This window comes from Actinospineispora eucalypti (genome assembly GCF_039543365.1).
Taxonomy (GTDB): domain Bacteria; phylum Actinomycetota; class Actinomycetes; order Mycobacteriales; family Pseudonocardiaceae; genus Pseudonocardia; species Pseudonocardia eucalypti.
Genome location: NZ_BAABJP010000041.1, coordinates 1 through 56,443 on the forward strand (window position 1 = coordinate 1; position 56,443 = coordinate 56,443).

Genomic DNA, 56,443 nt, shown 5'->3' on the forward strand with positions numbered 1-56,443 from the left:
TGGACGAGATCGACTGCGGGCATCCCGGGTTGCTCGCCGAGCTCAACCAGGCGCTCGCGCTGGGCATATGCGCGTTCGCCGACGGCATGGTCACTGCCCATCCCCAGTTCCGGCTGGTCGCCACCGCCAACACCTACGGAGCCGGCGGTGACCGCCGCTATGTCGGGCGCCAAGCGCTCGACGCGGCCACCCTCGACCGGTTCACCCTGCTCGAGGTGCCGGTCGACGAACGACTCGAGCGCCGGCTAGCACTGGCCCACGCACCGTCCCAGCAGGACGCGGTCGTGCAACTGCTGGCCACGGTGCGTCGGCTGCGCGCGACCGCTGAGGAGAAGAACCTGCCGGTGATGTTCAGCCCGCGCGCCAGCATCGAGGGCGCCAGACTCCTCGAGGCCGGGGTGCCGCTGGCTAAGGTGCTGCAGTGGCGGGTGCTGCGCGGCCTGTCGCAGGCACACCGCTCGGCGTTGGGGCTGAGCCCGTGAGTGCCCTCGTGAGCGGCGCTCACTCGTTGCCGCCGCTGCGTGATTGGGCGGACTTCCTGGTGGCGGCTCGCGCACCGGACAGCATCGACAACGGCGCGGGCCGCCACGGCAGGACAGCGTGGGCCGGGGCGAGCTGGGGACGTGCGCTGGATCTGGCCACCGGTGGCTGGTTCGAGATCTTGCCGGAGCTCGAGGCCGAGGTGAGCCAGCTGCGCGCCAGGGTGGGCCGGTTGCTGCGCGTGTCCGCGCTCCGCCCCAGCTGGGACGTCACCGGCGGCGAGGTGGACATCGGCGCCTACCTTGCCGGCGTGCCCGAGTGCATGATCGACGCCGCCCCGGAACCGATGTCCACCCAGGGGCGCGTGGTGACCTTCCTCATCCCGGCCGGGTATTCGGCCGACACCCCGCACCACGCGGTGCGCAACCGGGGCCTGGCGCTGGCCGCGCTCTGCTGCACCGTGCTGGCCACCGGCCACAGCGTGGATATCTGGTCCGGATTCGCCTCCTGGATCGGTCCGCGCCGCCACGCCGCGGTGGCCAAGGTCATCAGCGCCGGCGAACCACTCGACCTCGGCCGGTTGATCTTCGCCACGGCCCACCCAGCCATGCTGCGGCGCCTGTGGCTCAGCGTCTGGGATTCCGCCGAAGCCCCGCTCGCCGCCCGGATGAAACGGGCGAACTACGGGTCACCATCCTGCGCCTGTGGACCCGACGACTTGCCCGACCAGACCACCAAGCCCTACGTCGTTCCCTACCTCAAAGCACACGACCCGCAATGGCGCTCGCTCGACACCGCCGTCACCTGGTGCCTGAGCACCGCCACCGAACTGGGCCTGCTCACCAACCCCCGATGAGCCCGCCGCAACCATCTCAGGCCGGCGCGCGTCGGACAGAGCACAACCGGGCGGATCGGAGGCGTGTCAGGGATGGGAACAAGGGCACAGGTCTCGGCGTGGGCGATCGCGATCGGGCTTACCGCGACCGCGATCGGTATCAACATGGCCAATTCACACGCGGACCCCTCCGCTATCATGTTCGACCACCAGATCATGGCCCCTGGCGACCGATGTTTCAGCAGCTTGGACTCGCACGACGGCACCTACGAAGAGTGGCTCGCCCGCGACGAGCGGTCAGCGGCGAGCAACCGGGAGGGCGGGCCACCGATCATGCTCCTCGGCATCGGGCTCGCCACCGGTGGTGTGCTCGCCCTCATCCGATACCCATCGAACCGGCCGATCCAGCAGCCGGTCGCCGCCTTACCCGGAACGCCCGCTGGACACCGTGCTGCACGTGCTGTGCTGGTCACTAGCCGGGTACTTCCTGCTCACTGCACTACTCGGGGTGACCCGCCGCGACCAGATTACCCGGGAGATCCTCGCAACCCGGCCGGCTGTGTTCACCGAGGCGGGGATGGCCCTGGCCACCGCGCTCATGCTGATAGCAATGACGTGAACGCTTGCGCCGTGGTTGAAAGAGTCACTGCGGGCGAGTTCACCGCTCGAGGTCGCCCAGGGGCTGGAGCTCCGCCGGGGTGTCGTGATCAAGATCGACTTTTGGTGCAATCGCTTACAGCGCGTAAACCCCCGACGGGGTGGGCTTCATCGGTGCCGGCGGGTTGGAGGTCTGGAGGCGGTTTTCGAATCATGCCCCGCGGCAATCAGCGTGACGGCCCAGGGACGTCCCAGAACGGTGAAACGAGCCGCTGACCTGCGACTTCTTCTGTATCCGGCTGATAGGCCGGCTCGTCTGCGCGGCAGCCGCAGTCCCCGGGCACGCTGGTCGGCCGCGTGGCGGGCTCAGATTGGTCTTCGAGCACGCTCGCGTCGCATCTCTGTGTTGAGCGGGGTGCACGTGCGAGCCGTTGCGCGGCATGGTCCGGTGAGCGGCGGTGCGGACGGATGATCTTACGAGTCGGCCATCGGGTGTGGCTGTCCGGTGAGGGCGGACAGCGCGGTGCAGCCGCCAGCACGTCGAGTCCGAGGCGACCGCCCCGAACAACTCAGCCTGGTCGCCCAACACAGCGATCTCGGAGATCGTCGTCGCACCGTCAGTGACGCGATCGCGAGGTCCACCAGCACCCGTCCCGGATCATGACGCGCCCGCGCCGGCCGCACACCATCCAGAGCCTGCGACAACTCGCCGGTCAGGGTGGTCCGGTCCGCGACGTCGGCCAGTAGACGAGATCCGGCGTGCGAGACCACCCCGGCCCCGTCGGCGGTCACGATGATCTTCGGACGGGTAGTTGTAGCCCGCACTCGGAAAGTGCCTCCTCGACCGCGGCGGACATGGCCCTCGACAAGCCTTGTCTTACCTGGTCACGAGGCACTTTCTGCTTTCGGGGTCACCTACCGCTCAGCCCGTCATGAAGAGCCCGGGCTAATGTGCGTGCTTGGACGGTGGCACAGCCGTACTAGTACGCGGCGCAATTGTTCTATGAGGCGGTCTGCGCGCATTCGTAGTTTGTGAGTGCGCCCGTCACGAAAATATCTGAGGACCGCTCCCAAGGGAATTGGACGAGCACATAATCCGCGTCCCTGCCCGACGTTCTAGCCTGCGACGGCGACGTGCCGCTCCGCACCTCCGGGCCAGCACAAAGGAGAAGCCCATGCCCCGTCGCAGATCATCGGCACCTGAGGACGCGGATAGACAAGAGCTCCCCGTACGTCGCTACCGATCAGTGGGACTCATCATGCCCGGCACGGCCGGATCGATCCAGAGCCAGGCGGTCCGCTGATCCGCAGCTCAAGGCTCGTGAGGTGGAGTACTACCTCAACGACTCCGGGATGGCGCTGGTCTACGGCTGGGAGGGATCCGGGGACGTGGTGTCCAACGCCGCGAAGGCCGTCGGTATCCCCGGGGTGATCGTGCCCGCAACCGGGCCGGCAGGGCTGGGCGGCACCCCAGCACCGGAGCCGGTCGAGCGTGCCGACGACGACACCGCGGTCATCCTCTACACCTCCGGCACGACCGGCCAGCCCAAGGGCGCCGAGCTGACCCACCACAACCTCATCTCGAACGCCGCGATGACAGTCGACACCCTGATCAGGACCACCGCTGACGACGTGATCATGGGCTGCCTGCCGCTGTTCCACGTCTTCGGCCTCACGTGTGGGCTCAACGCCGCCGTCCTCGCCGGGTCCTGCTTGAGCCTTCTCAAGCGGTTCGACCCGGTCAAGGCCCTCAGCGTCGTCGCGCGGGACAAGGTCACCGTGTTCGAGGGCGTGCCCACCATGTACGCCGCGATGCTGTACTGCCCTGAGGCCCTCGATGCCGACATGAGCTCGCTGCGCACCTGCATCACCGGTGGCTCGGCGATGCCGGTGGAGATCCTGCGCGGCTTCGAGAAGCAGTTCGGCTGCGAGCTGCTCGAGGGCTACGGGCTCTCGGAGACCGCCCCGGTCGCCTCGTTCAACCAGCACGGCCACGAGCGCAAACCCGGCACCATCGGCTTCCAGGTTCCCGGCTGCGAAATGCGGCTGGTCGACGATTTGGGCAGCGACGTCCCCGAAGGCGAGCGGGGCGAAATCGCCATCCGAGGCGAGAACTTGATGAAGGGCTACTGGAACCGGCCAGAGGCCACCGCCGAGGCCATCCCGGACGGCTGGTTCCGCACCGGCGACATCGCCACCCGTGATGCCGACGGTTACTACACCATCGTTGACCGCAAGAAGGACCTGATCATCCGAGGTGGCTACAACGTCTACCCGCGTGAGGTAGAGGAGACCTTGTACGAACACCCCGCCGTCGCCGAGGCCGCCGTCATCGGGATCAAGGACGCCGAACTCGGGGAGGAGATCGGGGCCGCGGTCGCGCTCAAGCCCGGCCAGACCGTCGACCCGGAGGAGCTGAAGGAGTTCGTGCGGGAGCGCCTCGCCGCCTACAAGTACCCCCGCATCCTCTGGCTCGTCGACGCTCTGCCCAGAGGCCCATCAGGCAAGATCCTGCGCCGCGAGGTCGAGCCGCCCGCGAGCACACCCCGCGTGGCTCCCTGCTGACCAGGACGCGGTCGATATTGAGACCTGACGTGGTCGTTCGTCGAACGCCCGCCAGGTCAGCTTCCGGGGCAAGTAGTACGGCGAGCGGTCGGCTCCCGCGCAAAACCCAATGCCCAGCCAGTTCTCCAAGCGTGAGGAAAGTGACCGATGAGTTCCGACCTGTTCTCTGTGGCCGGGAAGACCGCGCTCGTCACTGGTGGCACCCGCGGCATCGGCTACATGATCGCTGAAGGCCTGGTCAAGGCCGGTGCGCGCGTGATCGTCTCCTCACGTAAGACTGACGCATGTGCTGACGCCGAAAAGGAGCTGTCGGAGCACGGCGAGGCGACCGCGATCCCGGCCGACTTGAGCGATCCGCGGCAGTCGGCTGGGCTCGCCGAGCAGGTCGCCGCGCAAACCTCCGAGTTGCACGTGCTGGTCAACAATGCCGGCGCCACGTGGGGTGCAGGATTCGACGACTTCCCGGTCTCGGCATGGGACAAGGTGATCAACCTCAACCTGCGTGCCCCGTTCGTGCTCACCCAGCAGCTGCGCTCCATGCTGGAGAAGGCCAGCCGCGACGGCGACCCCGCCCGGGTGATCAACATCGGGTCGATCGACGGCCTCGCGGTGCCGGGCTTCGAGAACTACTCCTACGGCGCGGCCAAGGCCGGCCTGCACCACCTGACCAAGCACATGGCATCGGCCCTGGCCCCGAGCATCTTGGTCAATGCGATCGCCCCGGGACCTTTCCTGACCAAGATGATGGAGGTCCCGCTCGCCGAGCATGGTGACGAGATCCGGGAGAGGAACCCCCTCCGCCGCATCGGTGCCCCGGCCGATGCGGCGGCGCTGGCGATCTTCTTGTCCGCGCGTGGCTCCTCGTTCATTACCGGCGCCACCATCCCGCTTGACGGCGGCATGACCACGACCCTGAAGGTCGTGTGAACACCCCGAGCCGTACGGCCAGCGGATACAGGGGGCGCCGCTTGCCACCTCGGCAAACCGGGTGGGGGACTACGGCGAAGCCAACAGGTTCGCCGCTTGCTGCGGACCCTGGCACACCGATACCAGCACCCGGCGCGCTTGTTCTATGGCCCTCTGCTGACGCATTCGTAGCGTAGGAGTGTGTCCGACAGCACAACAGTGGACGGGTCACTCCAACGGAATCGGAAGTGTAGATGAACCGCGAAGACATCGAGTTCCAGGGCGAGGGTGGTGTCACCCTTCGAGGTTGGTTCTACCTTGCGCGGAACACCACCCCGGCGCCGGTCATCGTGATGACGCACGGGGCGACAGGCGTCAAGGAGATGCACCTTGACGATTACGCGGAGTACTTCGCGGAAGCCGGTCTCCACGTGGTTGCGTACGACCACCGGAACTTCGGCGACAGCGGCGGCTCACCCCGCCAGGAGATCGACCCGATCCTGCAGGTCCGTGATATCCGCAATGCGATCACCTACGCCACGACCCGATCCGAGGTCGACGCGTCGAAGGTCGGTGTCTGGGGATCGAGCTTGTCCGGCGGTCACGCCCTGATGGTTGCCGCGATCGACAAGCGGGTAAAGGCCGTCGTCTCCCAGGTGCCGCTCATCTCGGGGTCGGGCTTGCTGAGCCGGACCGTTCGGGCCGACTTCATCGCGCACACTCGCGCGGCGCTGGAGGCCGACCGACTGAACCGGTTCACCGGTGGAGATCCGGCCATGCTTGCGACCGTCACCCCTGATCCCACCGCCCAGGCCGCCATGCCCCAGGCCGATGCCTACGAGTGGTTCAGCAAGACCGCGGCGGATCGGGCGCCCAACTGGCGCAACGAGGTGACGGCGCGCAGCCTGGAGCTGGTGATCGAGTACGAGCCGGGCAGCTATATCAGCCGCATCGCGCCGACCCCGCTGCTGGTGATCGTGGCTTCGGACGACACGGTGGCACCGTTCGAGTTCGCGCTCGACGCCTATGAGCGGGCCCGGGAGCCCAAGCAGATCCTCGTGACCCTCGGCGGGCACTTCGATGCCTACACCGGAGCCGGGTTCGACGAGTGTGCTGGTGCGGCGCGAGACCACTTCGTCAAGCATCTCCGAGCCTGAGATTCAACAAGCGATCGCAACACCTTTCCGGTCCGCGCTGGCGTCGTCTGGTTTCGCCAGATCATCACGAAGGAGTGACCCATGCCCGTGTGGCACGTCTACCACCCTGAGAACGCCTACACAGCCGAAGACAAGATCGAACTCGGCAAGCGGATCACCAACATCTACGTCGACAACTTCGACCTGAATCTGCCGCGGTTCTACGTCGGCGTGTTCTTCCACGGCATCGCGCGGGAGTCGTACATCGTCGGTGGCGAGGCGCGAGACCGGTCCGTCCACATCGACATCCTGCATATCGCTCGTTCCCACGATCAGGTCGCCGAGCGCGTGGGTTTGCTGCTAGCGGAGGTCAACAAGATCTTTCTGAAGGTGGCTCACGAGGCGCTCAACCCGTACGTCAAGGACCGCGGGTACGAGTCGGAGTTGTACGTCCAACAGACGGATCGGGAAACCTGGCAGATCGACGGGATGGTCCCGCCGCCGTCGTGGTCTGAGGCTGAGCGCCAATGGGGCAAGGAAAACCACAGCTCACCCTACGACGCTGCCCTCCAGTAGGTGCGGTTCCACGCGAGCGAGCGGTGGCCGCTGATCGCGCGCGTCGAAGAGGGGTATGCGGCTCTGCGCGAGCTGGCAACTTCAGGCCGACGGCTTTCGTATGGCGGAAGCGGCCGGCGGGCAGCGCGGGTCCGCGCATTGTGCGGGTGCGGCGCGGCCGAGCTGCCGGTGGCGGCTACGGATGCGCGGGGACAGCACGGAGGCCTGCCCGTCGGTGGGTTGCCGCCCGCGTTGACCGAGCGGGCAAAGAGCGCCCGGCGTGCCGATGGTCCCCGGTCCGTTCAGCAGCCGTAGGTCTGCCGATACTCCCCCGGGGAGGCGCCGAAGTGGCGGCGGAACTCGCGGCCGAGGTGGCTGGGGTCGTAGTAACCCCAGCGGTGCGCGATCGCGGCGATGGTCAGATTCGTGTGGACGATGTCCTCGCGTACCGCGGCCAGGCGCCGCGCTCGAATTACCGAGGTCATCGTGTCGCCGGTGATCGCGAATGCGCGATGGATGGTGCGGGCGGAGACGTTGTGGGCGGCGGCGAGGTCCTCGACTTGGATCGGTCCCTTCTGGAGGTTGGCGGTGATCCACTTGTCGAGTTGGGCGCGTAGCGCGGGCAGGGTCGACCGCTCGGTTACCGAGGTTCCTCGGGTGCGGATGGCTCCGGCGGCCAGGGCGACCAACGCCGTGCGGGCCGCCTCGGTTTCCACGGCGTTCATGCCCGGTGCCTGTCGCCAGACCTGCTCGAGGAAGGAGCGGAACAGGCGCACGAGCGGCCGGTCGGGCTCGAGCAGCAGGCAAGACGGAATGATCGCGCCGCTGTCGGCCGCCTCGACGCTCGCCCTCGGTAGCACCAGGGTGCGTTTGTTGATTCGATCGGGCACCGTGAAACGGCCGCCCACGCGTCCGCTGACGATGGCCAGCGTGCCGTCCTGAAGTATGGCGTCGGTGCCGCCGAAGGTGAAGCGCTCGCTGCCGGCGTAGCCAGCGAAAATGACTATCGAGTCCCGCTCGTTGTCGAGGGTCGCTCTGCGGGACCGCACCCCCTCCAACGGTGGGCATGCCCAGTCGGTGACCAGCAGATCGCCGATGTCTCGAGACCGGACGATCCCGCCGTCGCCCCGCCGCGGCGGGACGCGCACGGTCATCGGAGCCAGTCGGTCACGTAGGGCGCCTTCCCACCGAGCCTCCTGCTCGGTCGTTTCCAGACCGAACAGATCGAGATCCATCGCCGCGGTGACGGTCATTGGTGCCCCCTCCTTCGTGCAGGACCGCGGAGGGGGCTCGTGGTTGGAGCAAGGCACAAGCCGGGGTGACGGCCGGTGACCGTGCGGGCGTTCATGACGCTGCCGGCCCTTGCTCCCGCGGAGGCGGGCCGGAGGCGCCAGATCGCGGTCGGGTTGTCCGGTCCTCCACCGCCCACACCCGCTCCGGCGGGGCCTCGATCCAGGTGCGCACCTGCACCGTCGGCTTGTCCGCATAGCGCGCACCGGTCCACTCCATCGCGGGCCAACCTCCTCTTCAAGGCCTTAACCAGAAGAGTTGCGTATTAAGACTCTCGATGTCAAGTGGCGTCAGCGGTCCGCGAAGCGGCGCTGCACCTCCGGTCGTTCCTTGAGCGGCTCCGGAAAACCCGGACCCATCCGCATCGACGTCTCCCCGGCCCGCATCGGCTGACCGCACCCGGCGCAGACGACTTCGGCATGCGTGTCATGGCCGCACGCCTTGTGATGGAAGGTGACGGGGACGCCTGCCTCACCCGCCAGCCACCGGTCACCCCAACGGGACATGGCCGCGAGCACCCCGAAGAAGTCCCGCCCCTTGTCGGTGAGCACGTAGTCGTAGCGTCGCGGCTCGGTCTGGTAGAGCCGCTTCTCCAGCAGCTCCTCGTCGACCAGCCGGCGCAGCCGATCGGTCAGCGTGTTGCGCGCGATACCCAGCGCGCGCTGGAACTCGTCGAAGCGCCGAACCCCGTAGAACGCCTCCCGAAGCACCAACGGGGTCCACCAGTCTCCGAGCAGGTCCATGGTCCGGGCGATCGAGCACGGCCAGCTCGCCAGCGACGTCCGTTTCATGAAACCAGGGTAACCGAGTCTCACAACGAAACCCCGCAGTTGAAAGCCCCGAGGGCGGACCTCGGCCGTGCGCTGATCGGGGAACGAGCTACCCCGCGTCGCGGCGTTGGATCGCGCTCGCGGCGGAGACCTGCAGGCTCCAGAGGTTGCCGTGGTGGGGGTACTTCGTCGCCATGATGGTCACCAGGTCCAGGATGTCCTTCGCGACCTCGTGCGCGGCCGCGAAGTCTTGGATGTAAGCGCGTGTCTGGGCGATCATGGCTTCGACCGCGTGGTCGTCGCCGTCGGGCCTGCGGTGCCCGGCCACGATCATCCGGGGACGGAGACGCTCGACAATGTCCACGGTCTCGAGCCAGTCTCGCCACTCCGCGGGCGTGGACAGCGCGAGCATCGGGTAGATCTCGTTGTAGATGGCGTCGCCGGCCACTACGACGTCGATGTCGGGGACATGCACGATGGACGAGGGATGGATATCGGCCTGCTTGACCTCGATGACGTTCAGCGGCGAACCATCGACGTACAGGGTGTTGCCCTCGAGCGGGTCCGGCAGCGGGCCCGGCGTCACGCACGTGTCGCCGAAGAACATCGCCCACTGCTGTTTCTGCGCCTCCATGGTCTCCTTCATGGAGTCGAGCACGTGGGGTAGTGCCACGCACTTTGCGTCCGGGAACCGCTCCAGGAGCGGACCGAAGCCCAGGTAGTGATCGGCGTGGTCGTGGGTGATGTAGATCGTGGTGAGCCGCTTGCCCGTGCGCTCGATCAGGTCCCCGAGGTCCCGGACGTCGTCCTTGAGGTAGAGCGCGTCGATCAAGACAGCCTCGGTGGCACCGCTGATGATCGTCGCGGTGGTCGGCGAGAACGTGCCGGTGGGGATCTCGGGTGAGTCGACGGCTGGGATGTCGGGCCATCGACCGGTGAAAACCGTCGCGCGAAGTGGCGGGTTGGTGGTGGCGAGCGGACGGGTGTCGGTCTCCACATGTACCTCCGGTTGCGGTCGGGGTGGCCGGCACGGCTGCGTGGTGTCGGCGCCGGCGACACCACACGCTAGGAACGCGCGGAGGGTGACTGATAGAACGAGTGGGCCCAGCCGCGGTACAGGAGTGCCAGGATCGTGTTCAGCGCGGCGGCGGTGACTGGCCCCAGGGGGACTGGTCTTTCAGTTCCTGTCCCGCGTGGCGCAGTTTCGAGGGTGATGTGTCGAACCACCGGCGTACCGCACGAGTCAGGCTGGACTGTTCGCGCATTCCCAGTCTTGCCGCGATCCGTGAGAACGACATATCGGTGGTCGTGATCAGATCCAGGGCCTGGCTCCGGCGAACGCGATCGACGACGCCGGTGAAGGTCGTGTCCTCCTCGGACAGTGCCCGCTGGAGGGAGCGGGGGTGGAGACTCAGTAGGCGCGCGACCTTCGAGAGGTCAGGTCCATCGAACCCGAGCTGCTCGCCGAGGATCGCCGCGACCAGATCGGAGATCGGTACCTCCCGGTGACGGAAGTGCGTCTCGAGATAGTCGATAGCGATGTCACGAAGCAGCTCGTTCCCGCCACTGACCGGCATCGAAGCCAGCCGGTTAGTGACACGTAGGACCGCGCTCGGACAGTCAAACCGTACGTGTGCCCCGAAGTAGTCCCAGTAGGCGCGTTCAGAAGCCAGGCGGGGGTGGGGTAGCTGCACCGAACGAAGCCCGTAGGGTCTGTGGCCGTTGATCAGCGTCAGGACTCGGTGAACGATCCCGATGCCGTAGTCGATCGTTTGTGGCGATGCGTTCATTGTCGTGGTCGCGAAGCGAAGCCCGACAATTTCCGGGCTTTCCAGCGGATCTTCGATCTCCTCGAGCGAGATGGCCGGGCTGTAGGCGAACAGATAGCGGCTCGCGCATCCGATGGCCTCGCCAATCGTCCGTGAGTTCTCCATGGCGATCGCCAGGGGGCCGATCATGTGTAGATCCTGTTGTGCCGCCATCCTCAAGCCGAGATCGGGAACCGCGAAATGCCTCGCCGCCGCCTCGAGGAGGCCCTCGACTGATTTGAGGCTGACGAACGCGTTGCCCTCCACAATCTTCGACTCGTCGAAGCCATACGCCTCGAGAAGCTCGGTGCCCGCGCCGCCAGCGCGGCTGACCAACCCGGACAGCCCTCGCAAGATCGAGGCCCGGATGGGCAGGGCAGTGTCGCGCACGGGCAAATCCTTGTCGCTTGAGGGCAAGAAAACGGCCGTCCAGCGAACCAAACTACACATTCGCGACCACACCGAGCCCTGCTGTCGAGGAAGCCGGAGCTAGACCGTGACCCTCACCCATTCGATCCTGAACCGGGCTGAGCTTCCCGTGCCCGAGGAGGTCGACTCCCGCTGGAGGCGCGCCGTCCGCGATCGCCTTGTTAGCGTGGACCTGCGGCCCATCGGGCCGGTCGCGCTCTACGGTTCAGTTCAGGAGCGAAACCTCGGAGACCTCCTCATCACCGACTGGATCTGCCCGCCGGTCGAAGGGATCCGAGGCAGAAACGTCGCACGCCGCGACGATGACGCGCTATTGCTCTTCACCGCATCCGCCGGTCGGCAGATCACTGAGATGTCGGGAAAGGCCGTCGTCCTGCGGCCAGGGACGGTTCTCATCATGAGCAGCCGCACCACCGGACAGTTCGTCATCCCAGAGCGCCTGACCAAACGAACGGTCAAGGTGCCCATGACCGCGCTGTCTCCGTTCGATACGGGGGACGGCATACCGAGTTGCCTACTCCTGGAGACCGCCCGGAACCCGTTGGCGAACCTCTTCCAGGACTTCCTATCCAGCATTGACCGTCACGTCGTGCGGATGTCCGCGGCGGAGATCGAAGGCACCCGCAACACCCTGCTCGTCCTCATCGCCAGCATGATCCGCTCGAGCCAGGCCGACGTCGGTGACAGTGACCTGTTGCCGCTGCTCCGCCGGCAGATGGAAGCGTGGATCGTCACTCATCTCGCTGGTGGCGCGATCCGAGTCGCCGACCTCGCCGCCTCGCACAAGGTTGCTTCCAGGACCGTACATCGGGCTTTCGCCTCGACCGGAGACACCGTCGGTTCGGTCGTCCGCAAACATCGCCTGGCCGCGGCCAGAGGTGACTTGGTGAATACGAACAACTCCATCGCGGCGATCGCACACCGGTGGGGCTATTGCGATTCCAGCCACTTCGGTCGGGAATTTCGCCGCGAGTTCTCGTTGTCGCCCGGCGACTACCGCGAAGCCCACGGATTCGCCTGACCGCCAGCTCACAGACCAACGCACACTGACCCGCGTCCTGCCCGACAACATCAGACGAACCACGCTAAGAGAATCGGACGATCACATTGAAGCGCGAAGACATCGAGTTCACCGGCGAGGGTGGGGTCACCCTCCGGGGCTGGTTCTACCCGGCCACGGACACCAGCGGACCTGCACCGGTCGTCGTCCTGGCCCACGGGCTGTCGGCCGTGAAGGAGATGTACCTCGACGACTATGCCGAAGTCTTCGCCCAGGCAGGCCTCAACGCGCTCGTCTACGACCACCAGAACTTCGGCGATAGCGGCGGAACTCCTCGCCAAGAGGTCGACCCTGTTCTCCAGTACCGCGATTTCCGCAACGCCATCACGTATGCCACCACCCGCACCGAGGTCGACGCGTCGAAGGTGGGCATCTGGGGCACCAGCTTCTCCGGTGGGCACGTCCTCATGGTCGCCGCGGTCGACAAGCGGGTGAAGGCCGTCGTCTCCCAGGTGCCGGCGATCTCGGGTTCAGGCGTGCTGAGCCGGTTTATCCGGCCGGACTTCCTGCCGCACACCCGGGCGGCCCTGGACGGCGATCGGCTCCAGCGGTTCACCGGCGGGGAACCCACGATGCTTCCGGCTGTTACGCCCGACCCGATGGCCCAGGCCGCTATGCCCTCGACCGAGGCCTACCAGTGGTTCAGCAAGACGTCGGCGGAGCGGGCGCCGAACTGGAAGAACGAGATCACGGCCCGGAGCTTGGAGCTGTTGACCGAGTACGAGCCCGGCAGCTGGATCAGCCGGATCGCACCGACGCCGCTGCTGATGATCGTGTCCGCCGACGACGTGGTGGCACCGTTTGAGCTCGCCCTGGAGGCGTACGAGGAGGCCCGGGAACCGAAGCAGATTCTCCTGACCCGCGGGGGGCACTTCGACGCCTACGCCGGAGACGGGTTCGACGAGTGCTCGGCGGCCGCGCGAGACCACTTCGTGAAGCACCTGCGAGCCTGAGGCGTCCACATACACCCGGTGATCGACGAGAAGATGCGCAACGCTCCCGCTCTCAAGATGCACCGCTGCTTTGCCTTCGAGGTTGCCGTCGAGGACGTCCAGGTCGCACCGCCGCCTCTGGTACGCGGTTGCTCCCACGGTGCGGAATTGCTCGATGGAAGTTCGCCATAGCACGATAGGTGACCGTGCGACTAATTCACCGCGATCGCGCACCCTTATAGATTCTGCGACGCGAGCTGTCTGGGCGCGATTTCGGACGTGAGTTCGCCGGTCACCCCGTGGGTTACTGAGAGGACTACTCGATCGACGTGGCGGTCAGATTCCAGAACTGGGCACGATCGTTCTATCAGGCGAGCGTCACACGTCCTTAGTGTTGGTCATGGCAACAGCTAGCCGCTTCAAAGATCAGTGAGGAACCGCAAATGCCGCTTTGGGAAATCTTCAGCCCAGAGAACGCCTTCACCGACGAGGAAAAGAAACAACTCGCTGAAGCCATCACTCAGTCGTGCGTCGACTTTGTGGACATTCCGCGCTTCTACGTGGTCGTCAGGTTCCACGAGATGCCCGCGAACACCATGTACGTCGGCGGCGAAGCCACGACCAACTTCATCCGGGTGGTAGTCGACACGATAGCCCGGCAGATGGAGACGGCCGAGATCCGGGCCGCCTGCATGGCCTCGACTGAGCAGATGTTGGCCCCGTTCGTCAAGGAGCGCGGCTTTGACTGGGAGATCCACTTCGACGAGACACCCATGGATCTCTGGCGAGTGCAGGGCATCATCCCGCCTCCGGCATATTCCGACATGGAGAAGCTCTGGGCCAAGGAGAACCGGCCCATCCCCTACGAGGTCTCCGCTCCCTGACCGCTGCCAACTCTTCCGTAAGCCGTCCGCCGGCCGGGCCATTACCGAGAGTTTTGAAAGGTGTCTCACGTGCTGAGAGAGCATCAAGTCAAGCTGGGACCGGTGCGCACCTGCTATTTCGAAGGTGGTAACCGCCTGGGGCACACGGTCGTCCTGGTGCACGAAGGCGGCTACGGCGGTGATGCGCCAAACACATTCGGGCGCCTGGCCGAGCGGCTGGCGGACGAGTATTACTTGGTGCTTCCGGAGATGCTGGGTTTCGGCGGCACCGACAAGGCGGTCTTCTTCGGGGAGAACCCGTATGAGCCGAGGCTCCGCCATCTCGCCGCGTTCCTGGACGCCCTCGACCTTGGGGAAGCGCATTTCGTCGGTAATTCATTCGGCGGCGGCATGGTTCTTCGGCTCTCGATTCGCGAAGAGACGTCGTGGCGCATGAAGTCCGCGACCAGCATCTCGGGAACCGGGGGTCCGTTCCGAACGCCGGAGGCGCTGAAGGAGATGGCCGAGTATCTGCCGAGCATCGAAGCCGCCTGGCGGCTCGACAGCTGGATTCTGCATCCCGGCGCGCGGGACGAGGCTCACGCTCGAGCGCGTTTCGAGAGCAGCATGCGTCCCGGCCAGTGGGAGGTCATGACCGCGCCCACGTTGCGCAACCCCGCACAGCCCGAGCAGGCGCGCCCCTGGGACTTCCCCGAGGCGCTTTCGGCCAGTGCGGTCCCGACGCTTCTCGTAGCCGGGACCCTCGACCGCATGCTCGAGGCCGGATGGGAAGACATGGTCGCGAAGCATCTCAAGCACGTTCGGGTCGAGCGCCTCGAGGCCGGTCACTCGCCGAACATCTCCCATCCGGACGACACCGCGATATTGCTCCGCGACTTCTTCGACCACGTCGACGGCCGCTGACAACTGAGCCCCGCCTGGTCGCGCCCCGCGCACCGCGTCTACCCCTGGAAGGAATCTCGCTCGTCATGTCCAGCGTCGACTACCGGCTCATCGATGGCCTAGCGGTACTCACCATCAGCCATGACCGAGCCCCCGTTCTCGGTAACGACCTCATGAGCCAACTCGGCGTGACCAGGGGGGCACGCGAGTTCATGGCCGACCCTTCGCCGGTCGAGTTCCGTGGCGAGTAGCTGGCCCATGGACAACTCACCGCGGAATCTTGTTCGGCTGCTCGACGAGCAGGCCGAGCGAGTACCCACCCATCCCGCGCTCTCGTGGCTTTCTCGGGACGGCCTGGTAACTCTCACCTGGGGCGAGTACCGCCAGCGGGTCTGGACCGCGGCCTCCGGGTTCCTGGACCTCGGGGTGAAACCAGGCGAGAGCGTGGCGATTCTGGCTCCGAACATCGCCGAGCACTACGTGGCGGACCTGGCGGCAGTCCTTTGCGGTGCGGCCACGGTCAGCCTGTATCCCACGCTCGTCAACGAACAGCTCGAGCACGTCCTGGCCGATGCCCAGCCCGCTTTGGTCATCACTGCCGATCTGACCGGGGCCGATCGGATCAGTCGCGCTCTGCCACCTGGTTCGGTTGCTCGCATCGTGTGTGTTCATGGCGAGCGCGAAGGTTCGGCCGGCTCGCACGCCGCGTGGGCCGACGTGTTCACGCGGGGATCCGAGAGCCTCGATGCGAATCGCGGAGAGCTCAGTGCCCGTCTGGCCAACTCCGGTGTAGACGACGTGGCGACCTACGTCTACACCTCGGGCACGACCGGTATGCCCAAGGGGGTGATCCTGACCCACGGCAACCTCCTCTACGAGATCGACGCCTTCGATCGGATGGGCTTTTTCGTCGGCGGGTACCGGGTGATCTCCTACCTCCCACTGGCCCACATCGCGGAACGTCTGTGGAGCCTCTACTTCCCGCTGAAGACCGGGGGCAACGTGCTGCTCTGTCCCGACCAGGGGCAGTTGGTCAAGTACCTGCGGCTGCAACGCCCGACCTACTTCATGGGCGTACCGCGGATCTGGGAGAAGCTGCGCGACGCGGCCAAAATGATCTTGGCGGCCGAGCCCTATGCCAGCCGAGGCGCCGAAGTCATCGCCGATCGCGAAGTACTCGCGCGAGCGTGGTCGGCATCCCAGGACGGCTCCCTCGGACCCGAGCACCAAGTTCGTGCGCTGAAGGCCCGCGAGGGAGTCCTGCACGATCTCCGGCGCGACCTCGGCCTCGACTGGACCGTCAATCCAGCGTGCGGCGCCGCTGCGCTGCCGGAGGACCTCAGAGACTTCTGGCGCTCGGTCGGCGTCGACCTGACGCAGGCATACGGGCTTTCCGAAACCACCGGAGTGGCCGTGTGGGAGCGGATCGGCGGCGCCAGCCGAGGTAGTGCCGGCTTTCCCGTGCCCGGCTGCCAGATCGCGATCGCCGAGGACGGGGAGATCCTTGTTCGGAGCCCCGGGAACACCCCCGGCTACCGAAACATGGAGCCGGACGAGTCGGGGCCGTTCGTCGGTGACTGGCTCGCGACCGGCGACATCGGGCACCTCGACGACGCAGGACGCCTGCACGTGACCGGCCGCAAGAAAGAGCTGATCGTCACCGGCTCGGGGAAGAACATCTCACCGACCGCGATCGAGGACAAGATCTCGGGCCACGGATTCATCAACCAGGCCATGGCGATCGGCGATGGACGGCCGTACGTCACGGCGCTGATGACGGTCGACGAATCGGCGCTGGTGGCATTCGCCAAGCAACGCGGCATGGATGGCGCCGTCTCGGAGTTGATCCTTCATCCCGCCGTGCTGCGGGAAGCACAGCGGGTGGTGGACCTGGCGAACGAGCGCCTGTCTCGACCAGAACAGATCAAGCGGTTCCGCCTGGTGAACGACCACTGGTCGGTCGACTCCGGAGACCTGACACCCACCTTCAAGTTGCGACGAGGGGCCGTCCTCGGGCGCTACTCCACCGTCGTCGACGGCCTCTACGAACAGCCAGGAAACGGAGAATCATGAGCTACGACTACGTGCGGGTGGAACGCCGCGATCAGGTGATGATGATCGGTATCAATCGTCCGGAGAAGGCGAACGCCTTCAACCTTCAACTCGTCAGCGAGCTCTCGAGCGCATACGCGGAGCTGGACGCGGACGACTCCATTCGGGTAGGTGTGCTCCACGGCGTCGGCAGGCATTTCACCGCCGGGATGGATCTCCGTGAAGTCGCTCCCGAGGTGTCTCGCGGGAAATCCTTACTTGCCCCGGGTGGCATTAGCCCGTGGCTGGTCGAGGGCGAGCAGCTGTCCAAGCCGCTGATCGCCGCCGTGCACGGAAAGTGTCTGACTCTCGGGGTCGAGTTGGTCCTCGCGGCGGATATCGCTGTGTGCGCCGCCTCGACGACCTTCGCCCAGCTCGAGCCGCAACTCGGGTTGTTTCCGTTCGGCGGCGTCACCGTTCGGCTTCCGCAAAGGGCCGGCTGGGGCAATGCCATGCGATGGCTTCTGACCTGCGACGAGTACGACGCGCAGGAGGCCTACCGCATCGGCTTGGTCCAGGAGGTGGTCGACGACGGTGACCACCTGACGCGAGCCACGCAACTGGCGGACAAGATCGCTCGCCAAGCACCGCTGGCGATTAGGGCCGTGCTCGAGAACGCCCGTCGGGCACTGCGGGACGGCGAGGCAGCGGCCGAGCTCGAGATGCCTCGGCTCGCTCAGCGGACCTTCAGCTCCGAGGACGGCCAGGCCGGCATCGCCTCGTTCCGGCAGCCGGGCGGCTCTGCCGTATTCGTCGGGCGATGACCGCGGTGGGAACCGGTGCGGCTCGACCACGGGAACGTCACGACCTGGCGTCGATGCTCTTCTCCGAGCCTCCCACCGTTCTCGACGTTCCCTCGTTCGCCTGGGGACACGGTGGCCTGCACGGTGGTTTGGCGCTGTCGCTGGTCGCATCCTCGGTGCGGCGGAGTTTTCCCGATCACTCCCTCCGCTCGGTCACCGCGCAGTTTCACCGGCCAATCCGCGAGGCATTCGCCATCGAATCGCGAGTGATTCGGTCCGGACGTAGCGCGGGAGCCGTCCAGGCCACCGGCTCCGCGTCGGCCGGGACCTGCCTCACAGCCACGGCGATCTTCGGAGCGGACCAAGCGGATGCGGTGCCGATCTACGCCCCCGAAGCGCCAGACGTGCCGGGCCCCGACTCGCTGCCGCCCCTGGAGGGTTTGGCGGAGAAGGTTCCGGTTCTCGGCCAGGTCGACGTGCGGCCCGTCGGCTCGATCCGACCGTACGCCGGCGCCGCGGATCCGACCATGACGGCGTGGATGCGGGTGGCAGGTCGTGAAGCACCGGTCGACGCCTGCAGCGTGATCTTCTTCCTGGATGCACTCCCGCCCTCCTACACGGCGGTCCTGACCCAGCCACGACCCGTGCCCACGCTCGAGTTCTCTGCCCACCTCACCTCGAGCGACCCGACGTCGCCATGGGTGCTGGTTCGGTCTCGAACCGTTCGAGCCAGCGAAGGGGGCTGGGTGACGGAGTCGGTCGAGGCCTGGGACCCCGACGGTGCGCATCTGGGGTCTGGTCACCAACTCCGCCTCGCCGCGGGAACGGACACAAGAGGCTATCGGGAGCGGGCATGACGATCAGTGCGCAGGACGTGGACCGGTTCGTGCCGGCGGGCGAATTGATTCCGCTGCTCTGCTCGGTCGCGGAACTGACAGGCGATCGCACTCTGCTCGCCGACGAGTTCAGACCCAGGTTGGAACTGGAGATGATCGCGATTCCGGAGCATGGCGGCCTGAGCGCAGAGGTCGCGGAGGAAGCGTTCGAACGGGTTCGGAACGCGTTGAAGCGGCATCCCGCGTCAGGCGACATCGGTGGACAGACCGACCTGTCCGCCGAGGAGATCATCGATTTCCTCACGAACGGAGCCGGCGACTACGCAGGGCTCATGAAGCGCGAGTTGGGCGAGCCCGTGCAAGTCACCTGGACGAAGGACGAAGTCGCCCCCGAGCGCGACTTCGTCGTCGGAATCGTGGGGGCTGGCCAGTCGGGGCTCGCGATGGCCAGGGAGCTTCGGCGCTTGGGGATCGACTACGTGTTGTTCGAGGCGGCCGACAAGGTGGGCGGTACCTGGCGGTGGAATACCTACCCTGGCTGCCGCCTGGATACCAGCACCCTCGCCTACAGCTACTCCTTCTTCCAACGGCGAGACTGGCGTCATTACTTCGCGGTGCGTGAGGAGATCGAGGACTACTACATAGAATTCGCCGAACATGAACAGCTGCTGGAGAGTATCCAATTCAACTCAGAGGTTACCCGAGCTTCCTGGAACGAAGGCGACGCCCGGTGGGAGCTGGACGTACGAGATACGCGGTCCGGCGAGGTGTCCGGGGTTCTGGTCCAAGCGTTGATCAGCGCCGTCGGTTTCGTCAACCAGCCCAAGATTCCAGACTTCAAGGGACTGGACCAATATCGGGGTGAAAAGATTCACTCCGCCGAGTGGCATTCCGGGGTCGAGTACCGCGGAAAGCGGGTCAACCTCATCGGAACCGGGGCGAGCGCCTATCAGATTGCGCCCAACATCGTGGACGAGGTCGAGTCCCTGACGATCTTCCAGCGCAGCGCGCCTTGGATGCTCCCGGCGCCGCTGTACGAGGCGGAAGTGTCGCCAGGTCGACAATGGCTCATGGAGAACATTCCGAGCTATTACCGGTGGCTCCGGCTGTGGGAATTCTGGCACTCTACAATTGGCAAGTACGCTCTGACTATGGCGGATCCAAACTGGTCGTTCACCGAGTCGGTTTCGGAGCCGAACCAACGTTTCCGCGACGCACTGGTCAGTAATATTCGGGGCCAGTATGACGGGCACGAGGACCTCCTCGGCGCGGTCATTCCGAAGTATCCCGTTGGTGTCAAGCGAATGCTGCGAGACAACGGGCAATGGGCCAGAACCCTTCAGCAGCCACATACGGTACTGGTGACCGAGGCAATCGAATCGTTCGACGAGGAGGGGATTCGCACCGTTAGCGGAGATCATCACCGCGCCGACCTGACCGTGTTCGCGACCGGATTCCACGGTACGAACTATTTGGGGACAATCGATGTGCGCGGTCGTGGCGGGCTCAGCCTGCGCGAGCATTGGGGCGATGAGTCCCGTGCCTATAAGGGCGTCACCGTCCCCGGGTTTCCCAACCTGTTCTGCGTCGCGGGGCCGAACACCGGATTGGTCGCTATCGGTAGCCAGACGTTCATGTGCGAGTGCGGAATCAACTACATCACCGAGTGCCTGCGCCACCTGTTCGTGACCGGAGCCACCGCGATCGAGCCGACACGGGACGCGTACCGCGACTACGTGAAGTGGATCGAGGAGGGCAACCGTGGCATGGCGTGGGCCGCCGTGCCCGAGCAAAGCTGGTACCGCAACGCGAGCGGAACCAACACGGTGGTCTGGCCCTACCCGCTGCTCACCTACTACGAGCTCACCCGATCGGTGGACGAGGACGAAGTGGTCATGACCTACCCGGCGAGCCAGAAGGCGTCGGCTTGAGCGTCGACCGAACCCACGGAAGGGCTTGACCGTGCCACATCACCATCGCGACTGGCGCGGCTACTTCGCGGCCGCTCCCACACCGTTCGACCGTGACGGCGCCCTGGACCCAGGGCGACTGCGGGACGTGCTGGCGTGGTTCCTCGACCAGCGCGCACACGGTCTCGTAGTCAACGGAACCACCGGCGAGTGGGTCGCTCAATCGGTAAGTGAGCGTCAGACGGTCCTCGAGATCGCCCGTGCAGCCGTGGGACCCGAAACACCCCTGCTCGTCGGGATCGGCGGCATTCGACCTGACGACAGCGTGATCCTGGGACGCCACGCCGCCAACTTGGGCGCCGACGGGGCACTGCTGACCATCCCACCAGCGCGATGGCTCCGAGGAGACGAGATCTTCGATTTCTATGCCGCCATGGCGAGGCAGATTCCGCTACCACTGCTCGTCTACAACGTACCGGCAGCGGTGGGATACGACCTCCCGACCGAGCTGCTCGCCCGTCTTCTCACCGTCGACGGCATCGTCGGAGTCAAGGACAACACCCCCTCCCGCGAGCGGCGGATCAGAACATTGCGCGACCTGGGCGGGCATCACGCGATCTTCTCCGACGTCCTCGAGCCGACGGCGTTCCCGGTGCTTGCCAACGAGCGCCGCGGCCGAGGCCAGATCGGCAGCGGAATGCCACTCGGGAGCCGACTCGCGGACGCCTTCGAGTTGGTCTGGCGTCGTGAGATCGACCACGCCCGACTCATCGTCGACGAGCTCACCGAGTTCAAGGCCGCGGTTCTGGAGCTTCTCGGCCCGGAGCAACCGTGGCACGCCCAGATCAAGGCTCTGATGTTCGCGGCCGGTGTCGACGCCGGATTTCCTCGCTTTCCGGCCAGATCCATCCGTGACGACGAGCCGGCCATGGCGAGGCTCGCCGCGATCGTCGAAAAGTTCATGGGGTGAACATGACCAAAGTCAAGTACGAGCAATCCAACCCGGCGGGCGAACCGACCGTGATCCTCGGCTCGTCACTGGGCACCGATCGCTTCATGTGGCGGGAACAGGTGGAGTCGCTGCCGCGAACCTGGAACGTCATTACCTTCGATCTGCGGGGTCATGGTGCCTCGCCGGTCGGTCCGGGGACGCCGTCGATCGATGACTTCGCCGACGATGTCGTCGCGATCGCCGACGATGTGGGCGTTCATCGCTTCGCCTTCTGCGGTCTGTCGATCGGTGGTGTCATCGGGCAGAGCCTGGGGGCTCGATACCCGGACAGGGTGAGCTCGCTGGTACTTGCCTCGACGGGCCTGACCATTCTGAGCAAGCAGGCACTGGTTGAACGCGCTGAGCGCGTGCTCGACGAAGGCATGGCCTGGATCGCCGACGTGTCGGCCCCACGCTGGTTCACCGAGCGGTTCCGGTCCGAGCACCCCGAAATCGTCGAAGCCAAGATGGACCACCTGCGCCACATGGCCCCCCGGGGGTATGCCGACGCCTGCCTCGCCCTCGCCGGCTTCGATGGTCATGACACGGCGCCGTCCATCTCGGCACCAACGCTGATCCTCTCGGGGGAGGAGGACCTCGCCACGCCACCCGAGGGCAGCGCCGAACTTGCGTCCGCCGTCCCCGGCGCCGTGCTGCGCTCGTTGCCAGCCTGCGCGCATCTGTGCAACGTCGAGCAGCCGGCCCTATTCACAGAGCTGGTCCAACGACATGTTGAAGCCAACAACTGAGCGCGTCGACACCGGCGACGACCCGTGTCGTCGCCGGCCTGGCCACAGCCGCTACTACGCGCCGCCGGCGACGCTCACGTCAATGGAGCCGAGACCCTCGACGGTGAGGTGGACCCGGTCTCCAGACACGAGATAGGGGTACTGATCCAATCCGTGGACGCGCGAGAGTTCGAGAATGCATCCCGTGCCGACGGTGCCCGAACCCAGAACATCGCCGCGGACCAAGCGAGTGCCGCGCGAGGCATAGCTGATCATCTCCTCGAATGACCAGAACAGGTCAGCCAGATTGCCCGTGCTGTACCTGACCCCGTTGACACTCGCCGTCATCGCTCTGTCGAAGCCCTTGCCGACCCGATACGGATCGAGTTCATCCGGCGTGGCGAGCCACGGACCGAAGGTGGTCGCGGAGTCCTTTCCCTTGGCGGGGCCGAGACCGACCGCCAGCTCGTGGCCCTGCACATCGCGTGCGCTCCAGTCGCACAGCAGGACGAAGCCCGCGATATGGCTCGCGGCGTGCGCGACCGGGATGTCCCCACCTGGCCGCCCGATGACGACACCCACTTCGAGTTCGTAATCGAATGCTTTGGTCATGGGAGGGATCGACACCTCCGCACTGGCCGAGTGGACCGCGGCGGGATTGCTGAAGTAAAAGGCCGGGATCTCGTACCAGACGGGGCTGAGTTTCTGGCCGACCGCCTCCACGGCCGTGACCGCGTGGCTCTCGAACGCCATGAAATCGCGGATTGACGGTGGAACGGGGATCGGCGCCGCCAGCGTCACATCGGCCACGTCTACTACCTCGACCGGATCGCGCAGAACAGCCCGGCCGATTGCCGCGAGCTCCTCGTGACCGCCGGCAACGAGTTGCGCGAGGCTGGCACTCCCTCGCCTACCGTGAACCTGGCCGTCCTGAAGCACTCCGACCCGCTGGTCAGAATCCGATCCGGTCGAGTACGTCACCCAGCGCATCGAGTTAGCTGCTCTCCGCCGTGGTTCCGCCGAGCGCCAGATACGCCATCCCACTGATCATCCGGTGAACCCGGCCTCTTCGGTCGCCCATGCGCCCAGGCTAGGAAGATCGAGGCGTCGCCACGTAGGACGGCAACGACACGAGCAAGGACCGGCGCGCCGAGGGCCGCCAGCGCAGGGCGTGATCGGAAGCTGCGACAAACTGCCGCGGATACGGGTCACGGAACGTCACGTCGGCCATCGCGACGAACCGCTGCCGTCCGATCAGCGGCCGGCCCAAGCGTGCCCAGGCATCCCAACGGGAAGGCTACAACCAACTGAGTTGCTCTTTACAACTCAGTAGGCCTAGGGTCGACGGGCAACGTAGCCACGCTCAGCTCAGGAGGAACTCATGTCGCTGGTGAAGTTCGATGTCGACGGCGATCTCGGGTATCTGACGGTGGACAACCCGCCGCTGAACCTCATGTCCCAAGGCGTGATCGACGATTTCACTGCGGCGGTCGACCAGATCAGCGTGGCGCCGATCAGGGCACTGCTCATCCGCTCCGAAGGACCGCACTTCATGGCCGGCGCGGATGTGCACATCTTCCAGGGCAAGTCGGCCGGGCAGGCGCGGGCGATGTTCGCCAGGGCACTCCCGGCGTTCGCTCGACTCGAGGAGCTGCCCTTCCCGACGGTCGTCGCCGTGCAAGGCCTCTGCCTGGCCGCCGGGCTCGAGCTGGCTCTCTCGGCAGACATCCTGGTCGCCGGCGAGTCGGCCAGGTTCGCGCAGGTGGAGCGACACATCGGCACGACCACCCTGCTCGGCGGTGTGCAGCGCCTGGCTGAACGTGCCGGTTCGGCGAGGGCGAAGCAGATCATCTTCGACGGCGACCAGTACAGCGCCGCCCAGTTCGCGCAATGGAACATCGTCAACCATGTGGTACCCGACGCGGAGCTGCACGAGCGCGCCGAGAAGCTCGCACGACACTACGCGGGCGGCCCGACCCGGGCACTCGCCGCCGGAAAGACTCTGATCCGCCGGTACCTCGACGTCGGGATCCGCAATGCCGACCACTCCGTACTCGAGAGTGCCACCGAGCTGTTCGAGACCGAGGACATGCGCTCCGGAGTCGAGAAACTACTGCGTGAGGGTCCCAAAGCGGTCGTCGGCAATCAGGCCTTTACCGGTCGGTGACGTGGCGCTCGTCCGCTCTGCCGCTCGGGTGCGGCCACGGCGGGCAGTGCCTGGTGGGTGGCCTGGAGGCGGGTGAGCGGCGCCCGGGCCGGGGTCGAGGCGCACCCCGCCGGGCGATACCGAGCCCCCGTGCGAGCAGGTGAGCATCGCCCGCAGGTGGCCGGCGCAGTCGGTGTGGTGGGCCAGCAGGGGTGGGCCGGCGGGGCCGGCGAGGTGCGCGTCGCCCCATTGCATGAGCGCGACCACGGGAACGGCCAGGCCGCGACCCATCGGCGTGAGCCGGTACTCGAAACGTTCCGGGCGCTCCCGGTAGCGAACCCGCTTCAGCACGCCGCCGTCCACCAGGCGCCCGAGTCGATCGGCCAACACCGTGCGCGCCATGCCGAGACTGGTGGAGAACTCGTCGAACCGCCGCAAGCCGAGCAGCGCGTCGCGCACGATCAGCAGCGTCCAGCGCTCGCCCACCAGCTCCAGCGCCCTAGCCAGTGAGCACACCTCACGGTCGTAGGTCCTGCCCAGCATGTTGCCTCCTCAATCGGCCCACGACGCTAACAAAGTAAGTTGCATTATGCGACTTAGCTGCTCTACAGTGCGTTGCGAAAAGCAACTGACGGCAATCGGGTGGAGGCACCGGCAGCATGGCGAAAATCGACTCGCACCCCGACGTGATCGAGGTGCGCCGGCGCGCCGCCGAGGGCACGGCCAGCCGAGCGCCGGCGGTGCTGGACGCCGACTGGCTGCGCACGCTGTGCCTGAACGCCGGCGCGGACGACGTCGGGTTCGTCGAGATCGAGCGCCCTGAGCTGGCGGACGAGCGCGTGCAGATCGAGAAGGCCTTCAAAGGCGCGAAAGCGTTGATCAGCCTGGTCGGTCGGGTGAACCAGGAGCCGGTGCGCAGCCCGGCGCGCTCGACGACCAACCTCGAGTACCACATGGGCTACCACGACATCAACGACGTGGCCCGCCACATCGCCACCGAGCTCGAGCCGATGGGGGTGCGCGCGTTCAACGGCGTCGCCGGGTTCCCGATGGAGATGGACAACTGGCCCGACCAGCGGATCTGGGTGGTGGCGCACAAACCGATCGCCGAGGCCGCCGGCCTGGGCAAGATGGGCATCCACCGCAACGTGATCCATCCGAAGTTCGGCAACTTCATCGTGCTCGCCACCGTCGTGGTGGACGTCCCGATCAGCGAGTACGACCGGCCGATCGACTACAACCCGTGCCTGGAGTGCAAGCTGTGCGTGGCGGCCTGCCCGACCGGGGCGATCAGCCCGGAGGGCCGGTTCGACTTCTCGGCCTGCTTCACGCACAACTACCGGGACTTCCTCGGTGGCTTCGGCGACTGGGTCGAGCAGGTCGTCGAATCCAAGGACGCCCCGGACTACCGGGCCCGGGTGCCCGAGAGCGACACCGCCGGGGTGTGGCAGAGCCTGGGATTCGGACCCGGCTACAAGGCGGCCTACTGCATCTCGGTCTGCCCGGCCGGCGAGGACGTGCTCGGCCCCTACCTGGACGATCGCAAGAAGCACCTCAACGACATCGTCAAACCGCTGCAGAACAAGACCGAGACGGTCTACGTGGTGGCCAACTCCGACGCCGAGGCCTACGTCAAGCGCCGCTTCCCACACAAGCCGACCAAACGGGTGGGCAACGGACTGCGAGCCCGCGGCGTCGACGGGTTCGCCGGCAACCTCCCGCACCTGTTCCAACGCGAAGCATCCAAAGGACTGGAGGCCACCTACCACTTCACCTTCACCGGCGCCGAACAACGCGAACTCACCATCGACATCCGCGACCGCGAGCTGACCGTCGCCGAGGGGTTGCACGGGACGGCCGACCTGCGGGTGCGGGCGGACACGAGCACCTGGTTCGGGTTCCTCGCCGGGGAACGCTCCCTGGTCGCGGCCCTGCTGCTGCGGCGGATCCGGCTCAGCGGCCCACCCCGGCTGCTCCTGGCGTTCGGACGGTGCTTCCCTAGCTGAACGGCGCCCAACCCGCGTCAGGCGCGCTCGCCGCTGCCGCGCACGAGGTCGGTCAGTGACGTGGCGCGCCCGGCGCCAATGCGGGGTTGAGCTCGGTGTGAACTTCGGCCGGGGCGGGCGTGGAGCCGCAGCGGTCGCAGCTGTACCGCGGTGTGACTCCGCCACCGCAGTGTCGGTGAACGATGCGCCGGGGCGGCCCGGCGGGGTGCGGGTAGTGCCGGTCACCCCAGGCCATCAGGCCGCCCAGCACCGGTAAGAGTTCCAACGCCTTGGGTGTGGGCAGGTACTCGAAGCGCTCCGGCCGCACCTGATAACGCCGCCGCTCCAGCAACCCGTGCTCGACGAGCTTCGCCAGCCGGTTGCTGAGTACGGTCCGGGTGACCCCGAGGCTCTCCACCAGGTCGTCGAAGCGGCACGGACCGAGCAGCGCATCGCGCAGGATCAGCAGCGTCCAGCGCTCTCCGACCACTTCCAGGGCGCGGGCGATCGAGCAAACCTGGCCGGGGTAGTCGCTGTCGAGCACGTCACTAACGTATCGCGATTAGTCGCGTCACGCGACCTAGCTCGTCTATAGTCCGTCGCATGACGCGATTTACCTGGTCCGCGCCTTGTTGCACGCCGACATGACGACCACCGCCGATTCCGCGGCTGCACGCCCGAGTCCCGCGCCCCCACCGCCCCCGCGGACCCCGGGGCTCGCCGAGCGGCCACCGGCCGCGCCTGGCCAGGGCTGGGGCCTGCCGCTGGTTGTGCTGATCACCGGCATGTTCATGTCGATCCTGGACGTCAGCATCGTCAACGTCGCGATCCCGACGATCCAGAAGCAGTTCGCCGCCAGCACGCAGGACATCCAGTGGATCACCACGGCCTACACGCTGTGCCTGGGCATGGTGGTGCCGGGAACGGCGTGGCTGGGCGACCGGTTCGGGCTCACCCGCACCTACCTGGTCTCGCTGCTGAGCTTCGCCGCCGCCTCAGCGCTGTGCGCGCTGGCCTGGGACCTGCCCAGCATGGTCGCCTTCCGGATCCTGCAGGCGATTCCCGGCGGCATCATCCCGGTGGTCTGCGTGACCATGCTCTACCGGATCGTCCCATCGGAGCGGATCGGCACCGCGATGGGTCTGTACGGGCTGGGCATCGTGGTCGCACCGGCGATCGGCCCCACGTTGGGCGGCTACCTCGTCGACTACGTCGACTGGCGGCTGATCTTCCTGTTGAACCTGCCGATCGGGCTGGTGGGCTGCGTGGCCGCGGCGGCGGTACTACCGCGGTTCGGGCCGGGCCCGCGGCGACGGTTCGACCTGCCCGGGTTCGCGGCGGCCGCCTCCGGGCTGTTCGCGCTGCTGCTGGCGGTGTCCGAGGGCCAGGACTGGGGCTGGACCGGATACCGGGTACTGGGGCTTACCGTCTTCGGACTGCTCGCCCTCGCGCTGTTCGTGGTCCTCGAGCTGGAGGTCGAGCAGCCGCTGCTCGACCTCCGGGTCTTCCGGCACTGGCCGTTCGTGAACTCGCTGCTACTGATCACGGCCAACTCGGTTGCGCTGTTCAGCCCGCTGTTCTACCTGCCGCTATTCCTGCAGGAGGGCCGGGGCATGCAGGCCTTCGACACCGGCCTGCTGCTGCTCCCACCGGCGCTGGTGATGCTGGTGATGATGCCGATCGCGGGACGACTGTACGACCTGATCGGGCCGAGGATCCCGACCGTTCTCGGGCTGGTGGTGACCGGCTACGGCATGGTCCTGATGGCGGACATCAGCGCCGACATCACCCGCCAGGAGGTCGTGGTCTGGACAATGGTCCGCTCGCTCGGCGTCGGGCTCTGCATGATGCCGATCATGACCGGGGGCATTTCGGCCCTGCCCCCTGAGATCGTCAGCTCGGGCAGCGCGGTCAACACGATCGTGCAGCGGGTCGCGACCGCCTTCGGGCTCGCCGCGCTGACCGCACTCGCCACCACCGTCCAAGCCCAGACCCTGGCCGATCGTGCCGCGCTACTAGACCCCGGTGCCGACCCCCGGCTGCACGAGCTGGCCGCGCGCGGGGCATCCGCGCTTTACCCGTTGATGCGGGAGCTCCAGCTGCAGACCATGGCCACCTCGTTCCACGACGTTTTCCTCGTTATCGCCTGGATGAGCTTCGCCGCCGCCGGACTGGCCCTGCTTCAGCGCCACGGCCGACCGGCCCGCGCCGGCACCGCCGAACCGGCCGAGATCGGCTGAACCGCCGCGCCGGACTTCAGGTGCCCGTTCGGCCACGCGTGGCGGCGCGATCCGGCCCGACACCGTCGTAAACCGATCGGTTTCTATTTCGCTGGAACCGAGTTAACCTCGCGGTATGACCACCGAGGTGAAGCCAACTTCCCGGGAGCGGCTACTCGAGGCGGCGGCCACGCTCACCTACCGAGACGGCGTCGGCATCGGCATCGAGGCGTTGTGCAAGGCGGCCGGGGTGTCGAAGCGCTCGATGTACCAGCTGTTCGAGAGCAAGGACGAGCTGTTGGCGGCGAGCCTGGAGCAGGGGATCGCCGCCTTCGTGGCGACGCTCCTGCCCGCGGCTGACGATGGCCGTTCACCGCGCGAGCGGATCCTGCACGTCTTCGAGCAGGTGGAGGCACAGGCGGGCGCCCCCGAGTTCCGAGGCTGTCGGTACCTGGCCGTGCAAATCGAGCTCAAGGATCAGAGCCACCCCGCGAGCCGGGTGGCGCACCGGGTCAAGGGGAACCTGACGTCCTTCTTCCGGGCTGAAGCCGAACGGGGCGGGGCGAGCGACCCGGTGCTGCTGGCCCGCCAGCTGAGCGTGGTCTTCGACGGCGCAAGCGCCCGCGCCGGGATCGGAGCCGACAGTCTGACGGGCCTCATCGCGCCCACCGTGATCACCCTGCTCGATGCGGCGGGCATGCACTGACACCGCGCGTGACATGGCTCCGCGATGAGCTCCGTGCATGAGCTTGCGCAGGGAAACCGATCGGTTTACAGTGGTGGAAACCGATCGGTTTCTCACAAAGGAGTCTATGATGACGACGCTTCGGCCGGTGGCACTCGTGACGGGTGCGTCATCGGGGATCGGGAAGGCGTCCGCGCTCGCGCTGGCCGAAGCGGGTTTCGAGGTGGTCGGCACAAGCCGTGACACCTCACGTGCCGACCCGCTCGACGGCGTGACGCTCCTCGACCTCGACGTGGCAAGTGACGCGTCGGTCGCCACTGCTGTCCGCGATGTGATCGGCCGGTTGGGGCGGATCGACGTCCTGGTCAACAACGCCGGTATGGGCGCGATCGGGGCCGCCGAGGAGAGCTCCCTCGCGCAGGCCCAGGACATCTTCAACGTCAACGTCTTCGGCGTGATGCGCATGACAACCGCTGTGCTGCCGCACATGCGCGCCCAGGGACGTGGACGCATCATCAACATCTCCTCCGTGGTCGGCTTTCTCCCGTCGCCGTACATGGCTGTATACGCCGCCTCGAAACACGCGATCGAGGGGTACTCGGAGTCGCTGGACCACGAGGTTCGCGTGCACGGTGTCCGGGCACTTCTCGTCGAACCCGCCTACACCAACACTGGATTCGAGGCCAACAGCTCGCGGCCCGACACACCCCTGCAGGTCTATGCCGACCAGCGGCGCGCCTTCGACCGCATGATGGAGTCCGCGATCAGGGACGGCGACGACCCGGCGATTGTCGCCGAGGTGATCGTCGCGGCAGCGACCGACCCGAAGCCGAAGCTGCGCTACACCGCGGGTCCCACGGCTGGACGCGCAAGCCTCCTGCGCCGTATCGCACCTGCCCGGGTCTTCGACCAGCAGATCCGCAAGCTCAACCAGCTGGCCGGCTGACGCCTGCCCGGTCGCGGTTGACGTAGCGGCACGCACTCACCCATTTCATGGAGGTCCCTGTGGACAGGTCGCTCACCCACCGCTTCGTCGAGGTGAACGGGGTCAGGCTGCATATCGCCGAGCAGGGGCAGGGGCCGCTGGTCCTGCTGCTGCACGGCTGGCCGGAGAGCTGGTACTCCTGGCGCCACCAGTTCGGGGCGCTGGCGGCGGCCGGGTACCGGGTCGTCGCCCCTGACCAGCGCGGCTACGCCCGCAGCGAGCAGCCGGCGGACGTCTCGTCGTACACCCTGCCGCACCTCGTCGGCGACGTGATCGCCCTGATCGAGGAGCTGGGGGAGGAGCAGGCCATTGTCGTCGGTCACGACTGGGGCGCACCCGTTGCCTGGATCGCGGCGATGCTGCGCCCGGACAAGGTCCGCGCGGTGGCCGGGCTCAGCATTCCGCCGATTCTGCCCGGCGGGATGGTCCCGCCCTCGATCACCCGCACCCAGTACGGCGAGGGCTTCTACCAGATCTACTTCCAGCGGCCGGGAGTCGCCGACGCGGAGCTCGCCAAGGACATCCCGGAGTCCTTCCGCCGGATCCTGGTCGGCGCCTCCGGCGACAACCCGCTCGGCAGGGAGCCCCGTCCGTTGGTCATACCCGACGGTCTCGGCCTGCTGGACACCATGCCGGAGTCGCCCGCCCTGCCGGCCTGGCTGACCGAGGCGGACATCCAGGTGTACGCCGGGGACTTCGCCCGGCACGGCGAGCAGGCCTTCACCGGAGCCTTCAACTGGTACCGGAACATCGAACGCAACAACGAACTGCTCGCGCCGTTCCGGGGACGCGGGATCGACGTCCCCGCGCTGTACGTGGTGGGAGACCGCGACATGGTCACCTCACTGCGTGGCCCGGACGGGGGCCCCTCGCTCAGCGACATGTTGCGCGGCCGGGCCGGGTTGGGCAACCCGCTGAGCGCTGTCGCTCCCCAACTGCACGGCCCGGTGGTGCTGCCCGGTTGCGGGCATTGGACGCAGCAGGAGCGTCCCGCCGAGGTCAACGCCGCACTCCTCGACTTCCTCACCCGCATCGACGGCACCGCGGAGACCAGTCTCGAACACACCGCGCCCATCGCGTGCTGATTTGCGTGCCCACTCAACCTCTGGAGTCAAAAGCCATGTCTTCTCACACCACCTCCACCATCTTCGTCATCGGTGGCACCGGGGCTCAAGGGATGCCTATCATCCGCGCTCTGGTCGCCGACAAGAAGTATTCCGTTCGAGTCCTCACCCGCGATACCACCTCCCCGCGAGCCCAGGCCCTCCTCGCGCTCGGGAATGTCTCCCTCCTCGAAGGGTCATTCGCCGACGAAGACGTGCTGCGGGAAGGATTTCGCGGCTGTGACGGAACTTTCATCAACATCGACGGATTCAACACCGGCGAGAAAACCGAGACCTACTGGGCCATCCGCGGCTATGAGATAGCGATCGAAGAAGGGGTCAAGTTCTTCGTCTACGGAAACCTCGACTACGTCCTCAAAAAGTCCGGCTACGACTCCAGGTTCCGCACCGGCCATTACGACGGCAAAGGCCGTATGGCCGAATGGGTGTTGTTCCAAAACGAAAAGAACCGGGACCGGATGGGGGCGGCGGTCTTCACCTCGGGCCCCTACATCGAGATGGTGATCTCACCGGGCACGCCCATGACACCCGGCATCGAGGACGGCGTCGTGACCTGGCGAGTCCCTCTCGGCGACGGAGCCGTTCCCCACGTTTCCCTCGAGGATTGCGGATTCTACGTTCGCTGGCTCTTCGACCATCCAGAGCGGGCAAATGGCATGGATCTCGAAGTCGCTATCGAACACATGACGTATGCCGATATGGCCGCGGCCTTCGAGAAGGTCACCGGGCATCCGGCGCAATACATCGACACTGATCTGGACACATATTGGAACGGCCCGCTGAAGGGGGTTGCTGATCTCCCTGCCGGATACAACGCCGACCCTCACGACAAAAGCACCATGAGCTTCCGGGACAATTTCACGGGCTTCTGGAATATGTGGAAGCATGGAATCATCACCAGGGATTACGCTCTGCTCGACGAAATTCACCCCAACAGGATCCGAAGTGCTGAGCAGTGGTTCAGGCGAGAAGACCAGCTAGGAAAAGACCTCGGCAAGGGAAGTCTGTGGGAGAGGGTCCAACCGGAGAACTGGCGCAGCGACTCTCCGATCCTCAAGGGTAGTGCGGATATGAGGAAGGGCATGTTGTAAAAGGGGTGAGCGGTAATAGGAACCGTATCGAAGATCCCCGAACCCCACCCCAACCAGCAGAGGACACATAGATGTCAGAACGCAATCCCATCCTGATCACCGGAGCCGCCGGCGAAGTCGGTGGTGTGAGCCAAACGATGGTCGAGATGCTGCTCGAACAAGGCCACCCGGTGCGCGCGTTCGTGCGTCGGGACGACGAACGTGCGCACTCGCTGCGCCAGGCCGGGGCCGAGGTATTCGTCGGTGACCTGCTCAACATCGCCGACGTGACCGCCGCGCTGACGGGCTGCCGACGCATCTACTTCAGCATGAGCCTCTCGCCGTACTACACCGATGCGGTCACCCTGATGGCCGCGGCGGCGCGGGCCCAGGGCGACATCGAGGCCTTCGTCAACATCTCCGAGTACGAACAGTCGTTCATGACGTTCGAGAAGATGACCGCACCAGAGCAGGAACGGCGGTCGTGGCTGGGCGGACTCGTCACGCAGTGGTCGCCGCAGCAGCGAGCCCACTGGATCGCCGAGCAGGTGCTGGACTGGTCCGGCATCCCGACCGTCAACGTGCAGGCGGCCATGTTCGTCGAGAACCCGCTGCTGACCTGGATGACGTTGGGCCCGCTGAGCAACGGTGAACTGCGGCTGCCCTTCGGTGACCGGCGGCTCGCGCCCATCGCCGGTTACGACGTGGCGGAGGTGTGCGTGAAGATCCTGACGGACCCGGCGCCGCACATCTCGAAGTCGTATGCGCTCAACGGTCCGGAGCTGAAGGACATGCACGGGTTCGCGGAGGACTACGGGGCCGCGCTGGGACGCCGGGTCGTCTACGTTCCCGAAGAGGTCGAGTCCTGGAACGAGAGCTACGTGGACAGCGCCCTGGCCGAGCTTCCGCACACCGCGGAGCACCTGAAAACCCTGACCCGACTGGTCGCCGGCGGTGGGTACCGCGGCGTCACCAACCAGCTGGAAACCCTGCTCGGGCGCCCGCCCAAGACCGTGCGGTGGGCGCTGGAGAACCACCCGCGCATCCGCACACTGGCGACAGCCTCTTCGGAGTTCTGACATGGGTCGCATGGATATCGAGCGAACGCCCGACGAGCGCTTTGACCGCCTCTCCAGTTGGCCGTACGAGCCGCGGTACGCCACGGTCGGTGAGGGCCTGCGCATGCACTACGTCGACGAGGGGCCGCCAGACGGCCCGGTCGTGGTGCTCGCTCACGGCGAGCCGACCTGGGGTTACCTCTACCGCAAGATGATTCCCGGCTTGGTGGCATCCGGCCGACGTGTTCTGGTGCCCGACCTGATCGGGTTCGGCCGCTCCGACAAACCGGTCGACCGGGCCGCGTACACCTACCCGGCCCACGTCGCCTGGACCGGTGACTGGCTGGACCAGCTCCATCTCGCGGACATCACCCTGTTCGGCCAGGACTGGGGCGGGTTCGTCTTCCTCGTGCACGTGGGGCTCACACCCGACCGGTTCGCGGGGGTGGTCGCCGCCAACACCGGCCTGGCCGCCCCGGACGTCATGGCCACGTTCACCCCGGAGCAGTTCGCGCCCGCCGCGAGCGCGTTCCTGCGCTGGCGGGAGCAGTCCGAGTCGCCCGGCCTGACCGCCTCGTGGGCCGTCGGCAGCCCCGACAGCGCCCTCAACCAAACCGCGCACGTCCTCACCGAGGAGGACGCGGCCGCCTACGACGCTCCCTTCCCGTCCGAGCGGCACTTCGCCGGAGCCCGGCAGTTCCCGTGGCTCGTACCGCTCGACGGCACCGACCCGCCCGCCTCGATGCTGCGCCGCGCCTGGGCCGGGCTGACGGCCTTCGAGAAACCGTTCCTCACCGCCTTCGCCGAACACGAGGACATCACGCGAGCGTTCGAGCGGATGCTCCAGGCCGGCATCCCGGGCGCGCGGGGGCGAGACCATCTGACGGTCCCCGACGCCGGTCACTTCCTGCAGGAGCAGCAGCCGGACCTACTGGTCGATGCCATCCTCAGCCTCGACTGACGACCGATCCGCACGGGGTCAGACCCGGCATGGGGATGGTCGGATTTCCGGTGGCGCTTCCGTACTGGAACCAGGCGCATTCGTGCTACCTGGGCGCGATGGCGAATTCCTACGGTCAGGGGTGGACCGCTGCCACACCCAGACGCGGATGACATGACCCGAGGAAAGACAGGGGACACCCGATGATCGTCGAGGCGCCGACCGACCCGTTGTCGGCACCGCAGCCGCCGCCCGTCGTCGGGCGGTACCGCTCGGCCGATGGGCGCGCCGAGGTGGCCCTGCGCAGCACCGTCTGGCTGGACGGAAAGTGGTGGAGCTGCCTCGATCGAACATTCCAGGCGGGCGCCGGGTTCCTCGTGCCGCACTCGCACGCACACACCGACGAGGTGCACTTCATTCGGGACGGCGTGGTCCGTTATGTACTGGGCGGGCGGGTGCGTACCGCGCGTGCTGGCGACGTCGTCGTGGTTCCCGCCGGAACCGTGCATACCGACCCATGGGCGACGAAGGCCGGACCGGCGACCATCACCTCGCTGCTGTCACCCGCCGGCGCGGAATGGATCGAGTTCGGCCTCCGGGTAGGGCGCGCCACCCGGCGCGGGCAGCTCACCCGCAATGGCCAGCCACCGCTGCCGTTGATGATGAGGATCGTGCACGAGACCGGGGCCGACGTCCTGGCTCCCGGCCTGCCGGCCGCGCTGCAACGACGCGTGGCGATCCCGGCGCTCGCCGCGATCGGTCGACTGTTCTGGAAGGAAGCATGAGCGAGCACCTGACCACGTGCCCCATCTGTGAGGTGGCCTGCGGCCTGAAGATCAAGATCGAGGACGGCAACGTCGTGAGCGTCCGTGGCGATACGGAGCATCCGCCTACCCGCGGGTACATCTGCCCCAAGGGCACGGCGTTGCAGGGCCTGCACCACGACCCCGACCGCCTGCGCGCCCCACTCGTCCGACGTGACGGAGAGCTGGTCGAGACCACGTGGGATGGCGCGTTCCGCTTCCTCCGAGAACGGCTGGGGCCGATCGCCGAGGGCGGTCCCGATGCGGTGGCCTGGCACTTGGGGACCCCTCTCGCACACGACTACGGTTCCTTTGTCTACGGGAAGACGGCCCTGCGGCTGTCCGGCGCGAGGCAGGTCTACACCGCCGCAACCGTGGACCACATGCCGATGATGACCGCGGCCGGGCTCATGTTCGGCGCGCGCGACACCGCGTCCTGGTCGATGGCGGCACCCGATGTAGACCGATGCGACCTGCTGGTCCTCATCGGCGTCAACCCGCTGGTCTCGAATGCCACCGGGATCTCCGCTCCGCGCGGACGGCTGAAGGCGATCAGGGAACGTGGCGGCCGGATCATCGTCATCGACCCGGTGCGCACCGCCACCGCCGAGCTGGCCGACCAGCACCTGGCGGTACGACCCGGTGGCGACGCGGCGCTGCTCGCAGCCGTTGTCAACGTCATCTTTGCCGAGGGGCTCGACCGGCTCAACCGCCTCGAGCAGCACGTCGCCGGCGTTGACGCGCTGCGCACGGCGGTTTCGCCGTTCACGCCCGAGGCCGTCGCGGGACGCTGCGGTATCGAACCGCCGGTGATCCGTGAGCTGGCCCGGGAGATCGCCGCGGCGCCGTCGGCGGCGATCTACGGACGCTGCGGCGCAATGGTGCAACAGTTCGGAAGCCTCAATATTTGGTTGATGTGGGTCATCGCCGCGGTCACCGGCAACCTGGACCGGCCCGGCGGGGTGCTGTTTCCGCTGGCGGCGGCCGCTACGCACAACACCCGAGGCGACGCCGCGCACGGGTATCCCTTCCCGACCGGCCGTTGGCACACCCGCGTCGGCGGACACCCCGAGGTCCTGGGAGAACTACCCCTCGCCGCGCTGGCCGACGAAATCCTCGCCGACCAGTCACCGATCCGCGCCCTGATCACCATCGCCAGCAACGGCGCCCGAACCGCGCCCGACAGCGCGCGCTTCGAAGACGCCCTACGTCGCGTCGAACTGCTCATCTCCGTCGACCCGTACATCAACGAGACGACGCGCCACGCCGACATCATCCTGCCGCCGCCCTCCCCCCTCCACCGCGACTACTACGACCTCTTCTACGAGCAGCTCATCAGCCACAACCACACGCGATACACCGAACCCGTGCTGCCGCTACCTGACGGCGCCTACACCGAACACCAGATCCTGATGGAGCTCGTCGGGGTGCTCGGTGGGTTCGGAGACATGGATCGCGGCGTGGTCGACGACATCATTCTGTCCGCGCTCGTGCACGACGTCGTCGAGGAACCGGGAAGCGTGCTCGCACACCTGGATCCGCAGGACGTGCTCGCGGCGCTCGGCAGCGAGCGTGGACCGCAACGCGGTCTCGATCTGCTGCTGCGCGCCGGCCCGTACGGCGACCACTTCGGCGCCCGGCCCGGCGGCCTGACCCTCGCGGACCTCAAACGCCATCCCCACGGCATCGACCTCGGTCCGCTCCAACCGCGCCTCCCGGACAACCTCCGGACACCGTCGGGCCGCGTCGAGCTCGCACCGGACCCACTGGTCGCCGATTTGGCAAGGGTGCGCGACGGACTGGGCGACGACCACGAACTCGTGATCATCAGCCGCCGGCAGACCCGTTCGATGAACACCATGCTGCACAACATTCCGGCTTTGATGCGTGGCAAGGAACGGTGCACGCTGTTGCTGCATCCCGACGACGCTGCGGCGCGTGGGCTGGTCGACGGCGCTCGGTGTGAGATCTCCTCCGCCACCGGCACAATCGAGGCGACGGTGGAGGTGAGCGACGCTGTCCGCCGCGGCGTCGTGAGCCTGCCCCACGGGTGGGGCCATGACGGTCCTGGGTTGCGGCTGCGCGTCGCGGAGAAACATCCAGGTGCGAATCTCAACGCCATTACCGGTCCCCTTGGAGTCGATCCGCTCTCCGGCACCGCCGCCTTCAACGGGGTGCAGGTTGACGTTCGGCCGCTCGGCGCGACGGCACCGGCGTAACTCTCCGGGTGCCGATCCCGAACAACATCACCCTCAGGGAAACCCATGACCGACCTGGCCCTCGATGTCTACACCAGCCCGCAACGCGAAGTCGCCGGAGGCGGCTGGTTCTCGCCGACCACCTCGACGATCCTCGCCGGGCACACCGAGACCATGCTGGTCGGCGCGCCCTACATGCCCGGCGACGTCGACGAGATCGCCCGCCGCATCGACGCCTCCGGGCGGGCACTGACCACGATCTACATCACCCACGCCCGTCTCCAGCCCCGACGAGTGGCTGCAGTGGATCGCCAGCATCGACAAGATCGCCGCGCTCCGTCGGCCGGTCATGATCAAGACCGGGCACCTACTGCCCTGCGTTCCGCGCCCGGGACGACAGAGAAGGAAGTTCCCCGATGGCCTACGTGATCACCCAGAGCTGCTGCAACGACGCGGAATGCGTCGAGCTGTGCCCGGCCGACTCCATCCATCCGACACCGTGGTCTCCGGAATACGCGACGGCCGAGCAGCTGTACATCGATCCGGACACCTGCATCGACTGCGATGCCTGCCTGTCGGTATGCCCAGTGGATGCCATCTACCCGGCGGCGGAGTTGCCGGAGTCGATGCGTCCGTATCTGAAAATCAACGCCGACTACTTCGCCGCCCGATGAGCAGCCTGCGGATCGCCGTTGTCGGATCCGGACCGGCCGGGATGTACGCGGTCGGTCACCTCCTCGGTCAGGGACCGGAGGTGGTGGAATCGGTGACCGTGCTCGACCGCCTACCGACCCCGTTCGGGCTGGTCCGCGCCGGCGTGGCCCCCGACCATCAGAAGACGAAGAAGGTGGCGGTCGGGTTCGGCCGGCTGCTCAACGACCCCAGGGTACGGTGCTACTTCAACGTCGAGGTCGGTGCCGGCATCAGGCACAACGTCACTCACGAAGAGGTGCTGGATCACCACCACGCGGTTGTCTACGCCGTGGGCGCATCGGGCAGCAGGAGCCTCGGCATGCCCGGTGAGGACCTGCCAGGTTCGGCCGCGGCTACCGAATTCGTCGCCTGGTACAACGGCCACCCGGACTTCTCCCGGATGTCGTTCGACCTGTCCTCGCCGCGTGTTGTGATCGTCGGAAGCGGCAATGTCGCGGTGGACATCGCCCGCGTCCTGACCATGCCCATCGACACCTTGCGCGCCACCGATATCGCCGACCACGCACTCCACGTCCTCGAACGAAGCGCGGTCCGGGAAGTCGTGCTCCTGGCCCGCCGGGGACCCGAATCGGCCGCGTTCTCCAGCCCTGAGCTGCTTGCCCTGACCCAGCTGCGGGACATCGACATCATCGTCGACGCGGACCTCGATAAGGTGCCGACGCCCCAGCATTACGGCGACCGACTCAAGCTCGCGCTGCTGCGCGAAGTCGCCGCGCGCCCGTCGCGGGAGGGCAGACGGAGAATCGTCTTCCGGTTCCTCAGCTCACCCGCCGAGATCGTCGGCGACACGCGGGTGCGCGGGATCCGGGTCCGCCGCAACGCGCTGCGCCGCGGCCGGCCCGTTCCCACCGACAGAATCGACCACTTCGACACCTCGCTGGTGCTGCGCTCGATCGGGTACCGAGGCCGACCGATCGCCGGGCTGCCATTCGACGGCGACAGCGGCGTCATCCCCAACCACGCCGGACGCGTTGAGCCCGGTGTCTACGTCACCGGATGGATCAAACGGGGACCCACCGGCGTGATCGGTACGAACAAGCATGATTCGGCCGAGACCATCGAGTCCCTACTCGACGACGCCCGGTCCGGTCGTCTGTCCGAGCCGACAGGTCACTTCGCCGGATTGGTCGCGAGGCGCGGCGTCGAAGCGATCGGGCTCCAGGGATGGGCGACGATCGACGCCCACGAACGCGGCCTCGGCGCCTCGGCGCTGCGCCCGCGCGTCAAGATCACCTCCACCGACCGGCTGCTAGAAGTGGCACGGGGCACCCCCAGCCTCGATCCCGCCGCGAACCGGGTCGTCGACTGAACTCCGACCGGCCGAACCGTGCTGAGGCGGCTCAAGGCTTGAGCAACGGCCGGCCGCCGTGTGCCGGAATCTCCTCGGCCGCGCGGCCGAGATATGCCACGTACTCGTCGAAGTCGGCCACGTCGTCATGGTGATTCTTCGCTTCGGGAGTGTCCTTCCAGAGCGGATTTGCTCAGGTTGAATTTGCCCTCGCCTGTGCGCCTGGACATTCGCGCCCCAAACCATTCGCCTGGCAGCCTTTCGGCGGTCACGAGCGGGAGGCTGCGGCGTGCATGGCCCGTACCGCGACCTTGTCGATCTTGCCGACCGCGTTCTTGGGGATGACGTCGACAACGACGAACGAGGTCGGTCGCTTGTAGCCGCTGAGGTGCCGCGCGGTCAGCGCGGTCAACGCTTCGGGGTCGACGCTCGCACCTGGTCGCGGTTGGACGTAGGCGACGACCAGCTCTCCCCATTTGTCATCGGGTACACCGATGACGGCTGCCTCGAGCACTGATGGGTCAGAGGTCAGGACGTCCTCGATCTCCTTGGGGTAGATGTTCTCCCCACCGCGGATGATCATGTCTTTGGATCGACCGACCAGGGTCAGGTAGCCCTCCTCATCGAGATGGCCGACGTCGCCCGTGCGCAACCAGCCATCCACGATCGACTTCGCCGTCTCTTCCGGCCGACCGAGATAGCCACGCATGACATTGGGGCCACGCACGATCACCTCGCCATCGATCCCGGGCGCCAGCTCGGCACCGCGCTCGTCGACGATCCGGACCTGCTGACCCGGAAGGGGAAGCCCCACGGTTGCGGCGCGTCGTGGACCAGCAAGGGGGTTGACGGTGGAGGCGCACGTTCCTTCGGACAGCCCGTAGCCCTCGATGAGCGGGAACCCGTACCTGGCCTCGAACCGAGTCAGCAACTCGGCCGAAGCGGGTGCCGCACCGCAGACCCCGTACCGCAAGGACGACGTGTCGGGTCGAAGGTCGGCCGGCAGCGCCGCGAGCATGCTGTAGATGGTGGGCACGGCGCTGAAGTAGGTGGGACGCGCGTGCTCGACGACGTCGAAGAAGGTCTCCGGACTGAACCGGTCGGCCACGAAGACACTGGCACCGGCGAGCAGCGGCGTCAGGACACTGATGAGGATCCCGTTGACGTGGAACAGCGGCAGAATCAGCAGGCACCGGTCCGCGGGCGCCAACTCGAGTGCCTGACCCAGCATCCCCGCCATTGCGTCGAGGTTGGAGTGGTCGAGCATCACCCCCTTCGGGACCCCCGTCGTCCCGCTGGTGTAGATCAAGAGAGCCAGCGCGGACGAGTCCACATGCGGCGCCGGATCCGGCCCCATCACCCGTCCGTCAAGGTCGTCGACGGTGAGCGTGGCGACAGCTGCAGCGGTCGCGCCGTCCTCAACCACCAGCAGCCGTGCGCCCGAGTCGTGGAGCTGTCGTTCGACCTCGCTGTCGGTCATGCTCGGGTTGACCGGGGTGATGGTGGCGCCCAGCCGCCAGGCCGCGAATAACAGCAGCACGAATTCGATGCGGTTCGTCAGTTTGAGGGCCACGACATCGCCCGAACCGATCCCGAGCTGCTGAAGGCGACGAGCCGCCGCGAGGACGCGGCGCAGCAGTTCGGCGTTGGTGAGCGACTGGCGCCCATCGGAAAGCGCGGGCCCATCCGGAGTGGATTCGGCGCGACGGTCGGGCAGCGACGCGAAATTCATGGCGAGGTCACCTATCGCGGATGGTGCTTCGGTGTGATGGCGGGAACCCGTGGACGGGTGGCGGTCCGGAAACGGAAGAGGTCCCGGGGCACGGTGAGCTGACGGTGCCTGACTGGCGCCGGGTCCTCGGCCGGGGGTCAGCTCTGGGCCAGTTGGTAAGGGATGGCCCGGTTCTCCTTGGCCCAGAGCTTCTCGGCCTCGGAATAGGGGGGAGGCGGAACCAGGCCCTGGGTGCGCCACAGGTCAATGGGGGTCTCGTCGATGTGGACCTCCCAGTCGTAGCCGCGGTCCTTCACGAACGGCGCGAGCGTCTCCTCGATGGCCGCCATGCACAGTCCCCGAATATCGGCGTTGTCCATCTGCCGGGCGATGTGATCCACGACGATCCGCACGAAGTTGTTGGCCGGCTTGCCGCCGACATACATGGAGTTTGCCGGCATGTCCTTGAACAGGACGACGACGTAGAACTTGGGCAGGCTGACGTAGTCCACGTAGATCGAGGTGATCGCCTCGGACAGCTGTTCCCTGTCCTCCAGAGTGAATGCGTTCTCCGGGGCAAAGATTTCCCAGTACGGCATCGCTGGGCCTCCTGATCGCTGGTTCGTGGACGCGGCCTCTGATGGGGATCTTCCGATTCCTCTGGACAGCGACACCTCCCAAGCTACGAACGCACGTCAGCACCTCATAGAACGATCGCGCCGCGTGTTGGTACGGGTCTGCCACGGCCCCAGGACCGTGGCGCCCCACGTCACCCCCGAGAGGAATCGGCGTGCGCTCGCGGAACCTCGCCGAGGCGGCCATCGCCGACGGCTTCCCCAGGACGACGATCAGTGCGAGACCGTTGGCCTGAATCCATAGATCTTAATGCTGAGTTTCACTATCGGACCTACAGTGGGTGCATGCGTATCGGAGCGTCCCCGCGCTTTCTCTATGCCAACGGCGACCACTCGTTGCGGATCTACCGGGAGGTGATCATCCCGCGCGGGGAGTTCGGCGACATCCCGCTGGGCGTGCACGACGCCCGCGTCCAGGCCGCTCAGCTCCTGGAGCTTGCGGCAACGACGAGGCAGGCCGGTTTCGACTTTTTCATGATCGGCGACAGCCACGCGGTCCCACACGCCAATGCTTTTGCCCCCACCCCGACTCTCGCCCGGCTGCTGGCCGCGACCGGCGAGATGCCGGTGGGACTGTTCTACCTCGCCCCGTTCCACCATCCGGTGATCGCCGCCGAGCAGGTGGGCACGCTCGCCGCATTCGCCCCAGAGCCGCTCACCCTGATTCTCGGCAATGGCGACGTGAGCAGCCAGTTCGCCGCGTTCGGGATTCCGAAGGGGAGCCGAGGGCGCCGAACTGAGGAGCAGATCCAGCTGATCCGCGGGCTGCTGGCCGGCGAGCAGGTCAGTCACGACGGTTTTCACACGCTCTCCCAGGTCCGGATCAACCCGGTCCCTCGGGTGCCCACGCCGATCTGGCTCGCCGCGACCCGAGGCGCGGCCGTGGAACGCGCCGGTCGGCTCGCCGACGGCTGGGAAGCCTCGCCCGGCAGCCCCCCGGACGAATTGGTCGAGCAGCTCGCGTTGTACCGCCGCGCCTGCGCCGCTTCCGGGCGCGCTCCCAACCCGGTACTGCGCCGCGACATCTTCGTCGCGGGCACCGACGACGAGGCGTGGGCGGCGGTCGAGCCGATCCTCACGGCCGGTTACCGGGGGTTCGGCCAGGCACGGGAGACCATGCTGGTCGGCAGCGCCGCCACGGTCATCGAACGACTCCGGTTCTACCGCCACCTCGGGTTCGACTTCGTGCTCGTGCGCCACATCGTCGGCGAGCACCAACTGATCCTGGACTCGACCAGGCGCATCGGCGACGAGGTGATCCCGGCAATCCGCGACATCTGACGCGGGGCCGGGTACGGATGGCGGGCGGATCCTTCGGTCAGTCGCGTGTGTCCTATCAGGTAAAGCCCCAACGTGCCTACCGTTTGGGTCCGGAGCAATCGGAAAGGAAACGAATATGGCTTCGGAGCCGAAACCCCTGTTCCGCACGGAGTTTGAGAATGGGGTGCTGACCGCCACCTACTCGTCGGACCCGCTCAACTATCTCAACCTGGACGCGCTTGCGGAACTCGAGCAGCTCGTCGTCGAGTGGCAGGACCCGCGATACCGGGTGATCATCCTGCAGTCCGAACCGGACGAGATCGGGTTCATGACCCATTTCAGCGTGGAGCAGCTCCACGCCATGATCAGCACACCGCAAACCGCCCGCTATTCAGCCGGGGCGGTCCGCCAGTACAAAGCTCTCCTCGACAAGCTCGCCGCGCTGCCCGGCGTGGTCATCGCCGCGCTCAATGGGGACACCATGGGCGGCGGGCTCGAGCTGGTCATGGCCTGTGACATCCGCATCGGGGAAGAAGGCGACTACCGCTACGGGCACCCTGAGGTGCGCCTCGGAATCATCCCGGGCGCCGGGGGAACCCAGCGGTTGGCACGGCTCATCGGGCAGGGCGCGGCTACCGAGTTCATCCTGCGCGGCCGCGTGGTGCGGCCGGAGGTAGCCCTCGAGCTCGGCCTCGTCAGCGAGGTTGTGCCCGACGCCAGGGCTCGGGCGCGGGAGATCGCCGACGAGATCGTCACATTTCCCGCGACGGGTGTGGCGAACGCCAAACGCGCAATCAACCTGGGCAACGACTCCGGGATCCAGCACGGATTCGAAGCCGAGAACCTTGCCTGGTTGGAGGCAATGCTTTCGGACGACGCCCTGACATCGATGACGACATTCCTGGAAGTACCACTCGACAAGCGCCGCGACTGGATCGAGAACACCAGCGGCTACCCGAAATACACCGGCCACTGACACTCCCGACCAATCGGAGCGCAATGGGCCGTGGGCCCCACCACGGCCCATTCTCCGACCACGGCACAACGATGCCGGAACGAGGCTCACCCCCGGTGCCCCGGGTTCGTCTGGCTGTTCGGAGCGGCAGTGCGGCCGCAAGTTCGAAAGGCAGCAGTAGCCCATGATCGAGGTACCGGCCTGGCCTGGCTGGGCACAGCGGACGCTGCGCTTACTTACCGGGCACCAATGGCTTCTCGGCTCCCTGCGCCAGGCCGGCGAGATGCTGATGCTGCTCGTGGAAGTGGTCGCAAGCGCCGTGCGCCGGCCGCTCGGCTACTGGTCCGAGTCCTGCGAGCAGATGGTCAACATCCTCCGAACCTGTTGGTTGCCGATGGTGATCTCCACGGTGGCATTCGGGTTCGGCGCGCCCGGGCTGCAGGCCGGCAACTTCTTCCTCCTGCTCGGCACACCGGAGCGGCTCGGTTCCTTCTTCATCATGGCCAGCGTCCGCGAGTTCGCCCCGTGGATCAACGCAATGGTGGTCGCCGGGGTGGTGGGCACCGCGATCACCGCGGATCTCGGGGCACGACGCATCCGCGAGGAGTTCGATGCCATGGAGGTTCTCGGTGTCGACCCAATAAGGGAGATCATCCTTCCGCGCGTCGTGGCAGTCACGCTCATGACCGGGTTGATGGACATGGTCGCCCTGGTCTTCGGCGTCTTCGGCGGCTGGCTGGCCGCCCTGCAGATGGGCGCGGACTCCGACACCTTCCTGGCCAACTTCTGGGCCAACGCCACGACACCCGACGTGGCAGGCAGTGTCGCAAAGACATTCATGTTCGGTCTGATCATCGCGGTGGTGTGCTGTTACAAAGGGTATCGCGCCGGCGGTGGCCCGATCGGCGTCGGCCGTGCGGTCAACCAGTCCGTGGTGATCGCGTTCGCGGCGATCTACGTGTGCAACTACTTCTTCACCTCCATCCTGCTCGGGCTCAACCCGTCGATCAGCGTCTACCGGTAGGCCGGGATGACCACAACACCACCGACGCATATTCGCCGTCGAGTCGGCCGCAACCCGCTCGAGTCCCTCACGGGTCTCGGTGAGCTGGCCGTGTTCTGTGTCAAGGTGTTGCGGGAGCTTCCCGATGTGCGCCAGTACGGCCGAGACGTGGTGCATCAGGCAGCGATCCTGATCCTCAGCAGCGGCCTGATCATTTGGGTGATGCAGGGCGTGATCGGCACCATGTGCGGTACCGAGGGGGCCTACACCCTGCGCCAGATCGGTGCTCCGCTGTACGCGGGAGCCTTCAACGCGTGGTGCGGACTGCGGGAGTTGGCGCCGTACATGTGGGGCTACATCTTCGCCGCCAAGGTCGGCTGTGGCTTGGTTGCCGAGCTCGGGTCGATGCGCATCGCGGAGGAGATCGATGCGCTGGAGGTGATGGGCATCCGGTCCCGCGCATATCTGGTCGGGACTCGGGTGGTCGCGGCGTGGTTGGCGATTCCGTTCCTGTTCACCGTGGGTGTGGCAGTGATGTTCGTCGGCGAGTACCTGATCACCGTCGTGGTGCTGCAGAGCGTTTCGGTAGGTGGCTATTTCTACATGTTCTGGCTGTACCAAAACCCGCTCGATTTCCTGTATGCGCAGCTCAAGGCCCTCGCGATGGGCACGGTGATCGTGCTCGTCGGCTGCTATTTCGGCTTCACCGCCCACGGCGGGTCCGTCGGAGTCGGTCGCAACACGGCCAAGTCGATGATGCTGAACATGGTCCTCATCCACCTCATCGGCCTGCTCGGCACCCAACTGTTCTGGGGCCTGACGCCCAACGCGCCCATAGCCAACTGACAGCCAGAACCTGCGCGCCGACCGGGCTGTTGCTCGAGGACGGGATCAAACCCGTCTTCCAACACGCGCACGTCGCATCCGCGCGCACCGGTTTCCCAGTGGCGCTCGACACTGAACCGTGGCACTGCACGACACAAATGTGCCAAGTGCCGAGCGCGATCGTCGCGTTGGAAGGAGCGAGAACGCGGTACGGCCCGTCACCAGCGCACGACGTGCGCGTCCGCCGGCGTGCGGCTTCGCGGTACGGGGGAGGCGACGCCCGCGGTGGACGTAAGCGCGGGGTTGCGGCGTGGACCGAGACGGTGGAGCAGATGATCGGATGGCCGGACTCGCGTCGGGATGACCGGCGCCGGACGCTGCCGGTCATCGCGCGCTGTGGCGTATGCCGTGCAGGGTGAATGCCCCATCCGCGTCGATCCGCACGGGGTAGGCCTTGATATCGCCCGCGTTGTCTTCCAGCACGCCGAAACCGAGGGTGCCGGTGTGGCGGTCTTCAGCGAGGCTGCCGCACTCGAACACCAACCACACGTCCGAACCGCCGCCCTTGGCGGGGGCGGCGCGGCCCGTGATCCGCAGCCGGCCGGTGCCGCCGCACACCAGGCTGGAGCCTGCCTGTTGCGCGCACCCGATCACCCCACCGTCGGCCTGCATGGGATTGTCTGGTCCGGCGAGCCAGCCGGGCGCGATAGGTGCGAGCGGTGCGATGACCGACACGCGCAACGCGGCCAGGTCGGCGGCACGAACCCGCTGGTTGTCGCTGAAGCGGGTAAGAATGGGCCCTTCGTACACCGCCCGGAACCCTTCCAGCACTCCGGTGAAGGCCTGCCACATCTCGCCGATCTCAGGGCCCGGCGGATTGAGGAAAGCGACCGCGTCCGGCTGTATGTTGCCCACGAAGCTTGTGAGCGCGGTGACCGCCAAGTGATGATGCATGGGTGCCCACAGCCTGGGCAGCACCACCACTTGCAGCGCTGGCCGCCCGTGATTCCGCGCGGTGGCCCCTCGCGCTCCGGCGCTCGCGGATGCCTCCGGCAGGGAGAAGTCCGGATCGTTGGTGGCGCTCGCTTCGCCTCCATCGCGCGCTCCGCGCGCCATGGTGGTCACCCCGGCCGGCGGGATCGGAGATGCGGAGTAGGCCGTTGTGTGCGTACGCCGAGCGTGCAAAGACCTCGGTAGAACCGAATACCGGAAGCACAACGAATTCGGTTGCGAACCCGTTCCTTTCCGCATTTCTCAGCGGGTATTAGATGCCGGCTCGGGTTCTTCGGCAAGAGCGATTTCATGGTCGGAGCGCCTCCGCCGCATTCGATCGAATCGTATTATTGCGATTGCGGATCAGGCTATTTTGCGCTGGCCAGACGGCCAACTCACCAAATAGGGATCTACACCTCTCTGTTGAGAGAGAAGACCCCACACCGGCGCCGCCCCGTGCCGCGGGCGGAACCTCACTTGACCGCCTGATGGCCGAGGGCTCCCCGACGAGCAACGAGATCCCGGACGAAGGTGAGAAGCGAGAAGGTCCCGGGCTTTGCGGGAGTGTCCCTCGGTGTGGCCGCGCGAAAGCAACGACGGGAGTGTCAGCCCAGCCTTCGCCGTTCGCGGTCGCGGGTGTTGGATGAGCGACCAGGCTCCAGCCAGAACATTCGAGAGGAGTCCGTTGTGCCGAAGACGGAACAGGCCACGATCCAGTTCACCGCGCCGAACGGGGTGAGGTGGACACGATCGGCCACGGGCAAGTCGACGGGCACTCAGCTGCTCGAGGCACTCACGGAACTGCGCGAGTTCTACGACGTGTCGCGTCAGTGGAACTGGTGGGAGGAAGGCCGCAGTGAGCAAGAGCATGGCCGCGTGTGGGCGATCCTGCATGAGTGGGAGAACGAAGCAGGCGACGGCGAATACACCAAAGAGGAACTCGAGGCCGTCATGCAGGCCCAGGCCGACGCGGTTGGTAGGCGTCTGGAACAAGACAGGAAACGTCGGGCGGAGCTCGTCAATCGCTCCTACGACAAAGAGCGCGAGAATGCGCGACTGAGACTGCTGCGAACGGAATCCGACATCAGCTTCTTCGCCCACGTTCTGGAGGCGCCCGCGAGTCCGGCGCAGCGCGCGACAGCCCTGCAGCGCGTCACCGACAGCCGGCGGCCGCGGACGAGTTGCGGAAGCAGCTCGGTGACCCGGAACAGATCATTGATCGTGACGGATACCTGCCCGCGGAGCGCCGGGAGACTAATCTTCGCGACCACATGAACTACTGGCGCCACCGTATGCTCCGCACATGGGCAGGAGAGGACCGACGACGATTCAATGCGCTGTTCAAAATGCCTATGCCGGGGCCAGCCGCCATGTGCTCGGAGTGCCAGGCACCCAGCGAATGGCACGGATACGACCTATCCCTGCGGCTATTCCAACAGCCGCCACCTCCTGGATCTGGGGCCGAGACCATTGGCAACCTCATGCCGGGCTGGTGGGATCGATGCGCGGCTAGCACCGCCTACCAGATCACGCACATCTGGGGTGGCAAGGGTGCTCTCCCTGACTTTGATGGCGAGCAATGGGTGGCGATGCTTCCGCCCCGGCTTCGGACGATCTTCGCGCCAGCCCCGCCGAAGCCGAAACGAAAGCCCCAACCCAAACCGCGGCCTCTGGCCGTCCTCGAGCCAGGACCGATCAACGACGTGATGGCGCGGCTGGCTGAGGCTCAGGCCAAGTACCCGACCGCCCAGGTACGGCGTGGCGACGGTGGCAACTGGGAGTTGTGGCCTTCCTGATCTGGCTGACACCCTCGATTATGCGCATCTCGAGCAGGACCTCGGGAGGCATGGGCATCGGACGCAGTCCTGGGATCGTCTATGACAGCCGGACGAGAGCGGGACTCTGCGCCTTCTCCTCGGTACGTGGTTGACCGAAGCCGTGTGGCTCGCTGGCCAGCGGGTGAGGCTCACCGGTGAGGGCAGCCAGCGCGGCGGCGACCTCGTGGAGATCCGCACGAACGTACGTCGTCGTGACACCGGCGTCACCGCGCCCGCTGTGGCCGGCATAGGCGCGAGCGACCGCGTATCCGAAGCGACGCTCAACCCAGGTGAGTGTCGTATGCCGTAGCCAGTGCGTGGTGATCTGTTGCCGGGCTACCCAGGGAAGGTGCTCACCAACGCGCGCCCACAGGTAGTCATAGCGCCGTGCGGTGAGGGGCCGACCGTCGCGGTAGCACAGCAGTCGAGAATGGTTGCCAGTATTGCGCTCCCGCGTGTGCGCTTCGAGATGGCGAGTCAGGGTGGGGGAGATGGGCTGCCACCGAACCGTTTGGCCCTTCTCCCGCAGCCGCAGCAGACAGTTTGCCGAGTCGAGATCTTGCTGACCGAGCGCGATCGCGCCACCCCGCCGACCCGCTGTTTCCTCGTGCAGACGCAGGAGCAACGTGTCGAGTTCGGGATCATTCCCGGTGCGCGCGGCGACCTCGTTGATCTCGCCCACCGCGCCGTCGGGAAGCGCCCGGCGTGTACTGGTCAGCCTGCGCGGTTTCGGCACACGCAAGGCGGGGTTCGCCGCTCGGGTGATGAAACCATCGTGCTCGGCGTGCCGGTACACGCACCGCAGCGCACCGATCAGATGTTCCGCGGCCGAACGGCCACCGCGCGAGTTCCGGCGCATGACTCCGGCGGTCTTCGTATGCTCCGCGAGCTGAGTGATTTCCAGCGGCGTGGGCTCGTCGAGCGCCCGGCTGCCCCAGACCAGCTGGACCCGATTCCAATAGCTCGTGTATACCCTGCGGGTCCCATCCGGGACAGCGGCGGCGACTTGCGGGATGTATTCGTCGAAGGTCGGGACAGTTCGATGGCTCGCGGCGTCGAGCAGCTGTTCAGGTTCGACGCCGAGCCGTCGCAACAGTAGGCGCGCGGCGTCGAGCTCTGGGCCAGTCGTCATCGCGGCACCTCCGCCGAGCCGACGAGCACCTGCAGCATGACGTCCAGGGCGTCGGTCGGAGCCGCCACCAGTAGCTGTCGCTCTGTGCACCCGGCAACGAGTAGTCGGTCACCGGCGACGAGCCGGAATCGATGCCGCAGCGTTGATGGCAGCCGCAGGTGGCCTTGTCGCGTCAGCGCCGCTGGCCCGTCGACGTCGCGGGTGGCAACGACGGCGTCATGGGAAACCGTCAGTGTGTATCGCTGGCACGGCTCCCAACACAGGACTCGCAGTGCTGAACGGTCCGCCAGTCGCCCGCGCGCGTCGATCGTGGTGACGGTGTAGTAGACCGAGCTTCGTGTCGCGCGGCGAAACAGCCGCGGCAGCGGCAGCCCAGGGGAGGAGCTCAATGCCTCGGCCGTGTTCGTGTTCGACGGATAGTGGCCCTGCCCGATGACCGCCCGCTCCGCCAGGGGCCGAGCTTGAAGGACGCGGTGCTGAGCGGTGTCACGCTCTGTCATCGGACACCGCTTCGCCGGACGTTGTTGATCAGGTCGGTGAGCTGCAACCGTTGCTTGCTTGCGGCAAGCCACCAGATCGGCCCTGCCGGTCCCACGTCGCCCCGCACGAGCTCTGAGTGTGTGGTGAGCATCATGACGCCACTCGGACCGACGGAACCGTGACGACGGTCAATGGCCTGGTGGAAGTTGGTTTCGCGTTCGACGGATGGGAGTTCGACGAGTACTGGCCGGCTGATGCTGTTGGCGGTGCGTACGGCGTGTTTGCGGATGCCGGCGGCGGTGAGCCGGGCGTATGCGTCGATCTTGTCGAGGAGGGTGTCGAGCACCTCGGTGCCTCGGTCGTGTTCGTAGAAGCAGCCGACGATGGCCGGTTTCGCGTTTGGCTGGTGGTGTGCCCATTCGAGGTATCCGTCGGGCCGGAGGAGGTGTCCGCACTCGGTGGCGGCGCGGGTTTCTGACCACCAGGCGGTGAGCGCGGCGCCGGGGGTGCGACGGGCGCCGGCGTGCAGACGTGAGTAGAACTCGGCCACGCCGAGCCGGTGGTCGAGTTTGGATGAGCTTTGCAGCCGGGTGACACGTGCCGCGATGTCGTTGGCGCGCGGGAACGTCGTGTCGGTTCTCGCGGCGTGCAGCAGGGCGCCGACGGGGCCGAGGCAGTAGCGCCAGGGCAGCGAGCCGGGCCGATGGAATGTTCGGAAGCGGGCCAGAACGTCGCGCTCGGCGAGTTGCTGGAGTCGGCGGCGGGCGAATCGCATGCTCACGTTGGAGAACTCGACGCGGGCGAGTTGATCAGTGGTCATGACGCGGTGGTCAGCCAGTAAGTTGATCACTGCATGATCACGATCTGTGAGCCTTCCGGCCTCGGTGATGACCTTGGTGAGGCTGCCGCGGGCGGGTGAGCTGGTGGGGTTGCTGGGCATGGTGAGGGACCTCGCGAACTGGAGTGGAGGACTGGATGAGGAAGTCCAGTGCTGGTTTGGTGCGGATGGCTGTGTCCTGGCGGGAAGCCCTAAGGCTTTGTCGGGCGGCCGGCACGGGCGCCGCACACGCACGCTGAGCTGCGACGATGGCGCGCTCAGGGGGTTCCGTTCACCGTGCCTTTCTTAGGCGGAACGGTGAACGGAACGCCAGGCGGAACGGTGAACGGAACCCCACGGCGATCGCCGTGTATTACCGGTTGTATTAAGTCGTCCGCCGCCCCGCTAGTTGCCCCACCGGCCGGACGGGGCGCGCTCAGCTCGGGTGCAGATGATCCCGCCGTCAGGCAGGTCGGGGTGTTCGCCGGGGCCGTAGAACCGGCATACCTGGGGTCCCTGGCGCTCGTTGGGGTACTCCCGCCACCCACCGCGCGGGTAGTCACGTTCCTGGTTCGGCGTACACGGGCAGCGCCGGTCGGCCACCCGACCTCGGTCTCGGTCATCCCTGTCCCGGTCCTCCCGGGCACAGTTGTCGGAGACGATGACGACATCGACGGGACCGGCGCGCAGCACGAATCCGTCTTCGCCGTCCGTGTCCCTTCCGCCGTTGTTGTGTTCCGTGGCGTCGTCACGTGTGCTGGAGTGTTTCCGACAGGACCGGTCGTTGGCCTTGATGGCTGGCAGAGACAAGCCGCCGGCGGGAGCCGGCGAGGTCGAGGCGAGCACGGTGTGCGTGGCGACCAGCTGGACCGGCGTATCCACGGTGGCGTCGTTGGGGCTGGTACCGGTGGCTGTGTGCTGGCTGGGGGCGGGGTAGGCGAGCGCGACCGCGCACATGCAGCAGGCCATCGTGATGATCAGGGCGCGGACCACTCGTGCTAGCAGTGGCCAGGTTCGCCGGGTCTTGGGTATGGGCATTGTCGGTTCCTCTTTCCTTGTTGTGGGCTTGCCGGCCCGGGAGGTTGGGTGGCTAGGGGCGCCGGCGGCGGTCGGGCGGGTTGCGTCGTTCGGGACGTCGGCCTCCTCGGCCGGTGTCGGCGCGGCCGTGTCGGGTTGGCGACGACGCGGCCGGCGTGGGCCTCGGGTTCGCCGGGCCGCCACTCGGCGCGTCACCGCCAGGCGGTGTGACTTGGCCGCCGGTGGGCTCCCCGCGCAGGACCGAGCGGTCGGTGCGCCTGTCGCGCTCGCGCTGATCGTGGGTGTCTGCGCGCTCGGCGTCGGTGACCCCGGTCCGGGCGCGTGCCCGTGCGCGGAGCCATTCGGCCCGGCCCGGGATCGGCTCGGGCAGTGGTGGCGAGTCGAGGGTGAACGGCGGCTGTTCCTGGCCTTCGTGGACGACCCGCGCGACCATCTGGAACCCGCCGCGCGAGGAGAGGTCGTGCTCGGCCAGGTAGGGGTTGATGTGGTGGGCTTTGCGGGGCGCGTCGCGGGCCGAGAGCAGGAAATAGATCTTGTTGCGGCAGTTCGCGTCGATGGCCTCGCGTACGGAGGCGTCGAGTTGGGCGTCGTGTTGGTGGGCGATCATCCAGGACACGCGGTAGCCACGGCTCTCGGCCAGGGCGAGGTCGACCCCGATGGGCAGGTTGAGGGTGTTCTGGGCCTCGTCGACGATCACAGTGGCGTCCGGTCGGTCCTCTGGTGCACGGCGGCTGCGGCGCGTGGTGTGTCCCCAGCAGCCGGCGAGCAGCAGGCCGGAGATCAGCCGGCTGGCGTCCTCCCCGAGTTCGCCTTTCGGGAGCCGGGCGAGCAGGATGCCGCCGTCGAGGATCTCGGTGAGAGAGAACGTGGTGACCGGCGAGCCGAGCAGCGCGCGGGCGAACCGGCGCGACAGCACTCCGCGTAGCCGGGAGACCAAGGGGGCGTACAGGCTGCCGCGCTGGGCGGCGGTGAGCTCGTCGTAGTCGTCCCAGAACGAGGCGAGCCAGTCGGGCAGTGCCACGGTGGCGAGCAGGTTGGCGCGGAACGGGGTGTCGGTGAGCATCCGGACCACGTCGGGCAGGGTCGAGTCGGGCCGGTGGGTGAGGGTGAGCGCGGTGCAGCGCATCAGGTCGTCCATCCGGTCGCCCCAGGAGGAGGCGTAGAGCTGGCGCAGGGTGCCGGTGAGGTGCTCGGCCGCCCACTCGCCACCGCCGCCGGGGATGGCGGGGTCGGGGGCGAGCGGGTTGAACGCCGGGATCGCGCCGCCTTCGAGAAGGTCGTCCGGGTCGAGCACGACCAGCCGGTCGGCGCAGGAGGGCGGGAGCCGGTCGAGGATGTTGCGCACCAGGTCGCCCTGGCAGTCGATCAGCACCACGCCTCGACCGGCGAGGGCCTCCGCGATCACGTATTGGGTCATCCACCAGGACTTGCCGACCCCGGTCAGTCCGAGGACCTCGAGGTGATAGCGGGCGTCGGCGACGTTGAGCCCGATCATCTCGACCGGCCCGCCGAAGTTGGTCAGCCCGAGCGGTTTCGGCCGTGCCCGGCGCGGATCATCCGGCGGGATCAACAGCAGCGGTCGCCGCGCCGAGGAACCGGTGCCGGGCTGGGGGTGGCGGCTGTTCATCGCGGCTCGCCTCCGTATCGGCGGTAGCGCCCCGCGCGGGGCGCGGGGCTGCTGGTGTCGCGGTTCGCCAAGGGTGCGGAGGTGCTGGACGGTCGAGGGGCCGTCGCTCGGATCGGCCGTCCTGGTCGGGTGGGCTGGTTGAAGCCCGGCTGGGAGCCGGCGCCACGACCAGGGGGTGACGGTGGTGGCGTCGGCCCGCCGTCGGGCCCAGGCCGCCGGTCGCCAGGGGCCGGGGCGTCGTTGCTGTTGCCGGTGTTGGTTGGGCGGGAGCTGCCGGTTCGCCGTGCCGTGCGTGGGAGCGGAAGGCGCGGGAGCTGGCGTGCCGGGGCGCGATTGCGCGCGGAGGGTGCGGGCAGCCCGTAGGTGTGTGGTTGGGCGGGCAGATGCCACAAGGCGGCCAGCTCGGCCAGCGTGGCGTTGAACCCGGCCCCGGGCGCCCGGCACCACAGCCGTTCCGCGTTGCGCGCCGGGCGGGTGTGCAGGGTGGCGTGGGTGGTGACGAGGTCGTAGCCGGCGGCGATGTCGCGGGCTAGCCGCAGCCGTGCCCGCCGCGCCCGCGGACCGGGCAGGGCTGGTGAGGTGTTGGTGGGGTGGGTGGTGACGGCCACGCGCAGCGTGGCGTGCAGGTGCGCACCGGCCGTGCGTTTGGCGTCCGCGGCCTTGCCCATTAAGCCGGTTCGGGTGCCCGTCGCCGTTGCCGGACGGGACGCACCGGCGACCGTGCCGGTGCTGCCCCGGCGGTTGGTCGAACCGCTCGAGCCGGTGAACAGGTCGAGCAGCTCGCTGACGAGGAACGACAACAGCTCGGCTGTGCCGGCGAGCAAAAACGTCGTCACGTTGCGGCACAGCTCGGCGGGGTCCACGCGATCCAGGCCGGCGACGAGTCCGGGGAGCGGTCCGCCGGTGGGGGTGATGACGAGCTGCACGGCGGCTTGTTGGCCTGGTTGGCGGTCGGCGAGTGCGTCGAGTACCGCGCGCAACGGTTCATCACCGGGCTGATCGCGACTGGCGTGGGAGGGACGATGGGCGGGATCGATCAGCGGTGCCCACCGACCCCCGGCGGGGCGCAGCTGCAGCACGCTCGGCGGGGCGTACCAGACTGGCGGGGTGGTGTGCCGGATCTGGGCGCCGGGCAGCACGCGCCGGATCGCCGCGGCCATGTGCTCGGCGCGCAGCGGCGGCGCGACCCACACGCCCGCCCGCACCCCGGCGGGATCGGCGTGGAACTCGGCGGCCAACGCCGGAGCGGGTTTCCACGGCCGGCGGGGAGCCCGGTCGAGGAACCCGGCGAGGACCCGCCACAACGCCACCGCCGCATCGGCGGGGTAGGTCGCGGGTGGGGTGATCTCCAGCCACTCCGCGCGCCCCGCGACGGCGTAGCGGGTGCGCCAGAACAGCACCGACACCACCATCGCGGCGACCAGCACCGCGACAGCGGTGACCACGATCGGCCACGAGCTGGCCCACCAGGAAGTCACACCCGCCATCGCGTCGGGGGCGACCGAGACGAACGCGCCCTGTCTCCCGTCGAGACCATCCGGCGAGGAGCCCAGCGGCGGCCCGATCATCCACTGCGCCAAGCCCAGTGCGGGTCGGTGGCCCGACTCGAGAATGCGCGTCATCTTCTTCAATTCCTTCCCGCCAGCGATCGGTCTCCGCGTCGCCTGCCGGGCTCCGTGTGGTGTTCGTCCTCACCGGCGCCGGCGATGTGCCGCGGTTGCGCATTCAGGTGTAGCTGGCGGATTCATACATTCTTATTGAGCAAATAATTCGGCCGTGTAATACAGCGCCCTTCGACGCGTGCCGAAGCCTGCTCGACACATGTGTCTACGTGGCCCTATGCCACGACATGTCGATCAGTCGGACGGCAGATGCACGAGGCGAGCAAGGAATCTCCGTGAGTTGCTGCGGCTGTTCGCGACAGTCAGGGACTCGGTTTGTATTAGATGTGCATTAATACTGTATTACTCGACCAGTCCGCTGGGTGAGCGTGTATTAATTGTGGATTCTTTTCGTATTGCCGGATGTGGCTAGCTGTTTGGTGTCCGCTCTTTTCACCGAGCACGGGAGAGCTTGTGATGGCCAAATTTGAACAACCGTGCCGCGGCGCTCACCGTTTGGTAGCGGCCGGCTCGGGTCGGGGCTTGCCTCGGCCGGTGGGGGTGTTCGAAACCCTGGAGGTGGCATTCGGGTACGTGGTGACCGGGCCGGCGCCGCTGGCGGTGAAGGGCCACCTGTTCCCGGATCTGCCCCACCGGGACATCCCTCTGCACCAGCTGCGGGTGCGGCTGCTGTCTCCGCTGGTGAGCAACTCGACCCGGGCCGCGGTGTGGTCGTACCTGGTCCGCCAAGCACGCACACGCGGCGCCCGGCAGTCCTCGTGGACGGTGGGGGCGGCGGGGATGGCGCTGCCGGAGCTACTGCGGATCGTGGGCGCGCTCGCGCGCACGTACGCCGGCGAATTGGAGGACCTCGAAGCCGCTGCGCTAGGCGCGTTCTTGGGTGAG

At 67.0% G+C, this 56,443-nt stretch carries 54 protein-coding genes and 2 pseudogenes (1 of these 56 cut by a window edge); 38 read left to right on the forward strand and 18 right to left on the reverse strand.

Annotated elements, in window-relative coordinates; all coding sequences use genetic code 11:
• From ABEB12_RS31180 to ABEB12_RS31190, 3 genes are all read left to right on the forward strand, one after another.
• Positions 1-482 (forward strand): hypothetical protein (locus ABEB12_RS31180; RefSeq protein ID WP_425572292.1); only part of this gene is annotated, 482 nt, incomplete at its 5' end.
• Positions 479-1,336, forward strand: coding sequence for a DUF7192 family protein (locus tag ABEB12_RS31185; RefSeq protein ID WP_185066063.1), 858 nt, complete (start codon positions 479-481; stop codon positions 1,334-1,336). The genes ABEB12_RS31180 and ABEB12_RS31185, both read left to right, overlap by 4 nt.
• Positions 1,337-1,763: 427 nt before the next feature.
• On the forward strand, positions 1,764-1,934 hold the full coding sequence (locus ABEB12_RS31190) for a hypothetical protein (RefSeq protein ID WP_185061421.1): 171 nt from the start codon (positions 1,764-1,766) through the stop codon (positions 1,932-1,934).
• Between the two features lie 504 nt (positions 1,935-2,438).
• On the opposite strand, the pseudogene ABEB12_RS42275 reads toward ABEB12_RS31190, so the two are convergent.
• Positions 2,439-2,737 (reverse strand): annotated as a pseudogene (locus tag ABEB12_RS42275) (IS1380 family transposase); the annotation flags it as partial.
• Between the two features lie 309 nt (positions 2,738-3,046).
• On the opposite strand from ABEB12_RS42275, the gene ABEB12_RS31195 reads away from it, so the two are divergent.
• From ABEB12_RS31195 to ABEB12_RS31210, 4 genes are all read left to right on the forward strand, one after another.
• Positions 3,047-4,477 (forward strand): AMP-binding protein, encoded by a 1,431-nt coding sequence (locus ABEB12_RS31195; protein ID WP_345703297.1) that lies wholly within the window; start codon positions 3,047-3,049, stop codon positions 4,475-4,477.
• 147 nt (positions 4,478-4,624) lie between these two features.
• Positions 4,625-5,404, forward strand: coding sequence for an SDR family oxidoreductase (locus ABEB12_RS31200; RefSeq protein WP_185061422.1), 780 nt, complete (start codon positions 4,625-4,627; stop codon positions 5,402-5,404).
• A gap of 233 nt (positions 5,405-5,637) precedes the next feature.
• Positions 5,638-6,540, forward strand: coding sequence for an alpha/beta fold hydrolase (locus ABEB12_RS31205; RefSeq protein WP_185061423.1), 903 nt, complete (start codon positions 5,638-5,640; stop codon positions 6,538-6,540).
• Between the two features lie 81 nt (positions 6,541-6,621).
• On the forward strand, positions 6,622-7,095 hold the full coding sequence (locus ABEB12_RS31210) for a tautomerase family protein (RefSeq protein ID WP_185061424.1): 474 nt from the start codon (positions 6,622-6,624) through the stop codon (positions 7,093-7,095).
• Between the two features lie 281 nt (positions 7,096-7,376).
• Here the strand turns inward: ABEB12_RS31210 and ABEB12_RS31215 are convergent, their stop codons facing one another.
• The 5 genes and pseudogenes from ABEB12_RS31215 to ABEB12_RS31235 form a co-directional block, all read right to left on the reverse strand.
• Complete coding sequence (locus tag ABEB12_RS31215) at positions 7,377-8,327, reverse strand: helix-turn-helix domain-containing protein (protein ID WP_185061425.1); 951 nt, start codon at positions 8,325-8,327, stop codon at positions 7,377-7,379.
• Positions 8,328-8,493: 166 nt separating this feature from the next.
• A pseudogene (locus tag ABEB12_RS31220) lies at positions 8,494-8,583 on the reverse strand (SRPBCC family protein); the annotation flags it as partial.
• Between the two features lie 71 nt (positions 8,584-8,654).
• Positions 8,655-9,155, reverse strand: coding sequence for a winged helix-turn-helix transcriptional regulator (locus ABEB12_RS31225; protein WP_185061426.1), 501 nt, complete (start codon positions 9,153-9,155; stop codon positions 8,655-8,657).
• Between the two features lie 88 nt (positions 9,156-9,243).
• The gene (locus tag ABEB12_RS31230; protein ID WP_185061427.1) at positions 9,244-10,131 is read right to left on the reverse strand and encodes an MBL fold metallo-hydrolase; all 888 of its coding nucleotides are present in this window, start codon (positions 10,129-10,131) and stop codon (positions 9,244-9,246) included.
• Positions 10,132-10,270: 139 nt separating this feature from the next.
• Positions 10,271-11,332 (reverse strand): AraC family transcriptional regulator ligand-binding domain-containing protein, encoded by a 1,062-nt coding sequence (locus ABEB12_RS31235; RefSeq protein ID WP_221498137.1) that lies wholly within the window; start codon positions 11,330-11,332, stop codon positions 10,271-10,273.
• A gap of 106 nt (positions 11,333-11,438) precedes the next feature.
• On the opposite strand from ABEB12_RS31235, the gene ABEB12_RS31240 reads away from it, so the two are divergent.
• The 11 genes from ABEB12_RS31240 (at position 11,439) to ABEB12_RS31290 (ending at position 22,449) form a co-directional block, all read left to right on the forward strand.
• On the forward strand, positions 11,439-12,392 hold the full coding sequence (locus tag ABEB12_RS31240; protein ID WP_185061429.1) for a helix-turn-helix domain-containing protein: 954 nt from the start codon (positions 11,439-11,441) through the stop codon (positions 12,390-12,392).
• An 86-nt stretch (positions 12,393-12,478) separates the two neighbouring features.
• Complete coding sequence (locus ABEB12_RS31245; RefSeq protein WP_185061430.1) at positions 12,479-13,384, forward strand: alpha/beta fold hydrolase; 906 nt, start codon at positions 12,479-12,481, stop codon at positions 13,382-13,384.
• 422 nt (positions 13,385-13,806) lie between these two features.
• Positions 13,807-14,247, forward strand: a complete 441-nt coding sequence (locus ABEB12_RS31250; protein WP_185061431.1) for a tautomerase family protein — start codon at positions 13,807-13,809, stop codon at positions 14,245-14,247.
• A gap of 69 nt (positions 14,248-14,316) precedes the next feature.
• Positions 14,317-15,150 carry an alpha/beta fold hydrolase gene (locus tag ABEB12_RS31255; protein ID WP_185061432.1) on the forward strand — a complete coding sequence of 278 codons (834 nt, stop codon included), beginning with the start codon at positions 14,317-14,319 and terminating at the stop codon, positions 15,148-15,150.
• 65 nt (positions 15,151-15,215) lie between these two features.
• Positions 15,216-15,380 (forward strand): hypothetical protein, encoded by a 165-nt coding sequence (locus ABEB12_RS31260; protein ID WP_185061433.1) that lies wholly within the window; start codon positions 15,216-15,218, stop codon positions 15,378-15,380.
• A gap of 7 nt (positions 15,381-15,387) precedes the next feature.
• Positions 15,388-17,202 carry an AMP-binding protein gene (locus ABEB12_RS31265; RefSeq protein WP_185061434.1) on the forward strand — a complete coding sequence of 605 codons (1,815 nt, stop codon included), beginning with the start codon at positions 15,388-15,390 and terminating at the stop codon, positions 17,200-17,202.
• Complete coding sequence (locus ABEB12_RS31270) at positions 17,199-17,984, forward strand: crotonase/enoyl-CoA hydratase family protein (RefSeq protein WP_221498138.1); 786 nt, start codon at positions 17,199-17,201, stop codon at positions 17,982-17,984. The genes ABEB12_RS31265 and ABEB12_RS31270 overlap by 4 nt, the downstream gene beginning before the upstream one ends.
• A gap of 53 nt (positions 17,985-18,037) precedes the next feature.
• Entirely contained in the window at positions 18,038-18,820 is a 783-nt protein-coding gene (locus ABEB12_RS31275; RefSeq protein WP_345703298.1) for an acyl-CoA thioesterase, read from the forward strand.
• Positions 18,817-20,730: an NAD(P)-binding domain-containing protein gene (locus ABEB12_RS31280; RefSeq protein ID WP_185061436.1), complete on the forward strand. Its 1,914-nt coding sequence runs from the start codon at positions 18,817-18,819 to the stop codon at positions 20,728-20,730. Before ABEB12_RS31275 ends, ABEB12_RS31280 begins: the two co-directional genes overlap by 4 nt.
• Positions 20,731-20,761: 31 nt before the next feature.
• Entirely contained in the window at positions 20,762-21,679 is a 918-nt protein-coding gene (locus tag ABEB12_RS31285; protein ID WP_345703303.1) for a dihydrodipicolinate synthase family protein, read from the forward strand.
• Between the two features lie 2 nt (positions 21,680-21,681).
• Positions 21,682-22,449, forward strand: coding sequence for an alpha/beta fold hydrolase (locus ABEB12_RS31290; protein WP_185061438.1), 768 nt, complete (start codon positions 21,682-21,684; stop codon positions 22,447-22,449).
• Positions 22,450-22,503: 54 nt separating this feature from the next.
• Here ABEB12_RS31290 and ABEB12_RS31295 read toward each other — a convergent pair whose 3' ends face one another.
• Positions 22,504-23,418: a fumarylacetoacetate hydrolase family protein gene (locus tag ABEB12_RS31295; RefSeq protein ID WP_185061439.1), complete on the reverse strand. Its 915-nt coding sequence runs from the start codon at positions 23,416-23,418 to the stop codon at positions 22,504-22,506.
• 391 nt (positions 23,419-23,809) lie between these two features.
• Between ABEB12_RS31295 and ABEB12_RS31300 the strand changes: the two genes are divergently transcribed.
• Positions 23,810-24,595: an enoyl-CoA hydratase-related protein gene (locus tag ABEB12_RS31300; protein ID WP_185061440.1), complete on the forward strand. Its 786-nt coding sequence runs from the start codon at positions 23,810-23,812 to the stop codon at positions 24,593-24,595.
• Here ABEB12_RS31300 and ABEB12_RS31305 read toward each other — a convergent pair.
• The gene (locus ABEB12_RS31305) at positions 24,539-25,117 is read right to left on the reverse strand and encodes a winged helix-turn-helix transcriptional regulator (protein WP_185061441.1); all 579 of its coding nucleotides are present in this window, start codon (positions 25,115-25,117) and stop codon (positions 24,539-24,541) included. The two genes, ABEB12_RS31300 and ABEB12_RS31305, sit on opposite strands and share 57 nt — an antisense overlap.
• A gap of 116 nt (positions 25,118-25,233) precedes the next feature.
• On the opposite strand from ABEB12_RS31305, the gene ABEB12_RS31310 reads away from it, so the two are divergent.
• Positions 25,234-26,580, forward strand: a complete 1,347-nt coding sequence (locus ABEB12_RS31310) for an SCP2 sterol-binding domain-containing protein (protein ID WP_185061442.1) — start codon at positions 25,234-25,236, stop codon at positions 26,578-26,580.
• A 52-nt stretch (positions 26,581-26,632) separates the two neighbouring features.
• Here ABEB12_RS31310 and ABEB12_RS31315 read toward each other — a convergent pair whose 3' ends face one another.
• The gene (locus tag ABEB12_RS31315) at positions 26,633-27,103 is read right to left on the reverse strand and encodes a winged helix-turn-helix transcriptional regulator (protein ID WP_185061443.1); all 471 of its coding nucleotides are present in this window, start codon (positions 27,101-27,103) and stop codon (positions 26,633-26,635) included.
• 100 nt (positions 27,104-27,203) lie between these two features.
• On the opposite strand from ABEB12_RS31315, the gene ABEB12_RS31320 reads away from it, so the two are divergent.
• The 12 genes from ABEB12_RS31320 (at position 27,204) to ABEB12_RS31375 (ending at position 39,664) form a co-directional block, all read left to right on the forward strand.
• Positions 27,204-28,799, forward strand: a complete 1,596-nt coding sequence (locus ABEB12_RS31320) for a DHA2 family efflux MFS transporter permease subunit (protein WP_185061444.1) — start codon at positions 27,204-27,206, stop codon at positions 28,797-28,799.
• Between the two features lie 115 nt (positions 28,800-28,914).
• Complete coding sequence (locus ABEB12_RS31325) at positions 28,915-29,484, forward strand: TetR family transcriptional regulator (protein ID WP_185061445.1); 570 nt, start codon at positions 28,915-28,917, stop codon at positions 29,482-29,484.
• Positions 29,485-29,593: 109 nt separating this feature from the next.
• Positions 29,594-30,409: an oxidoreductase gene (locus ABEB12_RS31330; protein ID WP_221498139.1), complete on the forward strand. Its 816-nt coding sequence runs from the start codon at positions 29,594-29,596 to the stop codon at positions 30,407-30,409.
• A gap of 59 nt (positions 30,410-30,468) precedes the next feature.
• A complete protein-coding gene (locus ABEB12_RS31335) occupies positions 30,469-31,533 on the forward strand; it encodes an alpha/beta fold hydrolase (RefSeq protein ID WP_345703299.1) in 1,065 nt (354 codons plus the stop codon).
• A 35-nt stretch (positions 31,534-31,568) separates the two neighbouring features.
• Positions 31,569-32,663, forward strand: coding sequence for an NmrA family NAD(P)-binding protein (locus ABEB12_RS31340; RefSeq protein WP_185061448.1), 1,095 nt, complete (start codon positions 31,569-31,571; stop codon positions 32,661-32,663).
• A gap of 71 nt (positions 32,664-32,734) precedes the next feature.
• Positions 32,735-33,721, forward strand: a complete 987-nt coding sequence (locus tag ABEB12_RS31345) for an NAD(P)H-binding protein (RefSeq protein ID WP_185061449.1) — start codon at positions 32,735-32,737, stop codon at positions 33,719-33,721.
• 10 nt (positions 33,722-33,731) lie between these two features.
• Complete coding sequence (locus tag ABEB12_RS31350; protein WP_185061450.1) at positions 33,732-34,661, forward strand: haloalkane dehalogenase; 930 nt, start codon at positions 33,732-33,734, stop codon at positions 34,659-34,661.
• 182 nt (positions 34,662-34,843) lie between these two features.
• The gene (locus tag ABEB12_RS31355; protein ID WP_185061451.1) at positions 34,844-35,425 is read left to right on the forward strand and encodes a cupin domain-containing protein; all 582 of its coding nucleotides are present in this window, start codon (positions 34,844-34,846) and stop codon (positions 35,423-35,425) included.
• The gene (locus ABEB12_RS31360) at positions 35,422-37,662 is read left to right on the forward strand and encodes a molybdopterin-dependent oxidoreductase (RefSeq protein WP_185061452.1); all 2,241 of its coding nucleotides are present in this window, start codon (positions 35,422-35,424) and stop codon (positions 37,660-37,662) included. The genes ABEB12_RS31355 and ABEB12_RS31360 overlap by 4 nt, the downstream gene beginning before the upstream one ends.
• A gap of 45 nt (positions 37,663-37,707) precedes the next feature.
• On the forward strand, positions 37,708-38,070 hold the full coding sequence (locus ABEB12_RS31365; protein WP_185061453.1) for an MBL fold metallo-hydrolase: 363 nt from the start codon (positions 37,708-37,710) through the stop codon (positions 38,068-38,070).
• Positions 38,058-38,315: an indolepyruvate ferredoxin oxidoreductase subunit alpha gene (locus tag ABEB12_RS31370; RefSeq protein WP_345703300.1), complete on the forward strand. Its 258-nt coding sequence runs from the start codon at positions 38,058-38,060 to the stop codon at positions 38,313-38,315. The genes ABEB12_RS31365 and ABEB12_RS31370 overlap by 13 nt, the downstream gene beginning before the upstream one ends.
• Positions 38,312-39,664: an FAD-dependent oxidoreductase gene (locus tag ABEB12_RS31375; RefSeq protein WP_345703301.1), complete on the forward strand. Its 1,353-nt coding sequence runs from the start codon at positions 38,312-38,314 to the stop codon at positions 39,662-39,664. The genes ABEB12_RS31370 and ABEB12_RS31375 overlap by 4 nt, the downstream gene beginning before the upstream one ends.
• 247 nt (positions 39,665-39,911) lie before the next feature.
• Here ABEB12_RS31375 and ABEB12_RS31380 read toward each other — a convergent pair whose 3' ends face one another.
• Complete coding sequence (locus tag ABEB12_RS31380; RefSeq protein WP_185061454.1) at positions 39,912-41,375, reverse strand: AMP-binding protein; 1,464 nt, start codon at positions 41,373-41,375, stop codon at positions 39,912-39,914.
• 137 nt (positions 41,376-41,512) lie between these two features.
• Positions 41,513-41,953: a tautomerase family protein gene (locus tag ABEB12_RS31385; protein ID WP_185061455.1), complete on the reverse strand. Its 441-nt coding sequence runs from the start codon at positions 41,951-41,953 to the stop codon at positions 41,513-41,515.
• A gap of 321 nt (positions 41,954-42,274) precedes the next feature.
• On the opposite strand from ABEB12_RS31385, the gene ABEB12_RS31390 reads away from it, so the two are divergent.
• The 4 genes from ABEB12_RS31390 (at position 42,275) to ABEB12_RS31405 (ending at position 46,053) form a co-directional block, all read left to right on the forward strand.
• On the forward strand, positions 42,275-43,270 hold the full coding sequence (locus ABEB12_RS31390) for an LLM class flavin-dependent oxidoreductase (RefSeq protein WP_185061456.1): 996 nt from the start codon (positions 42,275-42,277) through the stop codon (positions 43,268-43,270).
• Positions 43,271-43,385: 115 nt separating this feature from the next.
• Complete coding sequence (locus tag ABEB12_RS31395; protein ID WP_185061457.1) at positions 43,386-44,225, forward strand: enoyl-CoA hydratase-related protein; 840 nt, start codon at positions 43,386-43,388, stop codon at positions 44,223-44,225.
• Positions 44,226-44,388: 163 nt separating this feature from the next.
• Complete coding sequence (locus tag ABEB12_RS31400) at positions 44,389-45,228, forward strand: MlaE family ABC transporter permease (RefSeq protein ID WP_345703302.1); 840 nt, start codon at positions 44,389-44,391, stop codon at positions 45,226-45,228.
• Positions 45,229-45,234: 6 nt separating this feature from the next.
• Positions 45,235-46,053: an ABC transporter permease gene (locus ABEB12_RS31405; protein ID WP_185061458.1), complete on the forward strand. Its 819-nt coding sequence runs from the start codon at positions 45,235-45,237 to the stop codon at positions 46,051-46,053.
• A 363-nt stretch (positions 46,054-46,416) separates the two neighbouring features.
• Here the strand turns inward: ABEB12_RS31405 and ABEB12_RS31410 are convergent, their stop codons facing one another.
• Positions 46,417-47,148 (reverse strand): hypothetical protein, encoded by a 732-nt coding sequence (locus ABEB12_RS31410; protein WP_185061459.1) that lies wholly within the window; start codon positions 47,146-47,148, stop codon positions 46,417-46,419.
• Positions 47,149-47,712: 564 nt separating this feature from the next.
• On the opposite strand from ABEB12_RS31410, the gene ABEB12_RS31415 reads away from it, so the two are divergent.
• Positions 47,713-48,300, forward strand: a complete 588-nt coding sequence (locus ABEB12_RS31415; protein WP_185061460.1) for a hypothetical protein — start codon at positions 47,713-47,715, stop codon at positions 48,298-48,300.
• A gap of 600 nt (positions 48,301-48,900) precedes the next feature.
• Here ABEB12_RS31415 and ABEB12_RS31420 read toward each other — a convergent pair.
• The 6 genes from ABEB12_RS31420 to ABEB12_RS31445 all read right to left on the reverse strand — a co-directional run bounded on the left by ABEB12_RS31420 (position 48,901) and on the right by ABEB12_RS31445 (position 55,558).
• The gene (locus ABEB12_RS31420) at positions 48,901-49,974 is read right to left on the reverse strand and encodes a tyrosine-type recombinase/integrase (RefSeq protein ID WP_185061461.1); all 1,074 of its coding nucleotides are present in this window, start codon (positions 49,972-49,974) and stop codon (positions 48,901-48,903) included.
• A complete protein-coding gene (locus tag ABEB12_RS31425) occupies positions 49,971-50,474 on the reverse strand; it encodes a hypothetical protein (protein WP_185061462.1) in 504 nt (167 codons plus the stop codon). Before ABEB12_RS31425 ends, ABEB12_RS31420 begins: the two co-directional genes overlap by 4 nt.
• Positions 50,471-51,394, reverse strand: a complete 924-nt coding sequence (locus ABEB12_RS31430) for a replication-relaxation family protein (RefSeq protein ID WP_185061463.1) — start codon at positions 51,392-51,394, stop codon at positions 50,471-50,473. The genes ABEB12_RS31425 and ABEB12_RS31430 overlap by 4 nt, the downstream gene beginning before the upstream one ends.
• Before the next feature lie 282 nt (positions 51,395-51,676).
• Positions 51,677-52,309: a hypothetical protein gene (locus ABEB12_RS31435; RefSeq protein ID WP_185061464.1), complete on the reverse strand. Its 633-nt coding sequence runs from the start codon at positions 52,307-52,309 to the stop codon at positions 51,677-51,679.
• 52 nt (positions 52,310-52,361) lie between these two features.
• On the reverse strand, positions 52,362-53,936 hold the full coding sequence (locus tag ABEB12_RS31440; RefSeq protein ID WP_185061465.1) for a type IV secretory system conjugative DNA transfer family protein: 1,575 nt from the start codon (positions 53,934-53,936) through the stop codon (positions 52,362-52,364).
• Positions 53,933-55,558, reverse strand: coding sequence for a hypothetical protein (locus ABEB12_RS31445; protein WP_185061466.1), 1,626 nt, complete (start codon positions 55,556-55,558; stop codon positions 53,933-53,935). The genes ABEB12_RS31440 and ABEB12_RS31445 overlap by 4 nt, the downstream gene beginning before the upstream one ends.
• A gap of 534 nt (positions 55,559-56,092) precedes the next feature.
• Between ABEB12_RS31445 and ABEB12_RS31450 the strand changes: the two genes are divergently transcribed.
• Positions 56,093-56,443: the 5' portion of a hypothetical protein gene (locus ABEB12_RS31450; RefSeq protein WP_185061467.1), read on the forward strand. It continues 147 nt past the right edge of the window; 351 of the gene's 498 nt are visible here — the first part of the coding sequence; the start codon lies at positions 56,093-56,095; its stop codon lies off the right edge, out of view.

What these genes read in the sequence shown, in the direction of transcription:
- ABEB12_RS31300 (WP_185061440.1), top strand. Translation starts at nt 23,810, where the DNA reads ATGTCGCTGGTGAAGTTCGATGTCGACGGCGATCTCGGGTATCTGACG.
- ABEB12_RS31320 (WP_185061444.1), top strand. Translation starts at nt 27,204, where the DNA reads ATGACGACCACCGCCGATTCCGCGGCTGCACGCCCGAGTCCCGCGCCC.
- ABEB12_RS31430 (WP_185061463.1), bottom strand. Translation starts at nt 51,394, where the DNA reads ATGCCCAGCAACCCCACCAGCTCACCCGCCCGCGGCAGCCTCACCAAG.
- ABEB12_RS31385 (WP_185061455.1), bottom strand. Translation starts at nt 41,953, where the DNA reads ATGCCGTACTGGGAAATCTTTGCCCCGGAGAACGCATTCACTCTGGAG.
- ABEB12_RS31340 (WP_185061448.1), top strand. Translation starts at nt 31,569, where the DNA reads ATGTCTTCTCACACCACCTCCACCATCTTCGTCATCGGTGGCACCGGG.
- ABEB12_RS31345 (WP_185061449.1), top strand. Translation starts at nt 32,735, where the DNA reads ATGTCAGAACGCAATCCCATCCTGATCACCGGAGCCGCCGGCGAAGTC.
- ABEB12_RS31380 (WP_185061454.1), bottom strand. Translation starts at nt 41,375, where the DNA reads ATGAATTTCGCGTCGCTGCCCGACCGTCGCGCCGAATCCACTCCGGAT.
- ABEB12_RS31405 (WP_185061458.1), top strand. Translation starts at nt 45,235, where the DNA reads ATGACCACAACACCACCGACGCATATTCGCCGTCGAGTCGGCCGCAAC.
- ABEB12_RS31210 (WP_185061424.1), top strand. Translation starts at nt 6,622, where the DNA reads ATGCCCGTGTGGCACGTCTACCACCCTGAGAACGCCTACACAGCCGAA.
- ABEB12_RS31275 (WP_345703298.1), top strand. Translation starts at nt 18,038, where the DNA reads ATGCTCTTCTCCGAGCCTCCCACCGTTCTCGACGTTCCCTCGTTCGCC.
- ABEB12_RS31390 (WP_185061456.1), top strand. Translation starts at nt 42,275, where the DNA reads ATGCGTATCGGAGCGTCCCCGCGCTTTCTCTATGCCAACGGCGACCAC.
- ABEB12_RS31360 (WP_185061452.1), top strand. Translation starts at nt 35,422, where the DNA reads ATGAGCGAGCACCTGACCACGTGCCCCATCTGTGAGGTGGCCTGCGGC.
- ABEB12_RS31290 (WP_185061438.1), top strand. Translation starts at nt 21,682, where the DNA reads ATGACCAAAGTCAAGTACGAGCAATCCAACCCGGCGGGCGAACCGACC.
- ABEB12_RS31395 (WP_185061457.1), top strand. Translation starts at nt 43,386, where the DNA reads ATGGCTTCGGAGCCGAAACCCCTGTTCCGCACGGAGTTTGAGAATGGG.
- ABEB12_RS31435 (WP_185061464.1), bottom strand. Translation starts at nt 52,309, where the DNA reads ATGCCCATACCCAAGACCCGGCGAACCTGGCCACTGCTAGCACGAGTG.
- ABEB12_RS31440 (WP_185061465.1), bottom strand. Translation starts at nt 53,936, where the DNA reads ATGAACAGCCGCCACCCCCAGCCCGGCACCGGTTCCTCGGCGCGGCGA.
- ABEB12_RS31305 (WP_185061441.1), bottom strand. Translation starts at nt 25,117, where the DNA reads ATGCTGGGCAGGACCTACGACCGTGAGGTGTGCTCACTGGCTAGGGCG.
- ABEB12_RS31270 (WP_221498138.1), top strand. Translation starts at nt 17,199, where the DNA reads ATGAGCTACGACTACGTGCGGGTGGAACGCCGCGATCAGGTGATGATG.
- ABEB12_RS31215 (WP_185061425.1), bottom strand. Translation starts at nt 8,327, where the DNA reads ATGACCGTCACCGCGGCGATGGATCTCGATCTGTTCGGTCTGGAAACG.
- ABEB12_RS31420 (WP_185061461.1), bottom strand. Translation starts at nt 49,974, where the DNA reads ATGACGACTGGCCCAGAGCTCGACGCCGCGCGCCTACTGTTGCGACGG.
- ABEB12_RS31265 (WP_185061434.1), top strand. Translation starts at nt 15,388, where the DNA reads ATGGACAACTCACCGCGGAATCTTGTTCGGCTGCTCGACGAGCAGGCC.
- ABEB12_RS31205 (WP_185061423.1), top strand. Translation starts at nt 5,638, where the DNA reads ATGAACCGCGAAGACATCGAGTTCCAGGGCGAGGGTGGTGTCACCCTT.
- ABEB12_RS31365 (WP_185061453.1), top strand. Translation starts at nt 37,708, where the DNA reads ATGACCGACCTGGCCCTCGATGTCTACACCAGCCCGCAACGCGAAGTC.
- ABEB12_RS31200 (WP_185061422.1), top strand. Translation starts at nt 4,625, where the DNA reads ATGAGTTCCGACCTGTTCTCTGTGGCCGGGAAGACCGCGCTCGTCACT.
- ABEB12_RS31295 (WP_185061439.1), bottom strand. Translation starts at nt 23,418, where the DNA reads ATGCGCTGGGTGACGTACTCGACCGGATCGGATTCTGACCAGCGGGTC.
- ABEB12_RS31410 (WP_185061459.1), bottom strand. Translation starts at nt 47,148, where the DNA reads ATGGCGCGCGGAGCGCGCGATGGAGGCGAAGCGAGCGCCACCAACGAT.
- ABEB12_RS31375 (WP_345703301.1), top strand. Translation starts at nt 38,312, where the DNA reads ATGAGCAGCCTGCGGATCGCCGTTGTCGGATCCGGACCGGCCGGGATG.
- ABEB12_RS31260 (WP_185061433.1), top strand. Translation starts at nt 15,216, where the DNA reads ATGTCCAGCGTCGACTACCGGCTCATCGATGGCCTAGCGGTACTCACC.
- ABEB12_RS31370 (WP_345703300.1), top strand. Translation starts at nt 38,058, where the DNA reads ATGGCCTACGTGATCACCCAGAGCTGCTGCAACGACGCGGAATGCGTC.
- ABEB12_RS31310 (WP_185061442.1), top strand. Translation starts at nt 25,234, where the DNA reads ATGGCGAAAATCGACTCGCACCCCGACGTGATCGAGGTGCGCCGGCGC.
- ABEB12_RS31250 (WP_185061431.1), top strand. Translation starts at nt 13,807, where the DNA reads ATGCCGCTTTGGGAAATCTTCAGCCCAGAGAACGCCTTCACCGACGAG.
- ABEB12_RS31280 (WP_185061436.1), top strand. Translation starts at nt 18,817, where the DNA reads ATGACGATCAGTGCGCAGGACGTGGACCGGTTCGTGCCGGCGGGCGAA.
- ABEB12_RS31445 (WP_185061466.1), bottom strand. Translation starts at nt 55,558, where the DNA reads ATGACGCGCATTCTCGAGTCGGGCCACCGACCCGCACTGGGCTTGGCG.
- ABEB12_RS31400 (WP_345703302.1), top strand. Translation starts at nt 44,389, where the DNA reads ATGATCGAGGTACCGGCCTGGCCTGGCTGGGCACAGCGGACGCTGCGC.
- ABEB12_RS31330 (WP_221498139.1), top strand. Translation starts at nt 29,594, where the DNA reads ATGACGACGCTTCGGCCGGTGGCACTCGTGACGGGTGCGTCATCGGGG.
- ABEB12_RS31355 (WP_185061451.1), top strand. Translation starts at nt 34,844, where the DNA reads ATGATCGTCGAGGCGCCGACCGACCCGTTGTCGGCACCGCAGCCGCCG.
- ABEB12_RS31350 (WP_185061450.1), top strand. Translation starts at nt 33,732, where the DNA reads ATGGATATCGAGCGAACGCCCGACGAGCGCTTTGACCGCCTCTCCAGT.
- ABEB12_RS31325 (WP_185061445.1), top strand. Translation starts at nt 28,915, where the DNA reads ATGACCACCGAGGTGAAGCCAACTTCCCGGGAGCGGCTACTCGAGGCG.
- ABEB12_RS31225 (WP_185061426.1), bottom strand. Translation starts at nt 9,155, where the DNA reads ATGAAACGGACGTCGCTGGCGAGCTGGCCGTGCTCGATCGCCCGGACC.
- ABEB12_RS31425 (WP_185061462.1), bottom strand. Translation starts at nt 50,474, where the DNA reads ATGACAGAGCGTGACACCGCTCAGCACCGCGTCCTTCAAGCTCGGCCC.